We start from the raw sequence: 57,671 nt of genomic DNA, 5'->3' as shown, positions 1-57,671 counted from the left end.
GAGTTCGCGCTGTATCCCTTGTATCACGTTTAACCAGTTCTTCAACAACCTGGGCGAGGCTAACATTAATTCCTTTTTCTTTCAACTGTAAATAACGTCTATTTGCTCTTTCTTCCTCATTTGCGTAGAGAAATATTTTTAAAACAGCATTAGGAAACACCACCGTGCCCATATCTCGCCCATCAGTAACTAAACCAGGGTATTGTGCAAAATCTCTTTGGCGTTCAAGAAGAGCCTGTCTTACTTCAGGAATCACTGCAATTTGTGATGCATCCTGACCGCATTGTTCACTACGAATTTGTTGTGAAACATCTTCATTATCAAGGATGACTTGAGTTTCATTCTGCTCAGAGGATTCAAAACGTAAATCCAGAGTCACTGCCAAATCAATCAAATGATTCGTGTCATTAAAGTTCACTCCCCTTTTTCTGGCCGCGTAGGCAAGAACACGATAGATAGCGCCACTATCCAACATATTCCAATGAAGATGTTTCGCGAGTAAATGACAGATAGTACCTTTACCTGTTCCACTAGGTCCATCCAACGTAATTACGGGTACATTATTATCAAACATTATCAATTATGTCCTCTATTCTAAAATCCAGGGTATTGGCTGTTGTTACAAAATCAGGGAATGACGTAGCGACATTGGCGCAGTTTAGAACCGTTACTGACTGTTTGGCGACTGCCCCGGCAACAGCAAAAGACATTGCAATTCGATGATCTCCAAAACTATCAACAGTTCCACCTTGAACAATTCCGCCTGTAATCTGTATTCCATCATCAAATACAAGTGCATCGATACCTAATTGCTCCAAACCTTTAGCCATGGAACCAATGCGATCGCTTTCCTTCAAACGCAACTCTTTAGCTCCTCGTAAAGTAGTCACTCCTTTGGCGCAGGCAGCAGCGACAAAGAGTATTGGAAACTCGTCTATAGCGAGGGGGACCATGGCCTCAGGAATATCAATTCCTTTAAGCTGTGCTGATTTTACGCATAAATCGGCTACTGGCTCCTCACCAAAAAATCGTTCATTCACAATCGTGATATCAGCCCCCATTTCCAATAATATATGGATAACTCCAGTTCGAGTAGGATTGATACCGACATTGCGGATTACAACATTTGAACCCGGGATTATTGTGGCAGCGACTATAAAAAAAGCTGCTGATGAAATGTCACCTGGGACAGTGATATGAGTACCTTGACATGCCCCATTTGCATTTATTTCTATAGTATTTCCTGTTTTTATTACTGGATAGGAACATGTTTTTAACATACGTTCGGTATGATCACGACTCACTCCGGTTTCTGTAATTCGCGTTGTTCCCTCAGCATAAATACCGGCCAAAAGGATGCAGGATTTCACCTGCGCACTTGCCTCAGGCATGACATAATCTATGGCTTTTAATTTGTGACCTCCTTTAATATTGATTGGAGGTTTTCCGTCACGAGTTTCTACAGCCGCACCCATTTGACTCAAAGGTTTACTGATACGAAGCATGGGGCGTTTTAATAAACTTTCATCACCAGTTAAGGTGCTGTCAAAGTCTTGTGCAGCAAGTAACCCGGCTAACAAACGCATGCTGGTTCCTGAATTACCGCAATCGATTATTTGATTTGGTTTTTTTAAACCATGTTTCCCAACACCATGAATGATCACTTGTTGTTTATGAGGCCCCTCAATAGAGACCCCCATGGATTTGAATGCCTTGACAGTAGCCATGCAATCTTCACCATCAAGAAAACCATGAACAGTGGTGACTCCCTCGGCTATAGCTCCAAAAATGATTGAGCGATGAGATATGGATTTATCACCTGGAACACTCATTTCCCCATTTATCGAATTAACGGGTTGGCTCACAAAATTATGTCTTTTCACTGGTTATGTTCCTTTGCAAATTCAGACATGTAATCAATTAAAGCATCAACACCTGACATGGGCATTGCATTATACAAACTTGCTCTAAGACCACCAACGTATCGATGACCTTTTAATGCGCATAGACCTCGCTGCTCAGCCAATGCAATAAATGGCTCTTCCAGGGCAGGACGTTTCAGTGTAAAACAGACATTCATAATCGATCGCGCATCACGGTCTACAGTTGGAGTATAAAAATCAGAAGCATCAAGGAATTGATATAGTTTTGCAGCTTTTAAGCAATTTAATCGAAATAAAGCTTCTACGCCACCTTGCTCACGAATCCAGTCAAACATCTTGGCTGCCAAATAACAGTTAAATACCGGTGGAGTAGCATAGAGTGAGTGATGCTCTGCCTGTACTTTATAATTCAACATAGTCGGTACAACAGGATTTGCTACCCGCTCCAATAAATCGTTACGAACAATAACTAATGTTAATCCGGCATTGGCGATATTTTTTTGGGCTCCGGCAAAAATTAATCCATATTGCCTGATATCAATTGGTTCACTAAGCAAACACGACGTCATATCAGCAATTAATGGTATATTTCCCGTCTTGGGAACATAAGGAAATCGGACTCCATTGACCGTTTCATTTGGAGTATAATAGACATATTGCGTATTTTTTTTGATTTCCCAACTTTTTGCATCAGGTATTGATTTATAGCCATTAGATTCTTCACTGACACAACAATAAGCATTTTTTAATAGATTTGCTTCCTGAAAAGCCATTTGAGACCAGATACCAGTAATCAAATACCCTGCCTGCTCTTCTGGATGTAAAAAATTCATGGGAATCATGGCAAACTGAGTACGAGCAGCGCCACCAAGAAAAAGCACCTGATAATTATCAGGGATGGATAGCAATTGTCTAAGCGAATGTTCGGCGTGCTCAAGCAAGTCCATAAATTGAGAAGTACGATGGCCTACTTCAAGTACAGACATTCCAAGATTGTGCCAATTCAGTAACTCTTCCTGAGCCGCCTTAAGAATGGGCTCAGGGAGCATTGCAGGTCCTGCACCAAAATTATAAATCCTGGTGTTCATCATTACTTTCTTCAGTATCTGTTGATGATTCTTCAAACTCTTCAGATTCTTCACCGAGATCTTCAATTTTTTGCATACCGACTACCAACTCACCAGAGCTGACGTTGATTAAACGGACGCCTTGAGTATTACGACCAATAATTGATAATTCATTTACCTTAAAGCGTACTAATGTGCCTTTATCGGTAATCAGCATTGCCTCATCACCATCAGTTACCTGTATAGAGCGCACTACTTTTCCATTTCGCTCGGTAACCTGAATAGAAATCACTCCTTGTCCACCTCGTCCGGATACACGATATTCATCAATATCTGTGCGCTTTCCATAACCATTTTCAGTAGCGGTCAAGATGGTGCCGTTTGGATGAACAACTACCAGAGATTTAACTTCCTGGCCCTCTTCTATTCTAATACCACGGACTCCACGTGCAGTACGCCCCATAGGCCGTACTTTGCTTTCAGCAAAACGAATTACCTTTCCTGCATCAGTGAACAACATGATGTCTCGTTCGCCATCAGTAATGTCCACACCTACCAGGCTGTCATCTTCGTCCAAATCTACGGCAATTATACCGTTTGAGCGAGGGCGGCTAAATGCATCCAGAGGCACTTTCTTAACCGTACCTTTCTTGGTTGCCATAAATACATAAGAACCATCGGTATATTCACGAACAGGAAGCATCGCATTAATTTCTTCTCCTTCGGCTAAAGGAAGAATGTTAATTATTGGACGACCACGAGAAATACGGCTGGCCAACGGAAGCTGATATGCTTTTAACCAATAAAGTTTACCGTGGTTAGAAAAACAGAGTAAGGTATCATGAGTACTTGCAATAACGAGACGTTCAACAAAGTCCTCATCTTTGACGTGAGTCGCAGATTTACCTTTACCCCCTCGACGCTGAGCTTGATAAGCGGATATGGGTTGATATTTTACATATCCCTGATGAGATAAAGTAACCACAACATCTTCTTCAGTAATCAAATCTTCTATAGTTAAATCTTCCTGAGAAGCGGTTATCTCTGTACGACGCTCATCACCGAACTGGGTTTTTATATCAACTAATTCTTCACGAATCACCTGCATCAAACGTTCAGGTGAAGCCAGAATGTCCAATAACTCTTTAATTAACAGCAATAACTCTTCGAATTCATTAAGAATTTTGTCTTGTTCAAGGGCTGTCAATCGATGCAACCTTAACTCAAGAATGGCTTGCGCCTGAGCTGCCGACAATCGGTATCCGTCTGCATTTAAACCGAATTCATCGGTTAAATCATCAGGCCTTGACGCGTTGGATCCCGCTTTATCAAGCATTGCTTTAACCAGACCGGGTTGCCAGGGTTTGGCCAATAAAGCATCTTTAGCATCCTGAGGCGTTGGCGATTGTTTAATTAAAGCAATCATTTCATCAATATTTGCCAGAGCAATTCCTAAACCTTCCAATAAATGAGCACGACTTCTGGCTTTTTTCAATTCAAATATGGTTCGTCGAGTTACTACTTCACGGCGATGCTTAATAAAGTACTCAAGAATTTGTTTTAAATTCAGTGTACGTGGTTGACCATCTACCAAGGCAACCATATTAATACCAAATACATTTTGCATTTGGGTATGAGCAAACAGATTATTTAAAATAACATCCGCTACTTCATTTCTTTTTAATTCAATGACAACTCTCATTCCCTGTTTATCAGACTCATCTCTAAGACCGGAAATGCCTTCAATTTTCTTATCTCTGACCAATTCAGCAATGCGTTCAACCAAACGGGCTTTATTTACCTGATAAGGTAACTCATGAATAATGATTGCCTGACGGCCTGAATTTTCATCGGTTTCAATTTCAGTTCTGGCACGAATAATAACTCGCCCCTTACCTGTACGATAACCTTGTATAATTCCAGCGCGACCATTGATTATTGCAGCGGTTGGAAAATCCGGGCCAGGAATAATTTCCATAATATCTTCAAGACTGGTTTCCGGATCATCTACTAAAGCAACACAGGCATTAATTACTTCTGTTAAATTGTGTGGCGGTATATTTGTCGCCATACCTACAGCAATACCTGAAGAGCCATTGACCAAAAGATTGGGAACCCGGGATGGTAAAACAACCGGAGCAAATTCTGTTTCATCATAGTTAGGACTGAAATCAACAGTTTCTTTATCCAAATCAGCGAGTAAAGCATGTGCCACTTTGGACATACGCACTTCGGTATATCGCATTGCGGCTGGAGCGTCACCATCAACAGATCCGAAGTTACCCTGACCATCAACCAGCAAATATCGCAGCGAAAAAGGCTGAGCCATACGAACTATTGTATCGTAAACCGCTGTGTCACCATGCGGGTGATATTTACCAATGACATCCCCCACAACACGAGCGGATTTTTTATACGGTTTATTCCAGTCATTACCCAATTCGCTCATAGCAAAAAGTACGCGTCTGTGGACAGGTTTCAACCCATCACGAACATCAGGTAAAGCCCTACCTACTATCACGCTCATAGCATAATCCAGATAGGATTGTTTTAATTCGTCTTCAATATTGACTGGCAAGACTTCTTTGGCTAAATAAACCATGATTTGGACGTATCCTTATTCGATGATTAATATTAATTTTGAGTAAGAGGATACCATACAGACGGGTGTAATTGAATCATCTTGAGCCTTTGAAACAGACAGCAGTACTTTTAGAAGATAAAAAGGGCTTTTTATAAAAAATCACTTTAAGTCGTCATATTTTTCTGTTCAACTATAAAAATCTCAACCATAATCATATTATGGAAAAATATGATTTGAATTTACTCGATTTATAACTATCATCTAGTAAATGAAGACAGCATTTTAAAGATGAAATTGATGTTTAAATTGACTGTAAGTGCCCATTTTTATATAGTTCCTCGCACTACCGAAAGTAAGAATGCTGATATGGCATGAAATCAATCAGGAGACACAATGACACAAAAGACTGCAAAACTAAGTATTGAAGGTCAAGACACGCTTGAATTACCCATCTATACTCCAACCTTGGGAAATGACGTAATTGATATAACCCAACTTGGTGCTAACGGCGTGTTTACCTTTGATCAAGGTTTTTTATCAACGGCCTCCTGCGAATCTAAAATTACCTATATCGATGGTGATCAGGGAATATTACTGTACAGAGGTTACCCAATAGAACAGTTGGCAGAGAAAAAAGATTTTCTGGACGTCAGTTATCTTTTGCTCAATGGTGAATTACCCAATGTTGAAGAAAAAAAATCATTCGTAAGCTTAATCAATAACCATACTATGGTTCACCAACAAATGTATCAATTTTTGAATGGCTTCCGACGTGATGCACATCCAATGGCCATTATGGTTGGTATAGTTGGAGCGCTTTCCGCGTTCTACCATGACTCCATGGATTTAAATAACGCTCAGGATCGCTTTATATCAGCTATTCGTCTGGTTGCCAAAATGCCTACATTGGCTGCGATGAGTTATAAATACTCTACAGGCATGCCCTATATGTATCCACAAAACAAAATGTCCTATGCTGAAAATTTCCTGCATATGATGTTTGGTGTTCCATCTGAAAATACCACTCCCGATCCGGTTTTAGTCAAAGCGATGGATACTATTTTTATCCTTCATGCAGATCATGAACAAAATGCTTCTACTTCCACAGTACGACTGGCCGGATCTACTGGCGCAAATCCATTTGCCTGTATATCAGCAGGAATTGGCGCATTATGGGGACCTGCTCATGGTGGAGCGAATGAAGCCTGTTTAAATATGTTAAAAGAAATTGGTGATGTCAGTCGCATTGAGCATTATATTCAGCGCGCTAAGGATAAAAATGACCCCTTCCGTTTAATGGGCTTTGGTCATAGAGTGTATAAAAGTTATGACCCTCGGGCAAAAGTAATGCGTAAAACCTGTTATGACGTTCTCGAAGCTGTTGGTGCAAAAGATGAACCTCTATTTAAACTAGCAATGGAATTGGAACGCATCGCTCTTGAAGATGATTATTTCATTGAGAAAAAACTTTATCCTAACGTGGATTTTTATTCAGGCTTGACTTTAAGCGCTATTGGTATCCCAACAAATATGTTTACTGTGGTGTTTGCCTTAGCTCGAACCGTTGGATGGATGAGTCACTGGATGGAAATGGTTGCCAGCAAATCACGAATTGGCAGACCACGCCAATTGTATACTGGCGAAAAAAATCGAGATGTGATTTAATCAGTGACACCATCCTGTACCCGTATTAGCATTGCATAGTACGGGTTCTTTTTTTGTCAGAATCTTATAAGCTTTTTGGCAAATATCCATGAATTATCGCATATTTTTGAGAGCTCTAAATATCCTCACGTTTTATATGTCATCTTCACAAAATCGGAGCTCCATCTTAAAATTTAGCATATTGCCACATTATTGTATGGAACCCCGCTTTATCGAGGATGATAAACTGATTAAAAATGCAAATTGAGATTACTTAATATGCATTATCAATTAATAAAGGGCTACGACGACCGAGCCACGGCACGAAGTTGTTATTGAGCAATTATCAACCTCTACTAATGGTGTCCTGAAGTTGGAATTGGATATTCAGGAGCCAAATCAGGGGCTAAATATCGCCATAAATCCATGCTTAAATTAGCTGAGTCTTTCTGGTTTTTTTTCACCGTATTGAAGGCAATAAATACCAATTTTTTTTCCGGTAGAACAGCGAATACTCCACTATATCCTCCAAAACTGGGATTCTGGAGAAGCCAATGATTTACAACTTCAAACCCCATAGCAAAATATGCATCATTTGTGTTAGTGCCTTTACCAACAGTATCTGCTGATCGTAGTATTTTAGTAGAATTCTCTGAAAGCAAGCTTCCATTCATCCATGCATTTGCCCAGACGCCCAAATCGCTAATAGTTGAGATCATAGCTGCAAATGAAGTCCAGGAAGGATTCCAGAAAGTTGAATCTTCATACACTCCTCTATCCTGAGTGAATGCATGAAGCACAGGATAAGGAATATTGGCCGTGCGAATATATTGAGAATTAGTTAAATCCAATTTATCTAAAATTCCAGACTTGTATAATAGTTTTAACGACTTATGACTCGCACGACTTAATATGTCAGCTAATAATACATAATCCGTATGTGAATACTTTTGATTTGTTCCAGGTTGAAATAATGGAGAGTCCATCATTGCATATTCAATTATCTCATTATCTGTCCAAAGTTTGAATGGATGATTCGTGTTAACCTCAATAAATTTCTTATTGTATACATAGTCAGGATAACCACTGGTGCAATTCGCCAACATTTTTAAAGTGACACGATTGGCATTAGGCAAATTAGGAAACCAATTTGAAACTTTATCATCAAGGCTTACGATTTTTTGTTCTACCATCTGCATTAACAGCGTCGTTAACATCGTCTCAGTAATACCTCCGATTCTAAAATGCATTGCTGTAGTAGCAGGTACAGCAGTCATGGATTTACCAAGAGCATGAATGCTTATCGGTTTTCCATTAATCCATAAACCGTACGTTATCGCCTTAACGGGATGATCGTTAACAAAATTATTAATTTTGGTATCAATCCATTTTTTATCGATCATCGAATAAGCATCAATTTTTATCAGCAAGAGAGAGATAATAAACAGTACACTTAAAATACAACGCATTAAATTCACAATAACTCCTTATTATCATTGTATTATGGTAATTTTAGAGTGTTATAGCAGTTCTGCAAGTTGGATGTTATTCAGCTCTAATTACCCCATTTAACTCGACTCAACGCCCTGCTCCACCCATCAAAATCTGCTTCAACCTCATTAATATCCCTTTGGGGTTTAAACTCTTTATCAGTATCCCATACATAGTGCACCGCAGATAGTGAATCAAAGACACCATAACCTATAGCGGCTAAAATTGCTGCCCCCTTGGCCGTTGTTTCTATATCCTTGGGCTTTTGAACTGTTAATTGACATTGATCGGCTAAAAACTGTAAAAACCATTGATTCGCGGCCATTCCTCCGTCAACCCGTAATAATGCCAAATCCAAATGACTTTCCTCCCGCATACAATTCAAGACTTCGCGAGTTTGATAACATACGCCTTCCAATGCTGCTCTTGCAAAATGAGCTCTGTTTGTAGAACGCGACAAACCAAATACTGCGGCGCCTGTTGTAGATAACCAATGGGGCGCACCCAATCCGGTAAATGAAGAAACGAGATATACACCGTCATTTCCATCCAGACTTTGAGCCAAAGATTCCGTTTCACTGGAGCTGGAAATTAATTTCATCTCATCACGCAACCATTTTACCGTTGTTCCCGCATGATAAATACTGCCTTCCAATCCATAAGCGATAGTGCCCTTAATTTTATAGGCAATGGTAGTCAATAGCTTATGATGTGATAATACAGGAGTGCTACCTGTATTTAACAATAAAAAACCGCCAGTTCCAAAAGTTGCCTTGACCATGCCGTCCTCAAAACACCCCTGACCTATTAATGCGGCTTGCTGATCACCTGCAACACCATGGATAGGAATTTCAAAACCGAACCATTTTTTATTAATAACCCCAAAATGCCAATCGCTGGCACATACTGTGGGTAATACGGATTCAGGGATACCAAAAAGCTCCAGCAGATCTGTGTCCCATTGTTCTTTTTTAATATTAAATAACATGGTTCTGGATGCATTGGTCACATCGGTTAAATGCTTGTCGCCATCATTCATCCGCCAGATCAGAAAACTGTCAATTGTACCAAAAGCCAAATCACCATTTAATGCCAATTCCTTAGCCTCTGGGCAATGTGCCAAAAGCCAGTGTAACTTGCTGGCTGAGAAATAAGGATCAGGGAGCAATCCCGTTTTCTCCTGAATCATCAAGGCATATTCTGATAGAGAGTTACAATAATCTGCTGTTCGCCTATCCTGCCAAACAATTGCAGGGGCAAGACAGGCTCCGGTTTTTTTGTTCCAAATAACCGTAGTCTCCCTTTGATTAGTAATACCGCATGAAAGTATCTGATGAGCATCTACTTGTGTTACTACATCGTTAATGGCTGTTAAGGTTTTTTGCCAGATCTCCTCAGGATCATGTTCGACCCAACCCGGGTGAGGATAATATTGGGTAAGTGGGTACTGGCTGCTTGTAACCAATTCTCCCCGAAGAGTGTATATCATAGCTCGAGTACTGCTCGTTCCCTGATCTATGGCAAGTAAATAATTCATTATCACCCGTCTCCTGATTTCAATTACATCAGTGTAATCTTTTTTTTCGAAGACAAAAACAGGGTTTTATTTTATTTATAACGATCGTGGATAAATCAGAATGTAATAGAGGAAACGCTCAAAAGAACGTCATCCCGAATGCAATGAGGGATCTCCTGATTGTGGCATTGTGCCTGCATTGGGAGATCCTTCGCTGTGCTCAGGATGACGAAACGCTCAAAAGAACGTCATCCCGAATGCAATGAGGGATCTCCTGATTGTGGCATTGGATGGGATTCGGAGGGTGACGAGCATGGGATTCGGAGGGTTGACGGACACTCTTCGCTGTCTTCCGTCGCCCTCCGCGAAGGCGGAGGGTCCATGTATGGTAAGTCCGATACCGAAAAACCATAATAAAATAGTCATATCAGTACATTGCAACTAATAAAAGAGAACATTATATTCTCGTATTACATTAAATCTCATTAAAAAGGTCTGGGTACACACGAATAATACAGTTAAGTGAATCACAAACAAAATGATAAATAATGGACCCTCCGCCTTCGCGGAGGGTGACGAGGATGGGATGCGGAGGGTGACGAGAATGGGATGTGAAGGGTAACGAGGATGGGATGCGGAGAGTGACGAGGATGGACTGCGAAGGATGACGAGGATGGGCTGTGGAGGGTGACGGAAGGATGCGAAGAGTGACGGGAAGCCGCAGAGGGAGATATATAAAAATGAGGAAGGTTCAGATCTTGTCCGCGGCACGTCGAGAGCTTGTTTTTTCACTGACTGATTGAGAAGTTACCAAAATTCCTGACAGAACATTGAATCTATTAAACAACCTGCAATCCAGGCTTAAGGAGACATGATCCCGGATTGCACTGTTCTTTTTCATGCACATAGTATTTAATCCTTGGCATAAATTATGCAAAGCATGGATTATCTTTGCATCTAGGGACTATTCATGAATGCCTTTAAATCGGATTTAATCGCAGGATTTAGTGTGTTTTTACTCGCTCTGCCTCTGTGTCTGGGAATCGCTTTGGCCAGTCAATTTCCGCCAAGTGCCGGAATTTTAACAGCAATATTAGGCGGAATAATTACGTCCTTGTTCGGAGGCGCCAAGTTAACCATTAAAGGACCTGCTGCCGGTTTGATTGTAATCGTCCTGGGTTCAGTAATGGAGCTTGGGCAAGGGGATTTATTTCTCGGTTATAAACGTACCTTAGCTATTGGTGTTATTGCAGCGATCCTGCAAATCCTTATTGCCTTAAGGAAAAAAGCCGTCATTGCAGAAATCATGCCTCCTTCAGTCATTCATGGCATGCTTGCAGCCATAGGCGTCATCATTATAGCCAAACAGTCCTATGTCCTTATTGGTGAACATCCCAACAACACTTCAATATTTGGGTTATTGGAACAGTTGCCAATGCAATTAGGTAACTCGAATCCCGTTATTTTATGCATCGGAATTATTGCGCTCAGTATTGTATTGTTCTGGCCCAAACTTAAAAAATTAAGTTTCATTCCGTCATCCATTGTAGTTGTCGCAATAACGATCCCGATGTCCTTGTATTTCGATATAAAAGACACGCACACCTATCATTTATTTTATAATGACTACATTCTGGATCACAGTCAGCTGGTAACCTTGCCCAATCATCTGCTGCAAGCCATAAACTTCCCCGATTTTTCCTATTTGTTTACCTTGGCCAGCGCAAAATACATCATCATGTTTACTTTAGTAGGCTCCATTGAATCCTTACTTACTGTATGCGCCATTGACTCGATCACCAAACCAGAAAAACCATCAGATCTTAATAAAGATTTATTGGGTATAGGGGTTGCCAATTTATGTTCTTCACTAATAGGCGGCTTGCCCATGATTGCCGAAATTGTTCGCAGCAAGGCAAATGTGGACTATGGAGCAAAAACCATCAGAGCCAATTTTTTTCATGGCGTGTTTATGCTGATTGCGGCAGTCGCTTTGACTCCATACATCAATCTGATCCCTTTATCCGCACTGGCTGCATTATTGATTTTTGTGGGATGTAAACTGGCTTCACCTAAAGCGTTTATTCATGCCTATCAAATCGGACGCGATCAATTTCTTCTGTTCATAACGACCTTCATGGTTACCTTGATGACTGATTTATTGACCGGCGTTTTGGCAGGCATCTGTTTAAAATTATTTTTCCATCTGATACGTGGAAACAGTTTAATTACTCTTTTTAGACCCGAAGTAAGCTTAGTACACTCTTCTGATGCAACAACGATCAATGTATCAGGTCCTTTAACCTTTGTGGCCTATCTCAAGTTAAAACGTCTGATTGGACAGGCAGCATCAAATAATAATCCGGTCATTGTTGATTTGAGTAACAGCAATTTTGTTGATCATACCATCATGACAAAATTGTACGCATTAAGAGAGTTATCAGATGATACATTATTAAAAATATCAGGAGTCGGTCATTTAAGACCTCTCTATGATCATGAGCTTTCAACCAGGATGTATTGGGGTTAACATGAGAATTACACAGGAACTACTGATTGATTCAATCAATCAGGCTATGGAACATATACCCGAACAAGGACCTCTTGAGTACTTTGTTCACCATAATACCATTCATCATTACCAGCATTTGGAGTTCTGTGACGCAGTAAAAAAAGCTGCTCTTGATTATCAATGCAATGCATTCATGCCCGAAGAGTTTTACTGGCAAGAGTATGCTAATAGAGGCATTAACAAATCAGATCTCTTTTATGAGATTGACTGTTATATCAAAAAACATCAACTCCAAATCCCCAATCACATTGTGTATCGATTGTTAATCCAGAGTGAAACTGCCAATCACTATCTGGATAAGCAGGAATGCGAATCCGTTAGAAATTATTTCATACAAACAAAAAAGTATTTTTATCATTATGCGCTGCGTGAAGAATCAGGTATCGATATAGATCATTATATTGCGCCCCACTTATTAAAATTCATGGCGACTTATTTCGATTTTGGCTCAGCCTATTGGTCAATGACGAATAAAAAAGAGGGAATGTGGGCAGCCTTCCGCTCTCTTTATGAATCTGCCTCAATCGTTGATTCGGCTTTTTTAAAATCATTAAGCCTACAGATAAATCACTATGGCACGATGAGTCCTTCATTAATTCTATTAGATCTTCTTAAAAACTTACAAATCAATACCGATGATCTGCCGGATTATCTTTTTGATTTAGCCTATAGATTTAAAGGATGGTCAGGGATGATCAAAAGCTTGAAGCATCATCCGGACTGGATAAAGGTTGAGGACATTAAACCCTGTTTTATAGAACTCATGACCATCATCATGCTCTGTGAATGGACCGCCATTAAAACCATCACATCACAGCTGCCAACTGTTCCAAAATACGACTCAAGTTACCTTCATTCAGAACAATTTATTCACCATTTTTTCAACAAGCTCTTTAAGCATCCGGAACTGCAATCCGCTTTTATTCAAGCCCTGCCTTTTCTGGATGATAAATCACGACAAGAGATTCTACATCGATCATTTGAACGGACATTCTATAATAATTTCTTTAATGCCTACGTCACTCAATCACCTGCTCCAACTGCAACAAAACCAGAGTATCAAGTTATTTGCTGTCTTGATGAACGCGAAGAGTCATTCAGACGATACCTGGAAAGGGATCCAACCTGTGAAACTTTTGGCCATGCAGGGCATTTCGGTTTAAATATCAAATTTAAAGGCTACTTTGATAAGCATACCCGGGCGCTTTGTCCAGTGAATGCCAAGCCTGAATATCTAATCACCGAAAATGGGGAAGTTAATAATCAGATAGGCCTCAAATCCTTATTTTTATGGGGAGAATTGTTATGGCTTTCCGTATTAAGTTCCAAAACCATTCTTCGCAGTTCGGTAGATACTTTTTTAGGTTGCTTTCTCAAAGTAATACCCTTTAGTCTGGATATCATATCTCCTCGGTTGACCGCAAAAATAAAACACTCCTGTTCCAAATTAATTAACAATACAGTACATACTGAGCTGGTCTACAAAAAAGAGGAATGGCCCTCTGGAATGGATTTGGAAGCACGAATCAATCTGGCCTATAACTTATTAGCAACACTAGGTTTGACCCAACATTTTGGCAACTACGTCATTATTATGGGACATGGATCGTCCAGTTTGAATAATCCCCACGAAGCGGCTTATGATTGCGGCGCCTGCGGAGGTGGTCGCGGTGGAGCCAATTCACGCCTAATGGCCCTGTTATTAAATGAACCGGCAGTGAGAGAACGACTTAAAGCAAAAGCTATTGACATCCCGGTGCATACCCAATTTATTGGCGCCTATCATAATACTTGCAGTGATGATATTACCTACTACGACATTCCACTGGAATTGCAATCTGAATTCAAAACCATCCAGACCCGAATCAAACGAGCCGGTCAATTAAATGCCAAAGAACGATGCAGGCGTTTTTCATCAGTACCGTTTGGTAAATCACCCGCCTACTATCACCGTAAAGTACAAGAGCGCTCTATAGATTTACGCCAACCTCGGCCAGAGTATGGTCACTCAACCAATGCTTTATGTATTATCGGACCAAGAAGCCACTCCAAAAACCTGTTTCTGGACAGACGTTCATTCCTTATTTCCTACGATCCGGGTCAAGATCAAGATGGAGTCATCCTGAATAAAATTCTTAATACTGCTGGCCCGGTTTGTGCCGGAATAAATCTCGAATATTATTTTAGTTATATCGATAATGAAACCTATGGTTGCGGTACTAAACTGCCTCATAATGTCACGTCATTAATTGGTGTCATGAATGGATACCAGAGCGACTTACAAAATGGATTATCCAGCCAGATGATAGAAATTCATCAACCCATCAGACTATGTATTTTGGTCATCTGTTCTTTATCGATATTAAAAAGCGCATTAAAAAAACCTAGTGAATTCAGTGAGTTGGCGAATAATAACTGGATTAAACTATCAGTACATAATACAGAAGATGAACAAGTGTACCTCTATGAAGATGGACTTTTTGAACCCTTCAAAAATTCAAACTTCCCTCCTACCTATTTTCATCAGGATGAGGATGTATTTAATCATGCAAATCATCTTAGCTTTGGACATCTCACATCATGAATAAATTTTTATCCGAGTATTTTTTTTATTATTTTACTGTATCTTCCTTATTACGTTTTTTCCTGGTCCTGATATTTAGCGGCCAAACACCCATTACCTTAGGTGAAAAAAGAGTGAGAATGGTGGTAACCTCGGGTATTATCCTCGATGGAATCCATGTGTTGTTCATTCTCCTCCTGAACCAACATCTCTCGCAAATCACGATCAATGATTTTTTATATTTTTCAGACAGTTTTAAAATTATCTGGAATCCCTATTCCATCGCATTTTTTATTTTTTGTATCAGCCTGATTTCATTAATTGCACGATTTTCTTCTTTTTATCTGCATCGAGATCATTATTTTTATAAATTCTTTTCTTTGCTCTATATACTCGAACTGGCAGTATCCCTTCTGGTATTAACCAGCAGTTCTGAAAGTATCTTTATTGGATGGGAGCTACTGGGTTTATCTTCAGTGTTACTGATTGCCTTTTACGAACACCGTATGTCGGTATTAAAAAACTCTCTGATTATTCTGGTCATTTATAAAATTGCTGATGTCATTTTTTATACCGCGCTTATTTCTTCAGCCTATTTTGGCAGTCACATCTATACTCAAATTGACAATCCAATTGCTGAACTCTTTATTCTCATCGCCTGTTTAATTAAATCCAGTATTTTTCCCTGGATTTGGTTACCCAGAGCAATGGAAGGCCCTACCCCATCCAGCGCCATCTTTTATGGAGGGATAGCAACTCATATTCCCATGTTTATATTTTTAAATATCAGCATGAATCATCCGAATACCAACCCGACGCTCACGGTCCTGTCTATAGGATTTATCCTTGTGGCAACAGTACTAACCAGTCTCATGAGTAAACAGGCAACTGATGCAAAAAATGCGATCGCTTATGCGTCCATAACTCAATTAGGAATCATCTATATTGAAATTCTGATGGGCTTTTATACTTTGGCATTAATCCATGGAATAGTGAATGGAATATACCGTTCCTTTGAATTCCTCAAATCTCCATCGCTCATTTATCAACGCCATACCATTGAAAAACGGCGAGAACATCTGAAACACCGATCGTTTACTGACACCCTGATTCCGCAAAAAATGCGCGACTATTTATATAAACTGGCATACCATGAATTTTTTATTCCACGCATGCTCATCCACGGTATTGAATTGTTCCTGGGCTTGCAAAACTCAAGAACCAAAACCAATACGATAAAAAATTACTTAATGATCTGTCTTGCCATGTTTTTTATCTTTGAACTCTGCATTTATTTCTTGTTGCATATCAAGGTGGGATTTTTAGATGAAAGCTTGCTGCTGCTAGGATTAAGTTTTAATTTCATTGCCACTTTATACAAATACAAACCAGGCCATTTTTTTATAGTCATTCTGGCTTCAACCTCAACTGTGTTTACCTTATTGTTTGAACACATTCATCAAATCACTTTGCATCTTGAGTGGATATTCCTCATCATTATGGCTTATTTTATATTTGATCTGCTGACCAAAGGCATCACGGTTTATAAACCCATCAATTTCTCCGGGCGCTTTTTTAAATCGACAAAAACCAACATCCTTATATTAATTACGGGAATTTCGGTCATCGGTATCCCGGGACTAACTTCTTATATTATTTGGGAACGGTTAGAACACGAATTATTACCTTACTACCCTAATCTCATCATGGAAGGTTTTTTCATTCTGGCGCTTAACACGGTTTTATTTTTTAGATTTTATTACGCCAACTTTCTAGGCAAAAGAATGCAAACGACTCATTATGAGGCAATTAAACGGGTATAGAACTCACAAAAAGCTGCTTACAACACATTAGACCGCCCTTCCAATTAGCCTTAAGGTTTTGTTTACAAAGATAAAGACCGACCTACCGCGGACAAGCCGCGGTACGTAGACCTTGTCGGATGTAAAACTAAAGCCTAATTGGAAGATACCGCTTGCATAAAGCATTCTTTGTTCCATGATGCACGGGTCTATTCTTCCTTGTAGGGAATAATATGTTGCCCCTCATCTAGTATTGATTGAGGAAAATAACGTAAATTGGAAATTAATTTCAGTTTCTCTAATAGCTTTATCACGTAGTACGATAAATCAATTTCCCACCAGTAAATACCTTGCTTACAGGATGCCTGATATCGATGGTGATTATTATGAAAGCCCTCACCCAAGGTGAAGAGTGCCAACAACCACATATTACGTGAATTATCATTGGTATTAAATCGACGATAACCCACATGGTGTAACACGGAGTTAACGATGCAACTACCGTGAAGAACACATACTGTGGGTATAAAGAATAGCCACACTAACATTTGCCAACCATTCGTTCCCAGATCAGGATAAAAATGATTTATTAACGCACCATAACTGTAGGCCAATACCATCATGACTATAGGCGCAAGCCATTCAAGCCGATCAATCCAGATTAACTCAGGATAACGTAGCCAATCTTTTAGATACGATTTATCAGTCGCAGAATCGTTTATCGTAAAATACCACCCCAGGTGACTGTAGAAAAAACCTTGTTTTGGAGTATGCGGATCTCCCGGCTTATCCGTAAACTGATGATGTCGGCGATGATGGGAAACCCACCAGAGAGGCCCTCTTTGCAATGGAGTTAAGGCCAACAAGGCAAAAATAAACTGGATGCCCCTCGACGTTTCAAAACAACGATGGGTAAAATATCGATGCAACAAAATCGTTACGCAAAAAGCACGAAAAATATCAAAGAATAAAAATGAGAAAAAAGCAGTCTTGCTAACCCCGACATAGACAACACAAAGTGCTCCTGCATGATAAATTATCTGCTCTATTACAAAACGCCAGTTTATATTGGCTAACCCTTGCAATGGCTGGTCACCAGGCTCACGCCAATGAAAAAATGCCTTCCGCAAATAAAACGCAATGGTGTTCTTCATCATGCACATCCTTTGGCTCAAAAGTTTGTTTAATAAGTCCTGTTTATTTGAACTGACGCTTAAATCTAAAGCTCGCCAGGCTAATCATAACAACGCAAAAAATTAATAGTGGCCATAAATTTGCCCAGATTTCACTAAAATCATTACCTCGCAACATCACACCAAACAAAATTTTAAAAAAATGAGTCAGAGGTAAAAATAGTCCGGTAATTTGTGCCCATTCTGGCATTCCAAAAATTGGAAAAACAAAACCCGTCAATATAATTGAAAAAGCGATAAATACGTTCACAATCTGAGCAGCCTCAAATTGAGTTTTGCAAAATGTCGCAATAGTTAATCCTAATGATAATTCAGCAATGATATAAGGCAACGCACATAAATAGAGCAACAGGGGATTACCTATAAAAGGAATATGAAATAAATAATAAGAAAGCAGTAATCCCAAGGTTAACTGCACATAACCAATGATGATATAAGACAGAATTTCTCCTAACAAAATTTCAGATGGGCGTGAGGGAGATGCCAATAAATAATCAATAGTCCCTCCCTGCACATCTCTGAAGGCAATGATCACCGTGATTAACAACATGGTTAACATAAGCACAAGCCCAATCATTCCTGGAACAACATAAATCTGAGTAATACGTTCGGGATCATAAATACGATGGATAATGATCTGAAACGACGGCAATTGATCCAGCGCATGAAAAGCCCCGGGAAATATCTTCTCTAACACCTGTTGCTTTAATCCTGCCAGAGCGATTATGGCCCTGCCTGTAGAAAGAGAATCAATGCTTCCATCCTCTAACAATAAAGCAGGATTTTCATGTCGACGTAACGCCTTGGAAAAGTCTGCCGGAATGGTAAGTACCATCAAAGCATCTCCAGTTCTGAGCAGGTGGTATGCTTCTTCATTGCTGGCAGTAGAGGCAACAAATTTAAAATATTCAGTATGTTCCATGCTTCGGATGAGTTCTCGACTGACATCACTGTTATCAAAATTAATTAATACGGTAGGGACTTTTTTAGGATAGGTATTAATCGCATAACCCGCCATACATACCAATATTAATGGCAATACCGCCATAATAATTATCGTTGCGGGATCACGCTTCATTAAAATAAATTCTTTGCGCATGATGGCCCATAGCCGATGAACTGAAAACCCAGGCATCATATTCAGGTTTCCTCATGTTGTATTTTAAAAATAAACGCATCTTCCAAAGTGGTATCCGTTGCTTCAACTTCATAATTTAAAAAAACTGAAGGGTCGAACTGCTTTAATATATCTGGATGCAACGAACTGATACGAATCTCACTTCCTTTTTCAATAAGCTGCAAGGGAACTGAATTTTTAGTAAGTACTAATTTAAGATCAGCCAGATTTTTCCCTTTTATTCGCCATGAATACAGCCTGGATGATTGGATAATATCGACCGAGGAACCGTTGGCCAATAGTTCACCATAAGACATATAGGCCAGTTGATGACATCGTTCTGCTTCGTCCATTAAATGAGTACTCAATAAAACCGTAACCCCTTGCCCTACCAAATCTTGTATGTGATTCCAGATTAATACTCTGGATTGAGGATCTATTCCTGAAGTTGGCTCATCCAACAAAAGTATACGGGGACAGTGTAATAAAGCTGCGGCCAGAGCAACCCGTTGTTTCCATCCTCCTGACAGAGTGCAGGAGATTTGATTTTTCTTTTCTACTAAATGAAGTAATTCAATCACTTCATCCAGACGAGCCTTTCTATTTCTTAATCCATAAATTCGGGCGATAAAATCCAGGTTTTCATAAACGGTCAGATTCTGATACAGACAAAACTGCTGCGGCATATAACCTATTTGTGCCTGTATCATTTTAGTTTGGGTAAATAAATCCAGACCAAGACAGCGTCCCTTTCCCTGATCAGGAACAAGTAAACCACTAAGCAAGCGCAGACAGGTCGTTTTTCCGCTGCCATTCGCTCCTAAAAAACCAAAAATGGTTCCCGCCTGAATTTGCAAGGTTAAATCGATTACCGCTTTGATCCCATTAAACGATTTTGAAAGTCCACTCACATCAATAACCAGTTGGCTAGAATCTGGATTACTCATAATCCACTTCCACCGGCTGACCAATTTTTAATTCATTTCTTAATTTGGATGTCCTCACATCCGCTTTCACTTTATAAATCAATTTATGATTGTTCTCTTCACTGAAGAGTACATCAGGTGTGTATTCTGCCTGATTCGCTATGTAGGTAATCTTAACTGGATATTTTTGATTTTTAATTATAACAGACACCTGTTTCCCTAATTTTATTTTATTGAGATGAGCCTCGGGTACATAAAATATAATTCGCATCTGGGAAGGAAGTAACAAGCTGACAATAGGATGATTAGGTGGAACAAATTCATCAATTTGATAAAAAATTTCATGTACAGTTGCTGTTGCAGGAGCTTTAATTGGTTTTTGATCCTCAATGGATAAAATTGACTCGCTTTTAGATAAAGAATCCCCCTCGTGAACAAATAGTTTTTTTAGCTGTCCTCCAGTAGGACTCGATACAAAAAACAGAGTGGATTCAACATAACCTGTTGTTTGATATGGAGGTTTCTGCTGTTTGCATGAACTGAGTAAAGGGCAAAAAAATAATATAAAGGAAGCTATCCATATCCTCCGATGTGTCATGTCATGTTCCTTAATTATGGATTGTTTCCCCAAATATCCTGTTGGAGCTGATCATTATTCAGTTAATTCACAACCAGTACTGGATTAGCCCAGTTCATTTTTAATAATACAACACGTGCTGATAATAATTATAACGCCTAATTTGAAATACTGGCAAATTCTGGACTCTAACCCTGTTTAGGACCTATTATAAAAAATTAACTAACAAGAAAAATGGATTTTAGAGGGGCCTGAAATGGAGTGTATAACCGATGCCATTCATCATCATTCAATTACAAAACCCAATCAGACGGCACTGGCCTGGGTAAATCAAAAAGGTATTATTACCGAATCGATGAACTATAGGGAACTGTCAAAATCCGTAAATCAGACAAGTGCATTTCTAAGTAATAAAATGTCTTTGCGTTCTGGTGATAAAGCCATATTATTATTCACCAAAGGTACGGATTTTATAGTAACGTTTCTGGCTTGTGTGCAGTCAGGCATCATCCCCATTCCATTAAAGCATCCTCACAACACTAAAAAATTCAGTACCCTATTAACCATTATCAATGAATGTCAGCCGCAATGCATCATCAGTTCAGAGCCCCTGGATACTTCAGAACTGTGCTCCGTCCCATGGATTAAATATCCAGGTGAAAATACCAGTGATTCGTTTCAAAGACCCGATAACTATCCGGATATCGCTTTTTTGCAATTTACTTCCGGATCGATCAGTGCGCCGAAAGGAGTCATGGTGTCCCACGACAATCTGATTCATAATTTAAAATTAATCGGATTCTATTTAACGAATAAGCCTTCAGATCAAGTCGTTGCCTCATGGCTCCCCCACTACCACGATATGGGATTAATTGGTGCCTATCTGGCCAGTCTCTATCATGGAAGTACCGGTTATTATATGGCTCCGACTACCTTCATGACCAATCCCAATGCCTTCCTTCAGCTTATTTCGGATACTAAAGCCACTCTGATTCAATGCCCCAATGCAGCCTATGAATTTATGGTGTCTCAATGGGATAAGCGAGAAGTGGATTTAAGTTCATTGGACAATGTCATTAATGCGGCAGAGCCTATCCATTGCGCCACTTTGGAAAAATTTTATGAAACATTTCAATCGAAGGGACTTCGCAAAGAAGCATTAAAACCAACCTATGGTCTTGCGGAAGCCACCTTGTTTGTCACTCAGGCAAATACCCCGGTCTGGAAAGCCGATGACAGAAAAGTATCTTGTGGTTATTGTCCCGATATTGACATTCAAATCGTCGATCCGCATACCCGCATAGTTTGTAAAGAAGGAACAGAAGGAGAAATCTGGTTACATAGTAAAAGTAACGCTCTGGGTTATTATAATAAACCGGATCTTACCGAAGAAGTTTTTAATGCAAAAATAATAGGATGCTCCAAAAATTATTTAAAAACTGGCGACCTGGGATTTATGAAAGATCAGCAGCTTTATATCACAGGCCGGATCAAAGAAATAATGATTTGTAACGGCGTTAACATTTACCCTCATGATATTGAATATACCGTTGAACAGTTTCCCGAGATTCAGCCACATGGATGTGTTGCCGTGTCCTGGGAAGATCATTTTGAAACCAAAATCGTCATAATCGCCGAGGTTAAAAATAAAAATCGCCTGCCTGATATGGATGCCCTGGTTCAATTCATACTCCAAAATCATGATATTCCACTACACGATCTCGTTTTATGTTCTCGCTATAGCCTACCCAAAACCACTTCTGGAAAAATAAAACGACTCGCCTGTAAACAATTATATAAAGAACAATCTATTACCGCTTTAAAACAACTTAATGGCAATCTTCGTATTACTCATTTTATTCAGGAAGATCCGGGGCAAAATCATAAAACATTCTATGAATTAGGAGTTGATTCGTTAACCATCACTCATCTGCATGTCCAGTTAACCCAAAAAATCAGTCCTAAATATTGCAATGAACTCTTGGCTTCCAGGCTGTATTCCATGCGGTTGTCAGAATATCAAAACATCCTCAACGCAACTTCCATCAAGGAGCAGAACAGGTTAATAGCCAATTGGTTAAAACGCTTTAAAAACGATTCTAAAACTACCAGTCATCACATTAAAAACGATGCACGGCTTCATTGTTCCATTGAACCTTCGATATTGCCCGTATGCCCCAAGAAAAACATTCATCATATTTTGCTTACTGGCAGTACAGGATTTATAGGTGCTTATTTATGTTTCAATCTGTTGAAAATGACCAATTATCAATTAGTTCTCCTGGTCAATGCTGCTGATAAACAAACAGGTCTGTCACGTGTACTGAATAATCTGAAACACTATGGTCTCCTGGATAGATGTCAGGCAATGGGTTTAGAACAACGGATCAGCATTCTTTGCGGCAATCTTGCCATGGACCATTTTGGTCTGGATGCATCCAGTTGGCAGACTTTAGCCCAAACCGTTGATAGCATCTATCATAACGGGGCAGTGACCCATTATCTCAGCCGCTATGAAGACTTAAAACCCAGTAATGTGGATGGAACAAAAACCATCATTCAATTAGCCACTACTCATCGATTAAAATACATACACTATATTTCAACCACTTTAATTTTTGGCTGGACCCCCACAAAACTATTAGTTGAAGACACCCGAAATACTGCATTCAAATATGTTGATTTTGGCTATGCGGAATCAAAATGGGTAGCGGAACAGTTAATCTGGCAATCAGAAGAACTGGGCGTACCGATTCAAATTTACAGACCAGCCATGGTCACCGCTTCATCTGAAAATCAATACACCGATAAAGACATCGTGGCACGATCCCTGGTGTATTTATTAAATCATCGTGTTGCGATAACTCTTCCTAATCAAATCAGTTTTATGCCTGTTGATGAAACCGCTGAAGACATCATCGCAATTTCCTTACTGGAACATCCGAAACACAAGGTCTATCACCTGGCAGCTGAATACGCGAATTTACCGATGATCTGTCGATATATAACCGAACAGTACCATTATTCATTTAACTCTATGTCATTAGCTGAGTTTAATGAGCATCTGCAACAACATGCTACGGAGCAGGATTTAATTTATCCACTGGTGTCATTCTTTAACAATCATTATAAGAAAATAGCGAAAATGGATAATAAACGTTATTGCAGGAATAACTATCTTGAAGCAAAGAAATTGATTAGGGCAGAACCATACTCAACCCCACTCCATAAAACTTTGGATTTCATTATGAACTACCTGCAAAACAATAAATTGATTCAACCAGCAACGGCGATACCCTTAAATCAACAACAGCATGAACTGGAGATTCCGAAATAATACCATGATTGAAGACGTATCATGGGATGGTTTCATATCAACAGAATCGTTCTTGATCACAGGTTTTAAATTGCGACACTGTTACTTTTTTATTCCTAAGGTTAAATGGTGTCATTCCTCAGACTTTTAATTTGACTTAGCTATATTCTTGTAAAATAATCCAAAACTATCGATTTATTCAACAATACCCCATCGCAACATCAATAAGAAAAGGAAAGTTATGATTGTTATCTTCGTTCATGGTTGGAGTGCCACCCACACCAATACTTATGGAGAGCTTCCTCAATGGCTTGAACGTCAAAGCAATGAGGGAAAACTGAAGATTCAAGTAGGAAATATTTACCTGGGACGCTATATCAGCTTCGTCGATTCAATAACTATTGATGATATTGCCCGAGCCTTTGATCATGCTGTGCGTGATGAAATTGCTGACCAACTGCGAGAGGGAAAACGTTTTGCCTGTATCGCTCACTCCACAGGGGGAATCGTTGTTCGTAAATGGATGGATTTATACTTTAAAAATAATCTTGCGAAATGCCCATTGAGTCATCTTATCATGCTGGCTCCCGCCAACCATGGTTCGGCGCTCGCTCAACTGGGCAAATCCAGACTGGGTCGTATTAAAAGCTTTTTTGAAGGTATTGAACCGGGACAACGTGTACTGGATTGGCTTGAGCTCGGCAGTGATATGAGCTGGCAACTTAATGAAAGTTGGCTAGATTATGATTGCTCTGCTCACGGCATCTATTCCTTTGTACTTACAGGCCAGAAAATTGATCGCCAGCTTTATGATGCAATTAACTCCTACACTGGAGAAGCCGGATCTGATGGAGTTGTACGGGTTACTGCTGCAAATATGAATTACAGTCTATTAAAGTTACATCAGGAAGGGACTAACGGTGAAAATCTTGTTGTCGCCAAAATGACACGAACTCAACGAATGGCATTTGGGGTTCTGCCAGGGTGTTCGCACATCGGGAAACACATGGGAATCATCCGCAGCATTACTATGGCCAATGCCGCAACACATCCTACAGCAATATGGGTCATGCGATGCCTCCAGGTAAAAAGTCGTGAGTCCTATAATACTTTGGCAAAAGAGCTGGATAAGCTGACTGAAGAAACACAAAACAATGAGCATATAGAACGAGTGAAGACGCTTGTCTTTAACCGTGAATACATCACCAATCGCTACTCTATGATTATATTCCGGCTCATTGATGACAGGGGCAATCATCTTGAGGATTATGATCTGTATCTGACGGCTGGTCCCCAATACAGTGAGAATGCGCTTCCTTCAGGTTTCTTTGCAGACCGTCAACGAAATCAGCGTAATCGAGGAAAACTGACTTATTTTCTTGACTACGACATCATGGAAACGGGTATTAATACGCCCCAAATGCAGGGTAATCTGGGGTTTCGGATTAAGGCACACCCTGAAGCAAGTGACCAGGCACTCGCCTATTATAGAGTACTGGATTTTCATTCCTCGCTTGCTGACATTAACAAAATTCTTCATCCGAACGAAACAGTAATGGTTGAAATCATGCTGCAGCGACGAGTAGACAGGATTGTCTCCCGCATCACCAACGACCTTACCCCAGCAAAAATCAGTAGAAAACCTACTGGCCAAAAGGTCGATTGACATGAATCATTGAAGTGCAAGAAACTGTCGACAACGAGAGCTACTTTGCGGTATAATTCGTTCAATTTTTTTACAGATAGAAATTTATGAATCATAAAGTAGGGTTTGTCAGTTTAGGGTGTCCTAAAGCTTTGGTCGATTCGGAACGCATCATTACTCAACTGCGCGCTCAAGGTTACGAGCTGGTTTCCAGTTATCAAGATGCGGGTGTGGTTGTCATTAATACCTGCGGCTTTATTGATAGTGCCGTTAAAGAATCTCTTGATACCATTAAAGAAGCCATGGCGGAAAATGGCCGGGTTATAGTAACGGGCTGTCTTGGAGCCAAAGCAGATATCATCAAGGAAGCCTGCCCTGATGTTCTTCATATCAGTGGAGCTCATGCTTATGAAGAAGTGGTGAACGCGGTGCATCAACATTTACCGCCACCAAAAGATCCGTTTACTCAGCTGGTTCCGCCACAAGGAATTAAATTAACGCCCCGTCATTATGCTTATTTGAAAATTTCTGAGGGTTGCAATCAAAAATGCACCTTCTGCATTATTCCCACCATGCGTGGCAAATTGCAAAGTTATCCTATGGCACAAGTTCTAACAGAAGCTAAAAAACTAAAAGAAGCGGGAGTAAACGAAATACTGGTTATCTCCCAGGACACCAGTGCTTATGGAATAGATACTCGTTATCAACCCGTTGAATGGCAAGGAAAAACCGTTAATACCCGGTTCTATGATTTATGTGAGCAATTGGGCGAGTTAGGTATTTGGGTGCGTTTGCATTATGTGTACCCTTACCCTCACGTTGATGAAATCATTCCGCTCATGAGAGATGGATTGATCCTTCCCTATCTGGATATCCCATTACAGCATGCCAATACACGTATTTTAAAAGCCATGAAAAGGCCTGCCAGCAGTGAAAATACTTTATTACGGATTGCTTCATGGAGAGAAGTATGTCCCGATATTACCTTGCGTTCAACCTTTATCGTCGGCTTTCCTGGTGAAACAGAAGAAGAGTTTTCTGAACTCTTGAACTTCCTTGAGGCAGCTCAATTAGACCGAGTTGGTTGTTTCAAATACTCACCGGTTGAAGGTGCCAAGGCAAATGATTTGGCCGATCCCGTTCCTGAAGAAATTAAAGAAGAACGCTATCATCGTTTTATGCAATTACAGGCTGAAATCAGTAGAAATAAATTGGAAAACAAAATAGGCAGTACTCAAACTGTTCTCGTTGATGAAATTACTGCGGATCAGATCATTGCTCGAAGCAAAGCTGATGCTCCTGAAATTGATGGACTGGTGTATCTTCCACCGACAAAAAACATCAAAGTGGGTGATTTTGTTGAGGTCAATATTGTCGATAGTGATGAGTACGATTTATATGCTGAAGTGAAGTAATTCACTCCTTAAATCAGGCTGTGTTGGCAATCCGATTTGGACTTCCCCCGAAGTATTCGGCGATGTTACAAAGGCCCAGACACAGCCATTAAGTTAAGCCAAGAAGTCCGTATTAACGTAGCGTAATACAGTATAGATGTGGCAACAAACTCCATTATTTCCCCGTATTACGCTTCGCTAATACGGGCTACGAAAATAATTAATCTACAATCTTAGTAGCCTGTATTAGCGAAGCGTAATACAGGAGCGATGTGGCAACACACGCCATGATGTCCCCGTATTACGCTGCGCTAATACGGGCTACGAAAATAATTAATCTACAATCTTAGTAGCCTGTATTAGCGAAGCGTAATACAGGATCGATATGGCAACACACGCCATGATGTCCCCGTATTACGCTGCGCTAATACGTTATGGTTTTTCGGTATCGGACTTACCATACATGGACCCTCCGCCTTCGCGGAGGGCGACGGAAGACAGCGAAGAGTGTCCGTCAACCCTCCGAATCCCATGCTCGTCACCCTCCGAATCCCATCCTCATCACCCTTCGAATCCCATCTACGTCACCCTCCACATCCCATGCTCGTCACCCTCCGCGAAGGCGGAGGGTCCATTATTTATCATTTTGTTTGTGATTCACTTAACTGCATTATTCGCGTGTACCCAGACTCTTTTAATGAGATTTAATATATTAATAGAATATAGCGTTCCCTATTTTATTAGTTGCAATGCACTGTTATGAATATTTTATTATGGTGTTTCGGTATCGGACTTACCATACATGGACCCTCCGCCTTCGCAGAGGGTGACGAGGATGGGATGCAGAGGGTGACGAGGATAGGATGCAGAGGGTGACGAGGATGGGATGCGGAGGGTGACGGAAGGATGCGAAGGGTGACGAGAGGCCGCAGAGGGTGATATATAAAAAATGAGGATCGTTAAGGGACAAGCCCCGGGACGTCGTTTAAGTACTTTTCCCGGGGTTATTGAGAAGTTACGAATTTTGTTTTATCTGATTTAAATTGTGTAAAAATTCATTTGCCGAACTTTCACCAACCAGTTTAAATTCGTTAAGCTCTTTACCTTGTGAATTAAAAAATACAAAAGTAGGCGGAGCAACTACTTTATACTCATTCATTATGGCTTTGTTTTCCGCATCATTAGCGGTAACGTCAATTTTAATGATTTTAAAGTGATTTAACGCCTCAAGAACATTGGGATCCTGGAAGGTAGTTGCTTCCATAATTTTGCAGGAGGCACACCAATCCGCATAGAAATCGAGCATCACGGGAGTTCCTTTTGCTTGTTCGATTTCTCGCTTAATGCTTGCCAGCGTTTTTGGTTGATTTATTGTGGGTTGATAGGGCGTTACAGTAGCTGCCTGCAGATTTGCCAAAGGCTGTAATGGATTAGTTGATCCCATGCTGGCACCTATCAAAATCAGTAAGCCATAGCCTAACATGATGATACCTGCACCTTGGCAAAACTTTTCTCGACTGGAGATGGAGTGCGTAAAAGCACCAGTGTAAATTCCTGAGAATATCAGTAAGCTGCCCCACAGACCCATAGTCAATCCAGCGGGTAAAATGCGCTCCATCAGATATATGGCCACAGCGATGAGCATAACACCAAAAAATGCTTTAACTGCATTCATCCAGCTTCCGGTTTCTGGTAACCATCTTCCAGCTGAAGTTCCTATGAGCAGCAAAGGTGTTCCCATACCCAGACTTAAGAAAAACAAGGTAAGTGTTCCTAAAAGCACATTACCGGATTGGGCAATATAGGTTAATACACCGATTAATGGAGCCGTAACGCATGGGGACAGGATCAGCGTGGAGAGACAACCCATAATCGCAGCACCTATATAGTGCCCCCCTCTTTGACTTCGGCTTGAGCCGGCTATTTTAGCCTGCCAGGAATCAGGAAGTTTAAATTCATAGAATCCAAACATTGATAAGGCCAGCAATACAAATATCAGGCTGAATATGCTGATTGCCCAGGGTGATTGCATGCTGATTTGCAGATTGGCTCCTAATTTTGCAACAACCGCGCCGACGACAGCATAAGTGATTGACATACTTAGGACATAACTTAACGAGAGGAAAAATGCTTTTTTTGTGGTGACGTCTTTACCATGACCGATGATGATTCCTGATAATACGGGTACCATGGGCAGGATACAGGGGGTAAATGAAAGCAGTAAACCAAATCCAAAAAAAATAAACAGTATGGTTATCCATCCATTGGTTTCGAACACTTGCGAGATTTCATTGCGCGGTGCTTTGGAGGTGACTTTGGCAGCATCTGATGACTGCTCCAAATTAACCAGCGAAAGCGCTAATGTTTCATCAATGGCTACTTTGATCTGCTTTACTTCTGGCGGGTAGCAGAACCCGTCATCAGCGCAGCCCTGATAATGCAGGCTCAGGATTGTTTCTCCGGGTTCTTTACCCAGTATTGCGACCGGCAGAGACAGTTGATTTCTATATACATTATAAGTATGACCCTGTTTGTCCGTTTTTATCACTGTAGGTGGAAAACGCAAAGCCCCTAGATGAATGTTACTGTCTGCTTGTTCTGTTAATTTAATTCTGTCGCCATATAAAAAATAATCCGGTTTTATTTCCCATTGGATTACAAAAGTATTGGGGTCGACTTTATTTACATTCACCTGAAATACTTCCGAAGCAGGAAGCGGTTCAGCATGGGTAAGCGAAGTGATAAAGTAAAGTATTGATAATAAAAGCCATTTTTTCATGCTTTGCCTTCTTGCCATAAAAGATTAGTCCTCATTGTAGTGCCAGTACAGATAAAACGAAAATATTTTTTGTTTTAACCCTTGAAAGTTTTATTCTTGGCCCCATATGCCAGTCATCAGGATTGTTTGCCAGGTGGCAGGCAATACTCGTAAATCATAGTTTAATTAAAATCAGGAGATAAAAGTATGAAAATTCGTCCTCTACACGATCGCGTAGTTGTTCGTCGTATGGAAGAAGAGCGTACCACTGCAGGTGGTATTGTTATTCCAGATAGCGCTACTGAAAAACCCATGCGTGGTGAAATTATTGCCGTTGGTGCTGGTAAAGTGCTGGATAATGGAGATGTTCGTGCTTTGGCAGTGAAAATTGGTGATGTAGTACTGTTTGGCAAGTATTCTGGTACAGAAGTTAAAATTGATGGTAAAGAATTAGTTGTGATGCGTGAAGACGACATCATGGGTGTAATTGAGAAGTAATCTAATCTAATTGTTTAAGGAGATTGAGTAATGGCTAAAGAATTACGTTTTGGTGACGATGCTCGCCTACAAATGCTTGCTGGTGTTAATGCATTGGCTGATGCAGTACAAGTGACCATGGGTCCACGTGGCCGTAATGTGGTATTAGAAAAGTCTTATGGTGCACCTACTGTCACTAAAGATGGCGTATCTGTTGCTAAAGAAATTGAATTTGAACAACGTTTCATGAACATGGGCGCTCAAATGGTTAAAGAAGTTGCTTCCAAAACTTCTGATACTGCGGGTGATGGTACAACAACTGCTACTGTATTGGCTCGTTCTATTCTGGTTGAAGGGAACAAAGCTGTTGCTGCCGGCATGAATCCAATGGATCTGAAACGCGGTATCGACAAAGCTGTATTGGCTGTTACCAAAAAATTACAAGCTATGTCCAAGCCTTGCAAAGATACTAAAGCAATCGCTCAAGTTGGTACTATTTCTGCTAACTCTGACGAAGCTATTGGTTCTATTATTGCTGAAGCAATGGAAAAAGTAGGTAAAGAAGGTGTGATCACTGTTGAAGATGGCAATGGTCTTGAAAATGAATTATCTGTTGTTGAAGGGATGCAATTTGACCGTGGTTATATTTCTCCTTACTTCATCAACAATCAACAAAACATGACTTGTGAACTGGAACATCCATTTATTCTGTTAGTTGACAAGAAAGTTTCAAGCATCCGTGACATGTTGTCAGTACTTGAAGGTGTTGCGAAATCAGGTCGTCCATTATTGATTATTGCAGAAGATGTTGAAGGTGAAGCTTTGGCAACTCTGGTAGTTAACAACATGCGTGGAATTGTTAAAGTATGTGCTGTTAAAGCGCCTGGCTTTGGTGATCGTCGTAAAGCAATGTTACAAGACATCGCGATTTTAACTAGCGGACAAGTTATTTCTGAAGAAATTGGCAAGAGCCTTGAAGCGGCTACTTTGGAAGATCTGGGTACTGCTAAACGGATTGTTGTTACTAAAGAAAATACAACCATTATCGATGGTGAAGGTAAAGCAGCTGAGATCAATTCTCGTATCGCTCAAATTCGTGCTCAAATGGAAGAAACTACTTCTGACTACGATCGTGAGAAATTACAAGAGCGTGTTGCTAAATTAGCTGGTGGTGTTGCTGTAATTAAAGTAGGTGCTGCTACTGAAGTAGAAATGAAAGAGAAGAAAGCTCGTGTAGAAGATGCTCTTCATGCTACTCGTGCTGCAGTAGAAGAAGGTATCGTTGCTGGTGGTGGTGTTGCATTGATTCGTGCTCAAAAAGCACTGGATTCATTGAAAGGCGATAACGACGATCAAACTATGGGTATCAATATTCTGCGTCGCGCTATTGAATCTCCAATGCGTCAGATCGTAACTAACGCTGGTTATGAGTCTTCTGTAGTTGTAAACAAAGTTTCTGAACATAAAGATAACTATGGATTCAACGCAGCAACTGGTGAATACGGTGATATGGTTGAGATGGGTATTCTTGATCCAACTAAAGTTACTCGTATGGCATTACAAAATGCAGCTTCTGTAGCCAGCTTAATGTTAACAACTGAGTGTATGGTTGCAGATTTACCTAAGAAAGATGAAGGTGTTGGTGCTGGCGATATGGGCGGCATGGGCGGTATGGGAGGCATGGGCGGCATGATGTAAGCTTCCCTGCTTTCCTTAAAAACCCGCCTTATGGCGGGTTTTTTATTGTTGAGAAATACAAGGCATGCGTTTTTAATCTCCCTGAAAGCACCAGTTGTTATTTAATCAATTTAAACTATTATTAGTATCAGAATAATAAATAAGGGATAAATTATGAGTAACGTGATTAAAAAACTGGAAGTGGCTCTGGCTGATACCTATGCCTTATATCTTAAAACTCAAAATTATCACTGGCATGTTAAAGGCCCTCAATTTAAAAGTTTGCATGAGCTGTTTGAAATGCAATACAAAGAATTAGCAGAAGCAGTTGATCAGGTTGCTGAGCGAATATTAATGATGGGGCATAAGGCTCCAGCTACTTTTCCTGAATTTAATCGATTAAAAACCATCAAAGATGGGGATTCAAGTTTGAGCGCCAATCAGATGGTTATTGAATTGGCCAAAGATAACAGTACTTTAGTTAATGATTTAAATCAGGCAATCAAAATTGCCCAGGATAATAATGATGAGGGAACGGTAACTTTACTAAGCGATCGTATTGCCGCTCATCAAAAGGCACATTGGATGTTAACTGCTTCAATTGATACTAAATAATGAAGTGATTGTATAGTGCAGCCCAAAATTCTCAGTGATTTACCCGGAGAAGTGATTTGTCTACTAAACGGTATTAGATTGAGGTATCAGATCGTAGCCTGTATTAGGCGCAGCCGTAATACAGGTTTTGATTACGCATCAATTCTGTATTACGGCTGCGCCTAATACAGGCTACAATTTAGATGGATATTTTTGTACTCGTGCTTCCTTATTCAATTTGATCCATTAACCTGAAGCTATTGTAACCAGTCTCTACATTCCCTATTATATGTCCTTGAACCCTAGATGGCTTATTAGTGAGTATGTTGAAATTTTATACTCTGTTCTTATAATCACCTGTTGTCAGCCAAGGATTGCTTCGTGTTACGTTTTCTTTTTCCGGTAAGTTTATTTCTTAGTGCAGTTCTTTTATTTAGCATCCAGCCTATGGTAGCGAAAACAATATTGCCGGTTTATGGCGGTACTCCTGCTGTATGGACTGTTTGTATGCTGTTTTTCCAGGGAATATTGCTTGTATCCTATGGATATGTCTGGTTATTAAGTTTTCTTAATAGATCCCTGCTCTGGCGTTTGGTTCATACTGTTCTGATTGTGTTGAGTATCATTGCAATTCCACTTCTGTTTCAACCTGCAGAAATGGCTGGATATCCAGAATGGGATATACTCTATGATTTATTATCTCAATTGGGCTTGCCTCTATTGATTATTGGGGCATCTGCGCCTTTATTACAATTTGCTTACAGTCAAACTTCCAGCAAAGGGGCATCTGATCCTTATTATCTGTATATAGCAAGTAATCTGGGCAGTTTAATAACCTTACTTATTTATCCTTGGGTAATTGAGAGAGTTTGGGGAATAACTCATCAGTTTCATCTCTGGAGCATAGGATATCTGGCTTATCTGTTATTATTGCTGTTTGTTCTGTACAGCGCTCGTTATAAGCCATTAGAGCATCAACGCACGGATACAAAAGCCTTGCCCTGGCGATCCATGCTGTACTGGGTATTTTTAAGTTTTATCCCGTGCAGCCTGATGTTAGGTGTTACTTTATATATTTCTACGGATGTTGCGGCTACTCCTTTATTTTGGGTACTGCCTTTAGCCTTATATTTGCTTACCTTTGTTATAACTTTTACAACCAAACCCTTTATATCCAATGAATGGATAAAGAGAAATTGTATTTTTTTTCTGGTGTTTACCATTCTAGGTTATATTTTAAAAGCAAATCAGGTTCATGTCTGGCAGGTTATACTGGCTAATTTAGCCAGTTTTTTTGTTTTGGCTTTACTCTGTCATGGCCAATTATTTCAGCGAAGACCCGAACCGCAATTACTGACCTTATTTTATTTTTGTCTTGCTTTGGGCGGTGTGCTTGCAGGAGTATTCAATGGAATACTTGCTACTCATTTATTTAATCAAATTTATGAATACCCATTAGCAATTTTATTGAGTTTATTTGTTCTCCCTTTGTCCAATTACTCAAAGGACTGGTGGGTACCACTGGTTGTTACCTGTTTGCTTTTACTGCATTATTTTATACCTCAAATCAACTGGTATGCAGGATTTTCCACTTTTCAAGTTACCGCAATTCTGGCATTAATTGTCATTGTTGTTGGTTATAAAAGTAAAGTGAGTCTCATTTTATCCATGTTTATTTTATTTGCCTTTCTTTATTCTCCTATTTTTTTGGATAAAAATATTTTATTGCAAGAACGAAATTTCTTTGGTGTTAAACAGGTGTTGATTAAAGAAAATACTCATGTATTGGTCAGTCAGTCAACAGTTCATGGCTTTCAATTGCTTGGAGAAAAGAAACCGATTAGCGGTTTTAGGGCATATTACGGTGCCATAAAATCCGTTGTTGAAGACATGCAAAAGGAATTTCATTCCATGTCAGTGACCATATTGGGATTAGGTACTGGAACCATGGTGTGTCAATTTAGAGAAAATGACCAATTAACGGTGATTGAAATTGATCAGCAAGTCATTGATTTGGCGAAAAATCCCAAATTATTTACTTATCTGCGTGACTGTTTGCCCTCAGTAAAGTTAATAAGAGATGATGGTCGACTGGCTTTGAATAAAATACCTGATGGATCACAGCAATTAATTATTTTGGATGCCTTCAATTCGGATGCAATTCCCGTTCATCTAATGACTCTTGAAGCGTTTACCCTTTATAAGAAGAAACTGAAGGAAGATGGGGTGATTTTGGTGAACCTGAGTAATCGACATCTTCACCTACTGCCAGTCGAGAATTCAGTAAGTCGATCATTGGATATGATGTTACTCAGTCTGGTGCACAAAGGGGATCCCAAGCTCGGGCAGTTTGATTCCGAGTGGGCTTTGCTCACCATGAATCAACCTTTGGCTATGCAACTGATGAAGGGAACTGGCTGGCGTTTTGTCAGTGACAATAATCAATTTTTATGGACTGATGATTATTCCAATCTGATACCTATGCTGAAATGGTGATAGTTCAGGTTGTGTAAAGCCCATATTCCACTTTGGCTCTTTATTGACGGTTATGCACGCAGTCAATGAGTGAAGTAGGGTATGGGCTAGATTTCATTATATCTCGGCAAGGTTACCTTTAGTTTCCAGCCAGATTTTTCTATCGCCAGCTCGTTTTTTATTAAGCATCATATCCATTACTGCTTCTGTTAACTCCTCGTCATCCAGAGTGAGTTGTACTAGGCGTCGTGTATTAGGATCCATTGTCGTTTCCCTTAATTGAATGGGGTTCATTTCTCCCAGTCCTTTAAATCGCTGGACATTTACTTTTGCCCTTGAGGTTTGGTTCAGATGATTGATGATTCGGGTTTTCTCTTCGTCATCCAAAGCATAATGTACAATTTTCCCTGAATCGATTCGATAAAGCGGGGGCATGGCAACAAAAACATGGCCGGCTTTAACCAGTGGTTTGAAGTGGCGCAGGAACAGGGCGCATATTAAGGTGGCAATATGGGCTCCATCAGAATCCGCATCAGCAAGAATACATAATTTTCCATATCGAAGACCACTAAGATCATCAGAACCAGGATCTACACCGATTGCGACTGATATGTCATGAATTTCCTGTGATGCCAACACTTGGGATGAATCTACTTCCCAGGAATTCAGGATTTTTCCACGTAAAGGCAAAATAGCTTGAAAATCTTTGTTACGTGCCTGTTTTGCTGAACCACCTGCCGAATCTCCTTCTACTAAAAATAACTCGGCCTGACTCAAATCAGTTTGCAAACAATCCGCCAGTTTTCCTGGCAGGGCAGGACCCTGACTGACTCGTTTTCTTGCGACCTGCTTGGCTTGTTTCAGGCGTTTTTGGGCGCGCTCTATGGCCAGAGTTGCTATTGCCTCACCCTGATTGCGATGTTGATTCAGCCAGAGAGAGAAAGCATCTTTGATGACGTTGGTAACAAAAGCAGATGTTTGACGAGAGCTCAATCGTTCTTTAGTTTGTCCTGCAAACTGCGGCTCTTTCATTTTGACAGACAAAACGTACTGGCAGGGTTCCCAAAGATCATCCGCAGTGAGTTTCACGCCACGGGGTAAGAGATTTCTTAATTCACAAAATTCGGCCATTGCATCAAATAAACCAGAACGCAAACCATTCACATGGGTTCCGCCCTGAACCGTTGGAATCAAATTGACATAACTTTCATTCAAGGTACTGTTAGCCGCATCTGACCAGACCAATGCCCAGTCAACAGTTGCTTCATCGCTTTTAAATTCACCGGCAAAGGGTTCTTCGGGTAAATAATCATCAGGCAGTGTTTGGCTTAAATAATCGGTTAATCCATGTTCGTAACACCAATGTGTTTCTTCGTTGGTTGCCTTATTAATAAATGTCATGGAAAGGCCGGTACATAATACCGCTTTTGCTCTTAAGACATGGGTAAGATGTTTTAAGGAGATTTTAGTCGTGTCAAAATATTTAGCATTGGGCCAGAACCGGATAATGGTACCTGTATCTCTTTTTTTGGTCACTCCTGTTTCATTGAGTTCACAGAGTTTGTCGCCATTGGCAAAAGACATTTGATAGATAATTCCATTTCGTTTAATGGTTACATCAAGTCGTTCGGATAGGGCATTAACAACAGATACCCCCACTCCATGCAGTCCACCGGAAAAGCTGTAGTTTTTATCAGAGAATTTTCCGCCAGCATGTAATCGTGTCATAATGACTTCGACACCACTGAGTCCCAATTGAGGATGCAGATCAACAGGCATTCCTCGTCCATTATCTTCGACTTCGACTGAGCCGTCTTCATGAAGGGTGACTGTGATATGGCTGGCAAAGCCTGCAAGTACTTCATCCACGCTATTATCGATGACTTCCTGAGCCAAATGATTAGGACGTGTTGTGTCGGTATACATACCCGGACGTCGTTGAACAGGCTCAAGACCACTTAAGACCTCAATCGCTTCCGCAGTGTAGTTTTCAGACATAGGTATTCACTCAAATTTAAACTAGAACTATTTTAGCATACATCATTCGTTAACAGGGTGGGATAGGTTCAATTTGAAAAAAAAAACTGACTCATTGTTTTAAAAACACTGGGAAAAACGCCATCCTGCACTATGTTCGGGCTGACGTTTCTCTGCGTTACTATGAAGTTACGAGTCAATCAGGTAATTCGTTTATCAACTATAATGAAATCGAGTTTCGAATGATGTGTTTTGATCGGTTGTCGAAGGACTGTTTATGACCCGTCAGAATATCAGGTTAAACCATGGCCAGGAGTAAAAAACTTGAACTATAAATTAATCTATTTGTTAAGTGGTTTATTTCTTTTAGCAACAGGTCAACTAACAGCAGCTGAAGCAAATAAACCCATCGAGTTAATTATCAAGAAATACCCTGTTGAGGTGAATGGTAAGGCAAGTGAGTTATTTCGAATTGAACAACCTGATGGTACCTGGGGATTTCAGGGGATAAAAGGCCAATGGTTTGATGCCATAGTAAAAAATACCTCCGATAAACCTACCGTCATTCATTGGCATGGTTTGATTGTACCTAATGATCAAGATGGCGTTCCTTACGTCACACAACCTCCAGTTCCTGCAGGAGGTTCCTATCATTATCGTTTTAAATTAAAACAATCCGGAACCTACTGGATGCATTCGCATTATGATTTGCAAGAGCAAAAATTTTTATCAGCTCCCTTTATTTTACTTGATCCACAGGAGAAAAAAGCAGATAAAGATGTCATTTTTATGATTGGAGATTTTAGCTTTAAAAGCCCTGAAACGATTTTAGCATCATTAAAAAAAGGTACTAAAATGCCTATGAACACGACACAGGACAGTATGACTATGTCCCATACCATGGATAAAAGCATGGAGGGTTCAAAACCTGATTTAAATGATGTGACTTATGATGCGATTCTTACGAATTATAAAACACTCAAAAACCCGGAAATCGTGCATGTAAAACCTGGTGATTCAGTGCGCTTACGTATTATAGCCGGTTCATCAATGACCAATTTTTTTATAAATACAGGGGCATTATCTGCTCAGGCAATAGCGGTTGATGGTCAGAATATTAAACCCTTTGAGGACAGACGATTTCAAATAGCCGTAGGACAACGCCTTGATCTGATGGTTAAAATACCTGATGAAGGAGGTTCATTTCCTATTCTGGCTCAAGGTGAGGGGACTTCGATGCAAACAGGTCTTATTTTGGCAACTGATAATGCTCAAATTGTTCTGCCAAAAGAACAGGCATCCTCTACATCAGGTGCTTTTAATTATGATCAGGAATTAAAGATCGAGGCGGTTTCACCTCTCTTGCCTAAAACTCCAGAACTCATACTGACCGTAACATTGGATGGGGATATGGTGAAGTACATCTGGACACTGAATAAACAGGCATGGCCCGATATAAAACCATTGGAGGTTTCTCTCAATAAGCGGGTGGAACTGGTTTTTATTAATAATACATCCATGGCTCATCCCATGCATTTGCATGGTCATCTGTTTGAAGTTACCGAGATCGATGGTAAGTCATTAAAAAATGGGGCGATGCGAGATACCGTGCTCGTTTTACCTAAATCAACGGTTAAAATACAATTTGATACGGATAATCCTGGCAACTGGATGTTGCATTGTCATATGCTCTATCATCAGGCTACAGGGATGATGACCTTTATGAATTATAAAGAAGTTAAAATTCCGAATCTGAATACTATTAAAAAAATGGAATAGACTTCTTCGTCTTAACCCTGTTCTTTGTTGCTTAAAACTGTTTCCTTATAACCTTTTGGGTTACAATATGCACAAAATATATGAGGTTATTATGAAAGATATATCGGATAGTCGTGGGGAAGCAGAAGAGTTGTATCAGAAAGGAATAGCTCAACTGGAACGCGTTAAAGAACTGGATGGTAAAGAAGTGATAAGTGCGATTAGTCATTTTCATCATTTAATTTTTATCATCGAAAATATAGATATTAATTGTCGCATCAGTAGAGACTATACTCTTCTTGGTCTTGCAAATCTTGGCTTGGCTCATGCCTATAGGCATGTAACCAGAGGCATTAATCCGGGTGATATTGAATCTCGATCCAACAGGGCTGTTGAGTTTTTTGTAAAAGCAAATGCAGAGGGTTATCCAAAAGAGTCCGATAGACAACTCTCTTCTCATGTTAAGCTGTCGATGTTAAATGGTCATTTTAATTTACGACAAGAGACGGAGCAAATGGAACGTGTTTTTCGGATTTGATCTTGCCTCAAGCGGTATTTTAATACGATTCTGATCCTTGGTTGTACTCATAGTACATAGGACATTTCATGCGTATTAAGGCTTGTCCCCGAGAGCCACGGTCATTAAGTTAAGGATTATTGATTTTAGATTGGCTATTTTCGTAGCCCATATTAGCGAAGCGTAATATGGGGAAATAATGGAGTATGTTGCCACTTCGATCCTGTATTACGCTTTGCTAATACAGGCTACTAAGGCTTAACTTAATGGCAGTGTCCCCGAGAGTTCCTCACTTTTTAAAAAATGCACATTGAATACTCTTAATTTGCATTTTTTATTCGTCATTCTCGCGAAATCGGGGATCCATCCTAAAAGTTAGCACCAAGCCACATTGGTGCATGGATCCCCGCCTTCGCGAGGATGACCTAAAAAAGTGAGGCTCGTTCAGTACTTGTCCCTGGATGTTCCTCAGGAAAATTTTAATCCGAGTTGATTCTGACTATCCAACCAGTCCAGTTCTTGCATTACTTCACGACTTCGATTATTTGTACTTTGAGCATGAGTTACTATTTGATCAAAGGTCATATCGTTCTTAATTTGAGAGTAAGCAAATAAAGAATACAGACCCAGCCATGCCTTATTATCTTTATCCAGCCGTTTTTTATATTCAGTAAGGAAGATTTCTTTAGCTTCTTCTTTTGAATCCGGGCAATAGCGCATGGGTCTCCATGAGTCATGATTGGAACGAATAACGATATTATCAGGACGTTCGGTAGGTTGAGAATACAGGCATGAGGGATTGGAGTAATCATGATTGTTGACCACATGGGAAATCAGATTGGCAATTACTTCTGCTCCTTTGGCGCTGGGCTCAATTTGACTTCGGTAATAACGGGTATCCCGGTGATCCATTGAACTTGCCATATCAATGACGGGGATGTTCTGTTCTTTAGCGTACTTCAGTATTGGCGCATACACTGTTTGCATCAGATGATGTAATTCATCAACGGCATTGTGCGGCGCTTTATTGGATTTGCCCCAAAAATAATAGTTTAGAATGGTCAGGTAGGATAACGACTGATCTTTTTGTAACAAATTCATCAAGGTATAGATACCGTATAAATCCCGCGTTGAATCCGGACTATATTGAAGCATAATTATTGGTGAGGCATTGGGCTGAATGGTTTTTAATTCATTTAAAATGTCCAAATACCTCTGCTGAATTCCAGTAATAATCGATTTTAATTGCAATCTTCGTGTTTCTGGACTTTGATTGGCAAGAATTATGAGGTTTTCCCTTAAATCATTACCGCCAACACTCAGGATAATATGAGAAGGATTGTCTATTTTTTTGAGTTCACTCAATGGGTAATATTGAGTATGTTGATGATAAGGAGAACGAACCGCTTTGTCTCTGAACGCTCCTGAAAGTACATCTCTTGTTGTAAATCCATCACAGGATAGATCAATAATCTGGTCAGGCTTTTGAAATTTCTGTTTTAATTTGCCTGCTACGGTATCCTCTTCATTATCTACCCAATCGATGTTATCCAGAGTTGAGTCACCAAGAAGTACTATGTTCTTTTGATCTGATGGCATGACTACCTTTCCTTTGTAAAAAAATTAAGCATAGTATGTCGTTAAATGATTGTCTATAAATAAAAAACGGATACTTTAATTTTAATTATAGACTTTTAGGTTTTATATTAAAAATGATGAAGTAGTGCTTTTCTTACCCGATAAAAAAACAGAACTATATATAATTGAGATATGAATTAAAGTTACCTTTAGTCCTGGCTCTTTAGTTGCCAGTTAAACCGATATATTGGTACAGTGTATGATTATGACTTTGTGACTTGTCCCATGCAAAATACTGCTGAAATTAATCACTTAACAGTTGCTTTTCAAAATCCTGCCAAAACAGTCATGGCTTTGGATAAAGTCAGTTTCAATTTAAATCCGGGTGAAACTCTGGTTTTACTGGGAGAGTCTGGATGTGGTAAATCGCTCACGTCATTGGCCTTAATGCGTCTTCTACCCAAGTCAGGGGTGTATGGGCTAGACAGTCAGATTAATGTCAATGGTGAAGATATATTAAATTTGCCTGAACAAATGATGAGGCAATTAAGAGGCCGTCGACTGGCCATGATTTTCCAGGAGCCGATGACCGCGTTAAATCCAGTAATGACTATTGGGGAGCAGATTTCAGAGGTTTTAATAAGACATAACGCTCTGAAATCTCATGAGGCTAAAAAAGCTTTGATTTCATTATTGAATGAAGTTGAAATGCCACAACCGCATAATCGAATTCATCAATATCCTCATCAATTATCAGGTGGACAAAAGCAGCGGGTAGTCATTGCCATGGCCTTGGCATGCAACCCCGATATTTTAATCGCGGATGAGCCGACAACTGCTCTCGATGTCACCATACAGGCTCAGATTTTGGCTTTATTAAAAAAGTTACAAAAGAAACATCAGATGAGCATGCTATTAATTACGCATGACTTGGGAGTGGCCAAGGCAATGGCTGATCGAGTGTGTGTGATGTATGCGGGGCAAGTGGTTGAACAGGCTCGGGTCACTGATTTTTTTACTCAAATAAGACATCCTTATGTTCAGCAACTGATGGCTTCTTTACCTTCTTTTGCTAAAAGAGAGGAAAAATTATCCATTATTACAGGCAGCGTCCCAACTTTGGATGCTTTGCCTTCCGGATGCAGATTTCATCCTCGTTGTATTTATGCATTCGATCGATGCCGTAATGAAGAACCTCAATTACAGGAAATTGAACATCGAGTTTTAAGATGTCATTTGTATCCTGATTCTCAACAGTTACCCCAGTTGGAAAAAGACAGAATAATCTGGAACGTTTCAGAGGAACAGGCTGAGACTATTTTTACAGTGAATAATTTATCGGTTCATTTTATTCATAAAAAAGGACTCTTCAGCCGGAATAAGACTATGTTTAAGGCCGTTGATGGTCTCAGCTTCAAACTTCAACAAGGTAAAACATTGGCACTCGTAGGAGAGTCAGGTTGCGGAAAAACAACTGCAAGCCGTGCATTATTGCGTTTGATACCTGTTGCTGGAGGAGAAATCAATTACAGGGATATGGATGTTCTTGCCCTAGGCGGAAGCGCATTAAGACGTTATAGAAAAAAAGTTCAAATTATATTTCAGGATCCATTTTCTTCCATGAATCCACGGATGACTATTGGTGAAATTATTGCTGAAGGCATGCATGCTCAGGGTATGAACTCCTCATTAATTTCCCGAAGACAAAAGCAATTGATTCATCAGGTGAATTTACCCAGTACCAGTTTGCACCGTTATCCCCACCAGTTTTCAGGGGGCCAGAGGCAGCGTATCTGTATTGCCAGAGCCTTGGCTACAGAGCCAGATGTATTGATATGCGATGAACCTACCAGTGCTTTGGATGTGTCTGTACAAGCACAAATTCTCAATTTATTGAAGGAATTACAACAGGAAACAGGGATCTCCTATCTGTTTATTACACACAACATGGGGGTTGTGTCCTATATAGCAGATGATGTTTTGGTAATGAAAGATGGTTTGGCGGTAGAATATGGACACTGTGCAACTATTTTAAAACACCCGGAACATCCTTATACTCAGCAATTATTAAACGCAGTTTTAGATGTAGTTTAAGTCTCTTCAGGTTTTCTTAAGCATTAATGTGCTATATTTTGAGCAATAAATTAGATCATAATGCGAATAATTTGAGTTTGGGGAGATCTTGTTGCATGAAGAGCGCTATAGATAAATTATTATCCAGGAACGTTACTGAGTTCATTGAACAATTAGAAACTCTAAGTCAACAAGACAAAACACTTTCAGATGATTTAAAGTTCACTATTAAAATTTTAATTTCTTTTGGTAAAGAAGCCACCGAAAATCAATTTGAGTTGTTACAGGAGTTAAAAGAAAATCTCAAAATTCATCGAGTATTATTGAGAGATATCGCAGGCCTCTTTGATTATCCTCCTTATCCAGATTTAGAAGAATTTTCCAAACAACTCCATAAAAACTCCCTGCAACTTCAGTCTTATATCGATTCTTTTGATAAAGATCCTAAAGCAGGGCGTGACCCTAAAGTGAATAAAGGGAAAGTCTCGCAATTAACTGATGAAATTCTAGAAGAGCAATTTGATACTTCTAAATTGAGTCGTGTTGTTGCAAATATCCAAAATCTTGGGGATGGTTCAGTACTGTCATCATCAAGGCAGTTTAATCTTGTACAACAAGTAGTCTACATTAATGCTATAGGTCGAGAGTGTCCTTTAAATGTTAAAAACAGAACCTATTCGGATCTGACTACCTTGAGCCGAACGCAGTTGCGTCATTTATCTGATTTGTTTATTGAGCGTGTAAATGATCCTTTATTGGGTGCTCAAGAACGCGTTAAATCCCAATTAAATTTGATTGCTGTGATGAGGGAACAATATTTTCGTTGTACGGGTGTTTTCCTGAACTCTACTCAGATTGTCACCGTTTTATTGACGTTAAATCAGTTGCAGCATAATCGATGTGTTGAACTACCACCGGATGAAAATCTAAATGATACCAAAGCCTTTCTAGCTGCTTTGCAATGGGTGTTTACTCAGGATAATAATAAAACGAGAGCAAATAAAGATTTGCTCGTTAAAGAGTTTAAGTCCAATGATGTAAAAGATTTTTTTACGTTTCTTGGAGTACCAGCGAACGATTTGAATGAATCTGAAGCCGAAGTTCTGATTACCGAAGGGGTTTTTAAACCTGAAATAGTTGGTTTGAGTAAAAAAGTGGATGTAGAGTTGGCGTTCCGTGTTCCTTCGCATCATCGTGTTCCTCATCCGGAACCCGTTTCAGAACATTTGATACACAGTCTGGATTATTTACAAAAGATCCACCTTGCAGTCAATATGGCAAAATCTGGACAGCCTATTGTATTGATCGCCAAGAATGCCGAACATGCTTTAGCTTTAAATAAGCAATTAATTGAATATTTTAAAAGCGCTGGCAATTCCTATGAGATAAAGGCTTTTACGGGATCTGAGTCTGCTGAAAGAAGACATCAGTGGTTTAGGGATAAGGCAGCCAGGACTCCTAGGATCGCTGTTACCGTTCCTTATCTTGCCAATAGTGACGAATTTAAAACAGAACATATCAATGGGTGTCTTGCTATTCAATCTTATTTACATAAACCAGGTGAGACACGAAAGATTATTGATAAGCTTTCAGGTTTTGGAACACCAAGTAGATTTTATGCGATTCATGAAGAAAATGGCATTGTTTCATCTCTGCACAGCTCTTTAAAATCAAATCAGGATAAAGTAAATCTATTAAAAGCAGTACATGAGAATCGCAGGAACAGAAATCAGGAAAAGGCAATAGAGCAGTATTATATTCAATCAGTGACCACCATCCAAAGAGTCATACTGGAGCAATTTGATCATTGGCAAGAATTATTGCATCTACTACATCCCCGCACGGAATGGAAACAATTGGATTCAGAGCTATTTCTTGTGCAACAGGATTTAATTAAAAACCTCGAGTCTCAATGGAAGCAGATTTTAAAAGAGAGTGATCCTGAGCGCGTGTATTCCAATCCCTATGTTCGACGTTCTTCCAGTAAGGAACTGGATACACAAACTTTAGATAAAGCTCTGACTGATTATGAGATCAAAGTTGAGAATATCTGGACAAACACTCAACGCAAACTTAAAGAAAAAACTACGGGCAAATTAATTCCAGATTCAGTTAATGCATTACGTACAGTATATCTTGAGCAGGTAAAGTTAAGTGAACAATTGAAGCTTAATAAATTAGCTACTCGCGAGAATATTAAAATCACCCAGCATGAACAAAGAAAAGCGAATCGGATGGTCAAATCAGCACTTGATGTTAATGGTGCAATGCTTAAATATTCTGAAGGCAATGTCAGACAATACAGACAACCTTTTATTCAATATCAAATCAGATTACTCGCAAAAGATATTATTAATAACATCAATCAATCTTCGTTAAGTTCTAATATTAAAAAGGCCTTGATTGATCGGGCAAATAACGCAGAAAATTTACTTTCTCTTGAGTTGATTTTGATTGATTACGAAGGGCGATGGTTAAGTACGGAACATAATTCTGAGAAATACCGTATGCAGCCAGTAATCAATGAATTATTACGGGTACATCAGCAAACAGGTGCCGAACTGAACCCGGAGCTTCAGACTATTAAAGACATTTACCTGGATAATGTAGTTAAAGATGTAGTTCAAAAATTGGAGGATTCACTTTCTTGGGCAAAAAAAGAAAATAGAGGGTTCTGGTATCTTCTGGAACGTTCTGCAGCGACACGTGCCGCTGATGATTTGCTACTTGCTATCGAAGGGATAAAACTCTCAACTGATCCAATATTGCAAAAATCAGCATTAAAAAATCTGTTTAAAAAATTAAGTCAACATCAAGCCCAACTCGAAGGGTTATGGTTATTTTCATTTGGCCATAAGAATATTCGAGATACAATTAATCAAACATTGAACACCTTGAACGAATTAACTGTCATTGGTAGTGGTAAGGATGAGCTGGATCTTGGTTTTATAAATGAGTGCAAAGAGGAAGCACACAGTGAGGTAGTAAAACAAAAATTCAGAACGATTTTAAAACAATTGGAAGATAGAAATAGTCCATGGTTAAAAGAAAATAAAGACTGGCAGGAAATTACTCAGAAACTTAAAGTGATTCAAGGTGAAAATCCCTCCCTTTATGCTCTGGATGAAATGCATCATCTTGTTACTTTGAAGTGTAATGAACTCAGTCAAAGCAAATCAAAAATTGTTGATCCTATGATCCATTTAAGAGGAACATTACGTAGTCTTTGGAATGATGTGTCACAAAAGCATCATGACTTGTTGGATGAGTCACAACATTTTACGATTAAAAAAGAACAGATCAAAAAGGATCTTGATGGCGTCGCTGGCTTTAAAACCAATCAGGTTGAGTTGATCGTTGGAAGCAATGGAAGCACAGAATATTATGATTTAATTATCAGGGGATCAGGAGAACTTCCATTATTAGATAATTTTACTCGATATAATTCACAAATTAAGGCGATGCTTAATGATCAAGCTCAGTTAAGAAAACAACTTGAATTACCCCTATCCAAACATTCAGCTTTGAAACAATTGCGTGATGAACAGCTTAAATTAATTGAGGATGGTAAAGGGGAACAAGTCAATGTTGCGCTATTTCCGCAAACCTATCAAAGCGATATAAGAGCAATTCTTGAGTTACATTCGTATATTGCTGGAACAATTCCAGAGAATATCACTGATTTCCCGGAAGAGATTCAGAATCATTTTTTTGATAGAGCGCTGGTTAACTCAATGGATTTTTCCCAATTTTTTGATAAAACGGTGGTCGACCCAACAGAGATTCAGCGTGTGTTGGAACATCTAGGTACGATAAAAGATTCTCATTTAAGATCTGATTTAATTGATTTGTATAAAAAAATTCACCCAGATAATGTAGAGCCGCCAAAATCAAGATGGTCACCCAAAACATGGATATCTGGTATTGCATCATTTATCACCAGTCCATTTAAAATGGGAGAGACAGAACAGGATTTGCGCTATCAATTGTCAGAATTAACAGGCAGATCTCATAAAAATCTATCCCAGTTTATATCTATGAATATTAATAAGCGAATGACCACGTTAACTACTGAGATAGAATCTCAAATTGATGACGAAGCTAGAAAGATTGATTCGTTACAAGAGAACATTCAATTTATTAGTGAACGTATTGCCGATGAAAAGAATAAAGGAGGAGTATTTATTCGTCGATTTGCTTCCATCAGCCAACTCTATGATTTTGAAAGTAATCTAAGACAGTATAAAGCAGAGACTCCTAAGTTAAATGAAGTGGATGAGGTTAGTCCTGCAGAAGAACGTTTCGAGTCTGATGAAGTATTGGATTTGGAACATGAAGAATTTAATCTTCATCGAAATCAATCTGAGTTCAAGCTTTAATTTTAGGATTGTTGAGGCTTGAGCTACTGGGTTATTAAGATAGACTATGGAAATGATTTGATTCAATAATTTAGATAGGTAGTTCCAGCAGATACTTTTATTTTTAACCACTAGTCCTCAATATCATTTTGTCCAGGAAAAAATGATTAAATTTAGCCTTGGTACGTGGTCCTTTCGAGAAATTGCACACGTGAATTGTTAACAGCCTCTAAAACCGTATAAATTTTGATTTTAATTTCCCAACAACGTAATATCAATTAAATAGTTTTTCTATATTTAATAACCACCAGGATGTAGGGTGAAGGAAACAGGCCGCCTCGTCGCTATTATCAAAGATTTTCCTTTCATTTAATTTAAATTCCAAAAGTGGCACAAGGATAGAAACCATGAAAAGAATGCAATCATTTTATTTCAGGATTAACTTATGCATCGTTTTTTTTTCCTGTTTAATCTTGTCGAACGTTCAGGCATCCCATCCTTTATGGACGTTTGAACCAAAAACACCAACCGATCTTTCAGTAACCAGAGGAGCCAGTGAGCAGGTTATCTATACTGTACACAATCAATCGACTAGCCCTAAAAATCTGGTGATGAAACAAATTCCAGGAGTAACGCAAAGCCAACCTTGTCAACTTTCTCCTAAAGGAAGCTGTACCTTAACACTGACTATTAACGGTTTTACTTTACAAGGAGACGTGTTGGGGGGGCCTGTTTTATGTCAACAGGGCAACGGCTTGATGTGTTATCACCCAAGTGAGAAAGCTCAATTACATATTCGTCTGACAGAGCAACCATCACCTCCAATACCTCCAATACCTCCATCACCTCCATCTCCGCCTGCTCATTACACCGTGATTCCTGTAGCTGGTGCTAATGGAATCATTGATCCAGCAGTGCCTCAAGTGGTTCTTTCCGGGTCGAATATAGCATTTACTGCATTTCCTGATGCCAATTATTTAGTCGATCAATGGTTCCTGGATGGTAACGCAGTTCAAAATGGTGGCGCCAGTTATCAGTTAAATAATATTCAAGTCAATCACACTGTTGAGGTGACTTTTACTCCAATTCAATACACTGTTACTCCTTCTGCGGGTGCGAACGGAGCCATTTCTCCCGCAGTTCCTCAGATGGTTAATTTTGGAACCAGTATGACGTTTACCGCAACTCCCAATGCTTATTTTGCCGTAGATCAATGGTTTCTTGATGGAAACGTAGTCCAAAATGGCGGCACCACCTACCAGTTGAACGCGATTCAAGCCGATCACACGATTGAAGTGACTTTTAATCAGACCACATTGACCCCATTAACCTCAAATCTGACCTTATCCATCAACAGTCCTTTACCCACATCCGATCCGGCATTAACTCTCACTCCACGCATCATCCGAATTCATAATGCAGGCGGTATAACCGCTACGAATCTTCAGGTGAGTTCCACCGCATTTCCATCTGGATCTTCAATAACGAGTAATGCTTGTACTGGCGCTCTAAACTCGAATGCAGACTGCAACATCACGATTACACCTGGAGCTACTGCAAGTCCTGATGCCACTGCCATCTCTTGCAATACATCGCCTGGTAGAACCCCTGTGCCGACTGTAGTGACGGTCAGCGCGGATAACGCCACACCAGTCGACATTAATGTACTAATATTGGGCTATGGGTGTATTTATCAGGGGGGATATTTATTCACAGTGGATAATACTACTTCTAATACGGGTAGTATTGGCGGGAAGGTGGCGGCATTATCCGATGAGTCGTTTTCATATGCGTGGGCGACATTATTCAATGACACGCCAGCAAACAGTCTTTTGAATGGATTAACCAATTCCAATGCTCTTGCAGCACCGGTAGGCCAATATCCAGCGGCGCAAATCTGTCTCAACAAGAGTGATCAAGGATTTTCTGATTGGTATCTGCCAGCGATTTGCGAATTGGGACGCTATGTAGGTATTAATACTAATGCTGGTTGCAGTAATTTCAGACCCAACTTATATGCAACACTGGCTTTGAAAAATTTAGGTGGTTTTGCGAATTCTAATTATTGGAGTTCTTCCGAGTATGTTCTTAATGCTCAATTTAGCGCCTGGGCGCAGTACTTCGGCTTTGGAGACCAGTTTTACAACAGTAAGACCATCGGCAGTAGTATACGGTGTATTCGGGCTTTTATCCCTTAAGCCCTTTTACTATTTTTGAGGCAGCCAAGCTGCCTTATGCGCTAGCGAAACAGGCTGCAACTACGCATGCTCCAGGGGGGGGTACAGTGAATTCTGTACGATTTACCGGTGCAGCACTGATACTTGACGCCTAACATTTTATTGGAGACCGGCCTGCAGCCTCTAATAAAATGGTGACATCACCGATGAATTTGCAATTCAGTTAAATAGAACCTAAGGTTAACAGAGTGTGCTGATCATACATCAATTTATGTTCAAGGTACCGCGGAATGTTGAAATGGGAATGATCCACACAGCCTGATGTTGCATTGTGTTAACTTAATTTCTTTCCTTGATTTTGTCCTTATCAGAGATGATTCGGTTCAGGTAAAGGAATTAAAATTGCAGTACACATTTAGAGTTTAAATGGTTTGTATCGTAGCATTTTTTGAAAGCCGTTGTTTAGAGTACATCGCGTGCAGGATGCTGTGCGCTGGGGATGGGCTGTCTATCGAGTTTAAAAAAGGATAGCCTTTAAATTCAATACATCACTATATGGCATAAGGATTGTGACCATGCAAAGAATTCAAAGACATTATATGAAGTATGCAATACTTATATCGGTATTCAGTTGTTTTATGCTGTCAAACGTCCATGCGGCGGATCCTTTATGGACCTTTACACCGCAAACACCAACAGATATTAGTGTATTAAAAGGAGCAACCGATCAGGTTATTTATACTGTGACGAATAATACGTCCTATCGTAAAAATCTCGTAATAAAACCGATTACAGGGGTAACACAAAGCGCGCCGTGTATTGCTCCAGCCAAAAAAACCTGTACTTTGACGCTCATCATTGATGGCTCTACTTTGTTAGGTGACGTACAGGGTGGCCCTGTCTTATGTCAGAAAAACAACCAATTGAAGTGTTTTCAGCCGAATCCTGCCGATGTTTTAAGTATTCATCTTATTGAACAGCCCTCTGTGCAGCACTATACAATTACCCCTTCGGCAGATGCTAATGGCACAATTACTCCAGAAGTACCGCAAGTGGTTGGTGCCGGTACCAGTTTATCCTTTACAGCGAGTCCAAATGCCAGCTTTGGTGTTGATGAATGGTTATTGGATGGTATGGCCGTACAATATGGCGGCACCAGCTACCAATTAAATAATGTTGATGCAAACCATACTCTTGAAGTGACGTTTAGCCAGGCTACGTTGTCACCACTGATTAATGGCCTGACTCTGTCAATTAACAGTCCATATCCTAATTCGGATCCGGCATTGACAGGAAAACCACGTATTATCCATATAGAAAATACGGGCTCTATACCCGCAAGTAATCTTCAGGTCAGTTCCTCCACTTTCCCTGCAGGTACTTCGATCACCAGTAATACCTGTACTGGATCCCTTGATGCGGGAGCGACCTGCGACATAACGATTACACCTGGAAGCACTGCCAGTGCCGATACCAGTAACGTCGCTTGTAATACATCACCAGGTTCAGTGCCTGTACCTACTGTGGTTACAGTCAGTTCGGATACCTCTCCATCGACCAACATTAATGTACTGGTAGTGGGACAGGGTTGTATATACCAGGGAGGATATCTGTTTACAGTAGATGATACTACTCCTGACGATGGCAGTATTGGCGGAAAAGTCGCAGCATTGACTGATGAGTCAAATACACTCTATACGTGGTCGGCAGCATACAATGACACGGCAGCAAACAGTCTTCTGGATGGGTTAAGCAATTCCAACGCTCTGGAAACGCCTGCAGGTCAATATCCAGCCGCGCAATCCTGTCTTAATAAGAATGATCAAGGGTTTGTTGACTGGTACTTGCCGGCGATTTGCGAGCTGGGGCGGTATGTAGGCATTAATACTAATGCTGGCTGTGGCAGCACGAGACCCAACTTGTATACTACGCTGCATTTGAAAAAATTAGGTGGTTTTGCCAATGCTACCTACTGGAGCTCTTCCGAGTTTACCGGCAATTCTTTCTACAGCGCCTGGGCTCAGTATTTCGGCTGGGGTGACCAGTATTATGACGGAAAGACGGTGAGCAGGAATGTCCGGTGTATTAGAGCCTTTACCCCTTAACCTGGTGATCACACTCTTTGGAGGCAGCTTAGCTGCCTCCAGTAAAACCTCGACATAATACCCCAGTTGATTTGCTATTAGTCTAATTAGCATTTAAGGTAAATAGTGCGGTCTTTATTTATGTCGTTATTCATTTGTTTACTTGTGTACATGCAAAATCACACTACTTACTTAGACATTATTTATGTGGTAACTCGCTACCTAGAATTAAGCTTGAATCTGGTGCTAGTACAAACTAAACTGTATTATGTGCTATTTATTTTTACAAATGGATGTCATTATGCGCAGCAGAGATGAGAGAAAAGGGTATAAAAATGGTGCTGAAATACGATTTTTTTCACAACAGCTACCTACTCAAAAAACTATGCAAGAATTATCATCAGATGTGATTGCGGTTATTGGCGGCGGAGTTTCTGGCTTGTTTGCTGCTCGTGAATTGCTTAAAAATGGGCACTCAGTTGTTATTATTGAGGCTCAAGATAGACTGGGAGGTAGAGTTTATCCGGTTAAAGTTCCTATAAAAGATGGAACTGTCGAATTACAGTTAGGCGCTAATTTTATGCATAATACAGGTACGGAAATACCCAATATGCTTATTTCGGAATTAGATCCGCAAATCGATTTTACGTCAGCTGAAACAAGTCTAAAAAAATTAGGTAAACCTGTTCAACTTGAATCAGGTGAGGTATGCATCATCACTGAGGATGGTAGATCGTTTAAAAGAGCCTATGGTGAAATGGAATATGGTTGTGCGCTTGATAAAGTAAGTCACTATGACAGAAGCAAAGTTTTTGGTCTTTATGAAGGATATGAAAATTTCTTTTTGTATGATGGATTTACAACCATGTTGGAGCGGCTCCAGGAAGAATTAAATGAACATGACCGTTGTACTCTTTTTACTGGCACCCGAGTTGAATCAGTCGAATATATAGAAGAGGCTAAAAAGCATGTAATTGTTACTAATCTTGGATCCTTAACCTGCCAAGAGATTGTGTGTGCTTTACCCATAGGAGTACTGCAACAGGGTACTGTACAATTTACTCCAAAACTACCAGATGCTATTAATGCGGTGAATTCAGGTAGTGCCGCACGAATTGTGATTCAATTTGAAGGTTCTTTGATAAATCCTAAATATTCGCATATTGCACTACATGATAAAGAAACCAATACCATTTTAAGGATATTAAATGTTGATCATTACAGGCAATCACAAACACCTAGTAATTGCCTTGTAGTAACATATGTACCTCTACCTGGAAATGAAGAAAAACTAACACCTGAACTTGTTTTGGAACAAGTTAAAATTGGTTTAAAGAATCAATACCAGGATAAAGCCCTTATGATAGACGAGGGGACCATTATTGTGGAACACAATTGGAGTCAAGATCCCTATTGCATGGGCGGTTGGTCTAGTTTTAACAGAATGATTTCAAATGATATAGATGTGAACAATTGGTTTTCCGAGATGGAAGAGTATGGTAAAAAATCCGGCGTTTATTTCGCAGGAGAACATATGTCCAAAGGTGAGAATGGTACCGTTCACGGTGCTGCTCTTTCAGGTATCGATGCAGCTCATCAGTTGGAATCAGACTTACAATATCAAAAGACTATTTCCACCTATAATGGATAAACCACGCATTGGTAATAGTATTTTGATTGCTAAATTTCCATCCTTAATCGAGTCCTGTCGACATCTACTGGATGTCGCGGACAAGCCCTGTATCTTGTGCACAACTCACTGAAAAGCTATATTTGGTGCATCTTGAGCGAAAATCTGACTTTTCCCCAAGACTCCATATTTGTGAACAAGAGTCAGGGACAAGCCGCGGCACGCAGGGGGGCTACCATTAGCTAAGGATTATTTATTGTAGATTAGCTCATTTCGTAGCCCGTATTAGCGAAGCGTAATACGGGAAACAATGGAGAGTGTTGCCACTTCGATCCTGTATTACGCTTCGCTAATACAGGCTACTAAGGATTAACTTGATGGCAGTGAGGGGGCATCTCAAAAAAGTACAGGGTTGAAAAGTTGCTTGTCCTGCTTTTCAGCCCTGTTTCATTCAGAATTTACTGTTACCAATTAATCAAAAAAATTCAGAATAAAATCAATGACTTTATCCTTGCTTATCTGTTGTGATTCATTAGCAGAGCGCGCTTTATATTCAACACAATCCTGTTCCAGATTTCGTTCACTTACCACCAGTCGGTGTGGTATGCCAATTAAATCGTTATCAGCAAAGAGAACACCTGCTCTTTCATTGCGATCATCTAATAATACGTCCAAACCCGCATTGGAAAACTGTTGATATAAATGTTCCGCATAATCTGTTACGAGTTGCGATTTTTGCCCATTAATGGGAATAATAACCAGTTGGAATGGTGCAATAGCCTGAGGCCAGATTATACCCTGTTCATCATGGTGCTGTTCTATTGCTGCTGCTACGACACGACTAATTCCTAATCCATAACATCCCATTAGCATGGTTTGTAATTGTCCCTGTTCATTAAGCACAGCTGCATTCATGGCTTTGGCATATTTATCACCTAACTGAAACACATGCCCAACTTCTATACCACGACATGAGTGGAGTGTGCCTTTTCCATCTGGACTTGCATCTCCTTCTTTAACATTTCGTAAATCAAATGCATCCTGATAGGCAGCATCTCTATTCCAGGCTGCATGAAGATAATGTTTATCTGCCTGATTAGCGCCACAGACAAAAGATGACATGGCTAAGGCATAATGATCGACTATTACTGGAATAGTCAGATTGACTGGTCCCAGTGAACCAACCGGAGCATTAAGTGATTTTTTAATAGTCTCTTCGTCAATGAAAATTAAAGGTGAATGTACCATCGGATGTTTTGTTGCCTTCACTTCATTGAGTTCGTCATCGCCTCTTAAAACCAAAGCGACCATGGGATGGTCTTTGCCCTGTACTATTAAAGTTTTAATCATTTCTTTGCTTTCGATTTTCAAGAAATGTGCTACTTCAGCTATGGTTTTTTGATTCGGGGTATCAATCAGCTCTATGGATTTAGCCATTACATTGCTTGCTTTGGCTGGTTTCAAACTGGTAGCCTGTTCAATGTTTGCTGCATAATCACTGTTATCGCAGTAAAAAATTAAATCTTCACCAGAATCAGCTAATACTTGAAATTCGTGAGATGCGGAACCACCAATAGCCCCAGTGTCAGCTTCTACGGCACGGAATTTCAATCCCATACGATTAAATATTCGGCTGTAAGCCTGGTACATATCATTATAGGTGTCTTGTAAACTTTCCATACTTAAATGAAAAGAATAGGCATCTTTCATAATAAATTCACGAGCGCGCATGACGCCAAATCGTGGTCTGATTTCATCTCGAAATTTGGTCTGAATTTGATAAAAGTTAACCGGTAGTTGCTTGTATGAGCGGAGCTCGTTGCGCATGATATCGGTTATTACCTCTTCATGAGTTGGACCAAAACAATATTCACGTTTATTACTGTCACACATCGTCAGTAATTGCTCGCCAAAGGTCTCCCATCGACCTGTTTCCTGCCATAATTCAGCAGGTTGTACCGCTGGCATCAATACTTCCATTGCATGAGTTTTGTTCATTTCTTCACGAACAATATGCTCTATTTTACGCAGTACCTTAAGACCTAATGGCATCCATGTATAAAGCCCTGAGCCCAGTTTACGAATCATACCTGCTCTTAGCATTAATTGATGAGAAGTGATTTCAGCATCACTTGGAGTTTCTTTTTGGGTCGCTAAAAACCATTGGGATGCGCGCATTTCAGCTCCTGGAGTAGTCTAAATTCTATATGGTGGGGTATTATATACTTATCATGAGATAATTGGCGATATGTATTAGGAATACTGATGAATACCTTAGGTTTAATTCATACTTTTTGCAAGGTTGCACAATGTGCCAATTTTAGTGCTGCAGCTAAGGTTTTGAATCGTTCTGCAGCGGCAGTTAGCAAACAAATCAGTTTATTAGAATCCAGTCTCGGGGTTATGCTTCTGAATCGTACAACGCGACAGGTATCACTTACTGAAATCGGTGAAGCGTATTACCGTGAAGCACAAGGCGTATTGCTCGCATTGGATAAAGCCAATGGAGTTGTTGCTGCCGCAAAACACGAACCTACAGGATTATTAAGGGTGAAAAGTTCACGATATTTTGCTGATAATTATATTTTACCTCGCCTGAACGAATATATGAACACGTACCCTCAGGTTACAATTGATTTACAAATTGCCGAGCATATTCCTGATCTTCTGGAGGAGGATTTGGATGTAGTATTTGGTATGTCGGCGCAGGTTTCTTCAAACTCAGTGCAAAAGAAAATTACCACTACCCGTTATGTGTTTTGTGCCTCGCCCGCATACCTTGGTTCAAAAAACCGTCCTGAAACTCCCTCGGATTTATTAAGTCACAACTACATCACTCATACCATGAGAACACCCAATGATGCCTGGACCTTTCCAACAGGTGAAACGGTATATTTACTGCCTGTTTTGTATCTTAATGATGCTCAGGCTATGTTGGATAGTGCAATTAATGGATTAGGGATTGTTGCTCTTCATCATTACCAAGTCGCGGATGCTTTAAGTCGTGGGGAGTTGGTGGAACTATTGACCAATTATCAAATGCCAAGGATTCCGGTGTTTCTCTATTACCATCCTGGGCGATATATGCAACCCAAAGTGAAAACATGGGTTGATTTTATGAGTCAAGGATTACCTGATGAGTTATAGGCTGATTCATTAGTCCTGTACAGAAAGTGAAATTAATAGTGATCAACTTTCATGTTGAGACTCTGAATTAAATACTCAGTTGTAGAGGAGCGGATAATCAGTAAAGAAAAATCGATTTTTAAATGAAGCTCAGGAAGATTATAGGATTGATTCACCCTCCAGCAAGGCTTAACCTGACAGTTATCTTCATGGCTTACAGTGGGATTATTTAACGGTTTGGGGTGTAAGGTCAGTTTATGGGTATAAATTGCTTTAAGTTCTTTATCAAAAAATAAGTTCATGGGATCCCAGGCGGCATGAGAGTAGTACTTTTGAACACTTTCGATATCGGACTGAGTGTCGCGATAGCTGGCAGTTAATGAATCCATTAATATGTTCTGCGTCCATCTTGTTACGGCTTTTTCTCTTAAATTAGTGCCTGAGGCATAATGAACAGGGGAAATAATCAGCGCAAACAGCATTGTCATATGTAATGCAAGCGGTTTAATCATGGCTCAATCCCCTTTTTGCCAGGTAAGTATAAACTCCTATATAAATATTAGTTACAGTAAAGACTAATATCCAGAATTTACTTAAAAAAGTGATGGTTTAACGAGAGTGAGGTGTTCAATATTAAGAGTAATCAGAATGTACTCCTGTTTTGTGACAGGTGCTTTAACCTGAAGTCGACAGTTCAATTTTCCATTACATTGAACTGTCGACTTCAGGTTAAAGAGTATCGCATTTTGTGATTAGTCATTCAATTTGGCTTGCTGAAGGACATTCTCGCATTTCTCTACCAATGTTTTTTGTTCTGTACCTTCTAGTTCAATCAGTTCATAAGCATAGTTTTTATATTTGACTTTACCACTATTCACATCATACATGGCGCCTACTATACCGATATCTTCTTTGGTTATCATGGTTCTTAATATGTCACTTTGTGAATAAATATGATGGAGCGTGTTGGCAATATTAAGTTCTGTTACTCGCGTCACAAAAGTAGCATTATGGCCTGTACGATTCTCTATGGTTTGAGTTTCAGCCTCAACAGCTGGCTTAATTTTTGAAAGCAACTGAGTAATATGTCCTTTTTTGATGTTATCACATGCAGACTGAATT

The 57,671-nt window shown here is 39.8% G+C and carries 35 protein-coding genes (2 of these 35 running past the window's edge); 19 read left to right on the top strand and 16 right to left on the bottom strand.

All coding sequences use genetic code 11. The annotated features are described in order from the left end of the window. The 4 genes in view from cmk to gyrA are tightly spaced (each overlapping or abutting the next) and all read right to left on the bottom strand, a layout consistent with a single transcriptional unit that may run on beyond the window. Positions 1-574, bottom strand: the 5' portion of a protein-coding gene (gene cmk / locus IZU94_RS09220; RefSeq protein ID WP_203110056.1) for a (d)CMP kinase. The gene continues 116 nt to the left of window position 1, outside the view; 574 of the gene's 690 nt are visible here — the first part of the coding sequence; it begins with the start codon at positions 572-574; the stop codon falls past the left edge of the window. Next, complete coding sequence (gene aroA / locus IZU94_RS09215; RefSeq protein ID WP_203110054.1) at positions 567-1,883, bottom strand: 3-phosphoshikimate 1-carboxyvinyltransferase; 1,317 nt, start codon at positions 1,881-1,883, stop codon at positions 567-569. Before aroA ends, cmk begins: the two co-directional genes overlap by 8 nt. Continuing rightward, positions 1,880-2,971: a 3-phosphoserine/phosphohydroxythreonine transaminase gene (serC, locus tag IZU94_RS09210; protein WP_203110194.1), complete on the bottom strand. Its 1,092-nt coding sequence runs from the start codon at positions 2,969-2,971 to the stop codon at positions 1,880-1,882. The genes aroA and serC overlap by 4 nt, the downstream gene beginning before the upstream one ends. Next, positions 2,952-5,552: a DNA gyrase subunit A gene (gene gyrA / locus IZU94_RS09205; protein ID WP_203110052.1), complete on the bottom strand. Its 2,601-nt coding sequence runs from the start codon at positions 5,550-5,552 to the stop codon at positions 2,952-2,954. Before gyrA ends, serC begins: the two co-directional genes overlap by 20 nt. Before the next feature lie 375 nt (positions 5,553-5,927). On the opposite strand from gyrA, the gene gltA reads away from it, so the two are divergent. Then, a complete protein-coding gene (gene gltA, locus IZU94_RS09200) occupies positions 5,928-7,199 on the top strand; it encodes a citrate synthase (RefSeq protein ID WP_203110050.1) in 1,272 nt (423 codons plus the stop codon). A 335-nt stretch (positions 7,200-7,534) separates the two neighbouring features. Here gltA and IZU94_RS09195 read toward each other — a convergent pair whose 3' ends face one another. Together IZU94_RS09195 and glpK are read right to left on the bottom strand one after the other, a co-directional pair. Further along, on the bottom strand, positions 7,535-8,647 hold the full coding sequence (locus tag IZU94_RS09195) for a serine hydrolase domain-containing protein (protein WP_238400698.1): 1,113 nt from the start codon (positions 8,645-8,647) through the stop codon (positions 7,535-7,537). Between the two features lie 86 nt (positions 8,648-8,733). Next, positions 8,734-10,206 carry a glycerol kinase GlpK gene (glpK, locus tag IZU94_RS09190; RefSeq protein WP_203110046.1) on the bottom strand — a complete coding sequence of 491 codons (1,473 nt, stop codon included), beginning with the start codon at positions 10,204-10,206 and terminating at the stop codon, positions 8,734-8,736. A gap of 949 nt (positions 10,207-11,155) precedes the next feature. On the opposite strand from glpK, the gene IZU94_RS09185 reads away from it, so the two are divergent. Genes IZU94_RS09185 through IZU94_RS09175 form a run of 3 tightly spaced genes read left to right on the top strand, consistent with a single transcriptional unit; the run spans position 11,156 to position 17,143 of the window. Continuing rightward, the gene (locus IZU94_RS09185) at positions 11,156-12,715 is read left to right on the top strand and encodes a SulP family inorganic anion transporter (RefSeq protein WP_203110044.1); all 1,560 of its coding nucleotides are present in this window, start codon (positions 11,156-11,158) and stop codon (positions 12,713-12,715) included. 1 nt (position 12,716) lies between these two features. Next, positions 12,717-15,341 carry a putative inorganic carbon transporter subunit DabA gene (locus IZU94_RS09180; RefSeq protein WP_203110042.1) on the top strand — a complete coding sequence of 875 codons (2,625 nt, stop codon included), beginning with the start codon at positions 12,717-12,719 and terminating at the stop codon, positions 15,339-15,341. Beyond that, on the top strand, positions 15,338-17,143 hold the full coding sequence (locus tag IZU94_RS09175; protein ID WP_203110040.1) for a proton-conducting transporter transmembrane domain-containing protein: 1,806 nt from the start codon (positions 15,338-15,340) through the stop codon (positions 17,141-17,143). The genes IZU94_RS09180 and IZU94_RS09175 overlap by 4 nt, the downstream gene beginning before the upstream one ends. 188 nt (positions 17,144-17,331) lie before the next feature. On the opposite strand, the gene IZU94_RS09170 is transcribed toward IZU94_RS09175, so the two are convergent. Genes IZU94_RS09170 through IZU94_RS09155 form a run of 4 tightly spaced genes read right to left on the bottom strand, consistent with a single transcriptional unit; the run spans position 17,332 to position 20,956 of the window. Further along, a complete protein-coding gene (locus IZU94_RS09170) occupies positions 17,332-18,279 on the bottom strand; it encodes an acyl-CoA desaturase (protein WP_203110038.1) in 948 nt (315 codons plus the stop codon). Between the two features lie 40 nt (positions 18,280-18,319). Continuing rightward, positions 18,320-19,453: an ABC transporter permease gene (locus IZU94_RS09165; RefSeq protein WP_203110036.1), complete on the bottom strand. Its 1,134-nt coding sequence runs from the start codon at positions 19,451-19,453 to the stop codon at positions 18,320-18,322. Between the two features lie 2 nt (positions 19,454-19,455). Further along, positions 19,456-20,379 (bottom strand): ABC transporter ATP-binding protein, encoded by a 924-nt coding sequence (locus IZU94_RS09160; protein ID WP_203110034.1) that lies wholly within the window; start codon positions 20,377-20,379, stop codon positions 19,456-19,458. Continuing rightward, positions 20,372-20,956 carry an HlyD family efflux transporter periplasmic adaptor subunit gene (locus tag IZU94_RS09155; protein WP_203110032.1) on the bottom strand — a complete coding sequence of 195 codons (585 nt, stop codon included), beginning with the start codon at positions 20,954-20,956 and terminating at the stop codon, positions 20,372-20,374. The genes IZU94_RS09160 and IZU94_RS09155 overlap by 8 nt, the downstream gene beginning before the upstream one ends. A gap of 235 nt (positions 20,957-21,191) precedes the next feature. Here IZU94_RS09155 and IZU94_RS09150 point away from each other — a divergent pair, with 235 nt between their 5' ends. The 3 genes from IZU94_RS09150 to rimO all read left to right on the top strand — a co-directional run bounded on the left by IZU94_RS09150 (position 21,192) and on the right by rimO (position 27,311). Then, positions 21,192-24,272 carry a thioester reductase domain-containing protein gene (locus IZU94_RS09150; protein WP_203110030.1) on the top strand — a complete coding sequence of 1,027 codons (3,081 nt, stop codon included), beginning with the start codon at positions 21,192-21,194 and terminating at the stop codon, positions 24,270-24,272. A 220-nt stretch (positions 24,273-24,492) separates the two neighbouring features. Continuing rightward, a complete protein-coding gene (gene plaB / locus IZU94_RS09145; protein WP_203110027.1) occupies positions 24,493-25,917 on the top strand; it encodes a phospholipase PlaB in 1,425 nt (474 codons plus the stop codon). Between the two features lie 86 nt (positions 25,918-26,003). Further along, positions 26,004-27,311 (top strand): 30S ribosomal protein S12 methylthiotransferase RimO, encoded by a 1,308-nt coding sequence (rimO, locus tag IZU94_RS09140; RefSeq protein WP_203110025.1) that lies wholly within the window; start codon positions 26,004-26,006, stop codon positions 27,309-27,311. A gap of 994 nt (positions 27,312-28,305) precedes the next feature. Here rimO and dsbD read toward each other — a convergent pair. Then, positions 28,306-30,069, bottom strand: a complete 1,764-nt coding sequence (dsbD, locus tag IZU94_RS09135) for a protein-disulfide reductase DsbD (RefSeq protein ID WP_203110023.1) — start codon at positions 30,067-30,069, stop codon at positions 28,306-28,308. Positions 30,070-30,255: 186 nt separating this feature from the next. On the opposite strand from dsbD, the gene groES reads away from it, so the two are divergent. The 4 genes from groES (at position 30,256) to IZU94_RS09115 (ending at position 35,292) form a co-directional block, all read left to right on the top strand. Continuing rightward, positions 30,256-30,546: a co-chaperone GroES gene (gene groES / locus IZU94_RS09130; RefSeq protein WP_058474718.1), complete on the top strand. Its 291-nt coding sequence runs from the start codon at positions 30,256-30,258 to the stop codon at positions 30,544-30,546. Between the two features lie 30 nt (positions 30,547-30,576). After that, positions 30,577-32,223 (top strand): chaperonin GroEL, encoded by a 1,647-nt coding sequence (gene groL, locus IZU94_RS09125; protein ID WP_203110021.1) that lies wholly within the window; start codon positions 30,577-30,579, stop codon positions 32,221-32,223. Between the two features lie 153 nt (positions 32,224-32,376). After that, positions 32,377-32,817 carry a Dps family protein gene (locus IZU94_RS09120; protein ID WP_203110019.1) on the top strand — a complete coding sequence of 147 codons (441 nt, stop codon included), beginning with the start codon at positions 32,377-32,379 and terminating at the stop codon, positions 32,815-32,817. 360 nt (positions 32,818-33,177) lie between these two features. Next, positions 33,178-35,292 carry a spermidine synthase gene (locus tag IZU94_RS09115; RefSeq protein WP_203110017.1) on the top strand — a complete coding sequence of 705 codons (2,115 nt, stop codon included), beginning with the start codon at positions 33,178-33,180 and terminating at the stop codon, positions 35,290-35,292. Positions 35,293-35,388: 96 nt separating this feature from the next. Here IZU94_RS09115 and parE read toward each other — a convergent pair whose 3' ends face one another. Beyond that, positions 35,389-37,269 carry a DNA topoisomerase IV subunit B gene (gene parE, locus IZU94_RS09110; protein WP_203110015.1) on the bottom strand — a complete coding sequence of 627 codons (1,881 nt, stop codon included), beginning with the start codon at positions 37,267-37,269 and terminating at the stop codon, positions 35,389-35,391. A 303-nt stretch (positions 37,270-37,572) separates the two neighbouring features. Between parE and IZU94_RS09105 the strand changes: the two genes are divergently transcribed. Both IZU94_RS09105 and IZU94_RS09100 read left to right on the top strand, forming a co-directional pair. Continuing rightward, entirely contained in the window at positions 37,573-39,027 is a 1,455-nt protein-coding gene (locus tag IZU94_RS09105; protein WP_203110013.1) for a multicopper oxidase family protein, read from the top strand. Between the two features lie 91 nt (positions 39,028-39,118). Continuing rightward, a complete protein-coding gene (locus IZU94_RS09100; protein ID WP_203110011.1) occupies positions 39,119-39,544 on the top strand; it encodes a hypothetical protein in 426 nt (141 codons plus the stop codon). Positions 39,545-39,991: 447 nt separating this feature from the next. On the opposite strand, the gene IZU94_RS09095 is transcribed toward IZU94_RS09100, so the two are convergent. Further along, complete coding sequence (locus tag IZU94_RS09095) at positions 39,992-41,122, bottom strand: SGNH/GDSL hydrolase family protein (RefSeq protein WP_203110009.1); 1,131 nt, start codon at positions 41,120-41,122, stop codon at positions 39,992-39,994. Between the two features lie 264 nt (positions 41,123-41,386). On the opposite strand from IZU94_RS09095, the gene IZU94_RS09090 reads away from it, so the two are divergent. The 5 genes from IZU94_RS09090 to IZU94_RS09070 all read left to right on the top strand — a co-directional run bounded on the left by IZU94_RS09090 (position 41,387) and on the right by IZU94_RS09070 (position 53,444). Beyond that, on the top strand, positions 41,387-43,195 hold the full coding sequence (locus IZU94_RS09090; protein WP_203110007.1) for an ABC transporter ATP-binding protein: 1,809 nt from the start codon (positions 41,387-41,389) through the stop codon (positions 43,193-43,195). A gap of 95 nt (positions 43,196-43,290) precedes the next feature. Beyond that, positions 43,291-47,553 (top strand): hypothetical protein, encoded by a 4,263-nt coding sequence (locus tag IZU94_RS09085; RefSeq protein ID WP_203110005.1) that lies wholly within the window; start codon positions 43,291-43,293, stop codon positions 47,551-47,553. Positions 47,554-47,939: 386 nt separating this feature from the next. Next, positions 47,940-49,730 carry an InlB B-repeat-containing protein gene (locus IZU94_RS09080; RefSeq protein ID WP_203110003.1) on the top strand — a complete coding sequence of 597 codons (1,791 nt, stop codon included), beginning with the start codon at positions 47,940-47,942 and terminating at the stop codon, positions 49,728-49,730. A 554-nt stretch (positions 49,731-50,284) separates the two neighbouring features. Continuing rightward, positions 50,285-51,814: an Lcl domain-containing protein gene (locus IZU94_RS09075; protein ID WP_238400297.1), complete on the top strand. Its 1,530-nt coding sequence runs from the start codon at positions 50,285-50,287 to the stop codon at positions 51,812-51,814. 280 nt (positions 51,815-52,094) lie between these two features. Continuing rightward, positions 52,095-53,444, top strand: a complete 1,350-nt coding sequence (locus tag IZU94_RS09070; protein WP_238400298.1) for a flavin monoamine oxidase family protein — start codon at positions 52,095-52,097, stop codon at positions 53,442-53,444. 450 nt (positions 53,445-53,894) lie between these two features. On the opposite strand, the gene IZU94_RS09065 is transcribed toward IZU94_RS09070, so the two are convergent. Beyond that, positions 53,895-55,601, bottom strand: coding sequence for a proline--tRNA ligase (locus IZU94_RS09065; protein ID WP_203109999.1), 1,707 nt, complete (start codon positions 55,599-55,601; stop codon positions 53,895-53,897). An 87-nt stretch (positions 55,602-55,688) separates the two neighbouring features. Between IZU94_RS09065 and IZU94_RS09060 the strand changes: the two genes are divergently transcribed. Beyond that, a complete protein-coding gene (locus tag IZU94_RS09060) occupies positions 55,689-56,570 on the top strand; it encodes a LysR family transcriptional regulator (protein WP_203109997.1) in 882 nt (293 codons plus the stop codon). Positions 56,571-56,602: 32 nt separating this feature from the next. Here IZU94_RS09060 and IZU94_RS09055 read toward each other — a convergent pair whose 3' ends face one another. Continuing rightward, a complete protein-coding gene (locus IZU94_RS09055; protein ID WP_203109996.1) occupies positions 56,603-57,061 on the bottom strand; it encodes a hypothetical protein in 459 nt (152 codons plus the stop codon). A 240-nt stretch (positions 57,062-57,301) separates the two neighbouring features. Next, positions 57,302-57,671, bottom strand: the 3' portion of a protein-coding gene (locus IZU94_RS09050) for a bifunctional SulP family inorganic anion transporter/carbonic anhydrase (RefSeq protein ID WP_203109994.1). It continues 1,940 nt past the right edge of the window; only the last 370 of its 2,310 coding nucleotides appear in the window; its start codon lies off the right edge, out of view; the stop codon is at positions 57,302-57,304.

Source organism: Legionella bononiensis (genome assembly GCF_016786215.1).
GTDB classification, from domain to species: Bacteria; Pseudomonadota; Gammaproteobacteria; order Legionellales; family Legionellaceae; genus Legionella; species Legionella bononiensis.
This window is presented reverse-complemented; position numbering and strand designations above follow the sequence as displayed.

Bases quoted from the DNA above. Each gene is read 5' to 3' on its own strand.
- serC (WP_203110194.1), bottom strand. From the start codon at position 2,971: ATGAACACCAGGATTTATAATTTTGGTGCAGGACCTGCAATGCTCCCT.
- gyrA (WP_203110052.1), bottom strand. From the start codon at position 5,552: ATGGTTTATTTAGCCAAAGAAGTCTTGCCAGTCAATATTGAAGACGAA.
- gltA (WP_203110050.1), top strand. From the start codon at position 5,928: ATGACACAAAAGACTGCAAAACTAAGTATTGAAGGTCAAGACACGCTT.
- IZU94_RS09195 (WP_238400698.1), bottom strand. From the start codon at position 8,647: ATGCGTTGTATTTTAAGTGTACTGTTTATTATCTCTCTCTTGCTGATA.
- glpK (WP_203110046.1), bottom strand. From the start codon at position 10,206: ATGAATTATTTACTTGCCATAGATCAGGGAACGAGCAGTACTCGAGCT.
- IZU94_RS09185 (WP_203110044.1), top strand. From the start codon at position 11,156: ATGAATGCCTTTAAATCGGATTTAATCGCAGGATTTAGTGTGTTTTTA.
- IZU94_RS09180 (WP_203110042.1), top strand. From the start codon at position 12,717: ATGAGAATTACACAGGAACTACTGATTGATTCAATCAATCAGGCTATG.
- IZU94_RS09175 (WP_203110040.1), top strand. From the start codon at position 15,338: ATGAATAAATTTTTATCCGAGTATTTTTTTTATTATTTTACTGTATCT.
- IZU94_RS09170 (WP_203110038.1), bottom strand. From the start codon at position 18,279: ATGATGAAGAACACCATTGCGTTTTATTTGCGGAAGGCATTTTTTCAT.
- IZU94_RS09165 (WP_203110036.1), bottom strand. From the start codon at position 19,453: ATGATGCCTGGGTTTTCAGTTCATCGGCTATGGGCCATCATGCGCAAA.
- IZU94_RS09160 (WP_203110034.1), bottom strand. From the start codon at position 20,379: ATGAGTAATCCAGATTCTAGCCAACTGGTTATTGATGTGAGTGGACTT.
- IZU94_RS09155 (WP_203110032.1), bottom strand. From the start codon at position 20,956: ATGACACATCGGAGGATATGGATAGCTTCCTTTATATTATTTTTTTGC.
- IZU94_RS09150 (WP_203110030.1), top strand. From the start codon at position 21,192: ATGGAGTGTATAACCGATGCCATTCATCATCATTCAATTACAAAACCC.
- plaB (WP_203110027.1), top strand. From the start codon at position 24,493: ATGATTGTTATCTTCGTTCATGGTTGGAGTGCCACCCACACCAATACT.
- rimO (WP_203110025.1), top strand. From the start codon at position 26,004: ATGAATCATAAAGTAGGGTTTGTCAGTTTAGGGTGTCCTAAAGCTTTG.
- dsbD (WP_203110023.1), bottom strand. From the start codon at position 30,069: ATGAAAAAATGGCTTTTATTATCAATACTTTACTTTATCACTTCGCTT.
- groES (WP_058474718.1), top strand. From the start codon at position 30,256: ATGAAAATTCGTCCTCTACACGATCGCGTAGTTGTTCGTCGTATGGAA.
- groL (WP_203110021.1), top strand. From the start codon at position 30,577: ATGGCTAAAGAATTACGTTTTGGTGACGATGCTCGCCTACAAATGCTT.
- IZU94_RS09120 (WP_203110019.1), top strand. From the start codon at position 32,377: ATGAGTAACGTGATTAAAAAACTGGAAGTGGCTCTGGCTGATACCTAT.
- parE (WP_203110015.1), bottom strand. From the start codon at position 37,269: ATGTCTGAAAACTACACTGCGGAAGCGATTGAGGTCTTAAGTGGTCTT.
- IZU94_RS09100 (WP_203110011.1), top strand. From the start codon at position 39,119: ATGAAAGATATATCGGATAGTCGTGGGGAAGCAGAAGAGTTGTATCAG.
- IZU94_RS09095 (WP_203110009.1), bottom strand. From the start codon at position 41,122: ATGCCATCAGATCAAAAGAACATAGTACTTCTTGGTGACTCAACTCTG.
- IZU94_RS09090 (WP_203110007.1), top strand. From the start codon at position 41,387: ATGCAAAATACTGCTGAAATTAATCACTTAACAGTTGCTTTTCAAAAT.
- IZU94_RS09085 (WP_203110005.1), top strand. From the start codon at position 43,291: ATGAAGAGCGCTATAGATAAATTATTATCCAGGAACGTTACTGAGTTC.
- IZU94_RS09080 (WP_203110003.1), top strand. From the start codon at position 47,940: ATGAAAAGAATGCAATCATTTTATTTCAGGATTAACTTATGCATCGTT.
- IZU94_RS09075 (WP_238400297.1), top strand. From the start codon at position 50,285: ATGCAAAGAATTCAAAGACATTATATGAAGTATGCAATACTTATATCG.
- IZU94_RS09070 (WP_238400298.1), top strand. From the start codon at position 52,095: ATGCGCAGCAGAGATGAGAGAAAAGGGTATAAAAATGGTGCTGAAATA.
- IZU94_RS09065 (WP_203109999.1), bottom strand. From the start codon at position 55,601: ATGCGCGCATCCCAATGGTTTTTAGCGACCCAAAAAGAAACTCCAAGT.
- IZU94_RS09060 (WP_203109997.1), top strand. From the start codon at position 55,689: ATGAATACCTTAGGTTTAATTCATACTTTTTGCAAGGTTGCACAATGT.
- IZU94_RS09055 (WP_203109996.1), bottom strand. From the start codon at position 57,061: ATGATTAAACCGCTTGCATTACATATGACAATGCTGTTTGCGCTGATT.